Below are 56,063 nucleotides of genomic sequence, written 5' to 3'. Positions count from 1 at the left end.
CATCAAAGCACCCGCACGCCGAACCCATGCAGTCGGCGGCGGGGGCGCCGCTACAGGTACAGCCCCGCGTCCGCGCCGCCGCGGGGTTCCGGCAGGGACGTGGGCGAGGTGCCCCGGCGCAGGGCGTACAGCTCGGCCAGGGTCGCGCCGTCGCGGCCGATCCCCTCGTCCGTGCCCAGCCAGTTCACGGCCTCCTGACGGGTCAGCGCGCCGACCTCGATCCGGGCGAGACAGCGTCCGGGGCGGACGACGGCCGGGTGCAGGCGCTCCAGGTCCTCGTTGGTGGTGACCCCGACCAGGACGTTGCGCCCCTGGCCGAGGAGGCCGTCGGTGAGGTTGAGCAGACGCGACAGCGCCTGGCCGGCGGTGTGCTTGGCCTCGCCCCGGATCAGTTCGTCGCAGTCCTCCAGCAGGAGCAGGCGCCAGCGGCCCTTGCCGGTGGCGTCCTCCTCGCCGATCGCGATGTCCATCAGATAGCCGACGTCGGAGAAGAGCCGCTCGGGGTCCAGGACGCAGTCGACCTGGCACCAGTCCCGCCAGGAGCGGGCCAGCGTCCGCAGGGCGGAGGTCTTGCCGGTGCCGGGCGGGCCGTGCAGCAGCAGGAGCCGGCCCGCGATGTCCTGCGGGGTCGTCTTCATCAGGCGGTCCATCGCGTCCGCCACCGGGGCCGTGTAGTTGGGCCGCACCTCTTCCCAGGTGCCCGCCGAGATCTGCCGCGTCGTACGGTGCGGGCCCCGGCGCGGCGAGACGTACCAGAAGCCCATCGTCACGTTCTCCGGCTGCGGTTCGGGCTCGTCGGCGGCGCCGTCCGTTGCCTGGTTCAGCACCTTCTCCGCCAGCTCGGCGGTGGTCGCGGTGACGGTGACGTCCGCGCCCCGGTTCCAGCGGGAGACCAGCAGTGTCCAGCCGTCGCCCTCGGCGAGGGTCGCGCTGCGGTCGTCGTCCCGCGCGACGCGCAGGACGCGCGCGCCGGGCGGCAGCAGGGTCGCGCCGCTGCGCACCCGGTCGATGTTCGCCGCGTGCGCGCAAGGCTGCTCGCCCGTCGCGAAGCGGCCGAGGAACAGCGCGTCGACGACATCGGACGGGGAGTCGCTGTCGTCGACGTTGAGCCGGATCGGCAGAGCGTCGTGTGGGTTCGCAGACATGCCGCCATGATCCGTCACGGAGGGCTCCCCGTGCATCCGCTTTGCGTGGCGAGTCGGTTGTCGGTGACGGAAGCTCCCCCACCGCCGCCCCGCGCCGTTACTGTTGCCCTTGATGCGACGGCATGGGTGGAATTCGGGGGACCGGCGGTGGCGGCTCACCGCGCTCCTCGGTGTGGGGGCGGCCGTTCTGGCCCTGATCGTGACCCTGGTCAACACGCTGCCCGGCGACGGCGGTACCGCGGGCACGTCACGCGACGGCGACAAGGTGCACGGCACGCCCGCCGTCCCGCCCGACGACCTCGGACCGGAGGTCGGCTGGGGCTTCACCCACACCCAGTACAGCGCGGACGAGGGCAGCCGGGCCGCCGTCGCACGGGTCGAGAAGCGTCTCGGCGAGCGGCCCCTGCCGCAGATCCAGCACATCATGGGCTGGGGCGCCGGCAACCCCGAACCGGTCGAGGGACGTTACGACTTCGAGGAGATGGACCGGCGCATCGACTTCGTCCGCGCCACCGGCGGCACGCCCGTCGTCACCCTGTGCTGCGCTCCCGACTGGATGAAGGGCGGCGAGTCCGGCGCCGACAGCACGGACTGGAGCCAGTCCGCCCTGGAGACCGCCCCCGAGCCCGAGCACTTCCAGGACTACGCCGACCTCGCCGCGACCGTCGCCAGGCGCTACCCGGACGTACGGCACTTCATCGTCTGGAACGAGTTCAAGGGCTTCTGGAACGACGCCGAGGCCCGCTGGGACTACGAGGGCTACACCCGGCTGTACAACCTCGTGTACCGGGCCCTGAAGAAGGTCGACGAGGACATCCTGGTCGGCGGGCCCTATCTCGTCATGGACAGCCTCGACCCGCGTCAGAAGCAGGACGCGTCGACGTCCCTGAAGGGGCCCTGGGGCGCCATGGACCAGCGGATCCTCGACGCCTTCGAGTACTGGGACGAGAACAAGACGGGCGCGGACTTCGTGGTCGTCGACGGCTCCAGCTACACCAAGGACGACGAGCTGCTGCCGGACGAGTTCGCCGCCACGGAGAAGTTCACGGCGGTGAGCGAGTGGGTGCGCGAGCGCTCCCCGGGGCTGCCGCTGTGGTGGGCCGAGTACTACGTGGAGCCCGCCGACGCGAACGACGACCGCCACGGCTGGTCCGAGACCCGGCGGGCGGCCGTGCAGGCCGCCGGGCTGATCGGCATGGCGAAGGGCGGCGCGACCTCCGCGTTCTACTGGAACCCGGAGGAGCGGAGCGGGGAGTGCCCCGGATGCCTGTGGACCCCGACCGACACGAGCGGCGGCGGCAGGGCACTGCCCATGTACGACCTGCTGGCCCGGTTCGGGGCGGAGTTCCCGCCGGGCACCAGGTACGAGACGGTGCCGGTGGCGGCCGACGACCGGCCGAACGTACGGGTGCTGGCCGACGACGACGTCGTGCTCGTGGTCAACACCCTGGACCGGAGGATCAGCGCGAAGATCGACGGGCGGCGGTTCGACATGGGGGCGTACGAAGTGCGGTGGCTCAAGCGGTGAGGCCCGTCCGACGCCTCCTAAGGGGCGCCCCCCATCGTCAGGAACCGCACCACCAGTGACGCCAGCAGCAGGGCCAGCAGCGGCAGGCTGAACCAGAAGCTGCCCTGCAGCCACCGGAGTTGGCGGACGCTCGGACGGGCCGCCACCCGTACCACCTCACGGGTGGTCAGCAGCACGATCAGGGCGATCGTCGCCAGACCCCCGACCACCGACCACGGGGTCCAGGTCACCTGCGGGCCGATCGGTCCCGGATCGGGCGCGGGAGCCTTACCCGTCCGACCGCGCAGGGCGAAGATCGTCGCGTCCTCGTTGGCGAAGACCTCCCTGAGCTCCTCGCGCGCGTCGAGGTTTCGGATGAGCCGGGCGTCCCAGTCCGCGGGGTAGCCGGAGTCCAGCTGGAGGGACGTGGTCTGGCCGCGGTTGACGATGAGGTAGGAGTGCGGGCCCGCGTCCTTCAGCGACTTGACCAGGCCCGACACCAGGACCGGGTCGACCGGTGCGAGCGTCGGCACGTACTCGACCTTCTCCATGTCCTGGGCGCCCCACGGCAGCGCGGGCGTCACCGAGTCGACCGGGTCGTCGCTGAGCCAGAGCAGCCGTACGGTGGGCTCGTCGTGGGCGTACACGTACTCCATGGCGGCGACCTCGCCGGGGCGGACGCGTTCGAAGGGCTCGTTGCCCCAGCGGGCGACGAGGAAGCCGCCGATGAGGACGAGGCCCGCCAGCAGGGCGGCCAGCGGGGCGAGGCTGCGCCCGTCCCTGGCGCGTTCCCCGGCGGTGGCGCCGGAGCGCGGGAACAGGGCGAGCCCGGCGAGCAGGGCGGCGCCCGGGAGAGCGAACATGAAGACCCGCAGGGCCATCTCACCCCCGTACGACTGCATCCCGAAGCCGAGGAACGGCACGAAGGCCAGGACCAGCAGGGAGCGTTCGCGGTACTTGTTCCGGCGGCGGCGCAAGAAGCCGCAGCAGGCCAGCAGCATGACCAGGCCGGCGAGGGCCACGCGCGCGTACAGCACGAGTTTGTGCGTGGAGCTTCCCTCGCCGATACGGCCGGAGACCGAGGACGTGACGTTCCCGCCGACGCCGCCGACGCCGCCGAAGAGTTCGTCGAAGTGGCCCGACCAGTACGGCTCGGCGAGGAAGCCCACCCAGACGGCGACCAGGACGGCGAACAGGAGAGGCAGACCGCGCAGTTCGCAGCGGCCGACCAGCACGAGGACGGCGAGGACGCCCAGCATGACGAACGGGGTGAGCTGGTGGGCCGGGACGGTCGCCGCGTACAGCGCGATGAGGACCACCAGCAGCACCGCGCGCTGCAGGCGGTCGGTCGGCTCCACCTCGGCCTCGCCCGGCCGCACCCTGGCCCACAGCATGCGCGGGGCGCGGAACCAGACGAGGAGGATCGCCACGAAGGCCAGGTACAGGAGGTAGGTGAAGCCCTGCGGGGAGAAGTAGTCCTGGCCCACCCAGCCGCTCAGCACGAAGATCCAGACGCCCGTCCACCGGGCGCGCCAGCCGGCCCGCAGATGTCGGGCGAGGAGGAACATCGGGGCCAGGTAGAGCAGCTGCATGGCGGTGGGCCACCAGCGGATGATCTCCGTGAAGTCGCTGACGCCGCAGGCCCTCGCCACGAACGCGGCCGCCGCGAAGAAGCCCGGCCAGCTCCAGCGGGCGTCCAGGTCGGGGACCGCCGAGCCGGTGCGGTCGATGTAGTCGAGGAAGCCGAGGTGCTGCCAGGCCGTCGCGAAGCGGGGCTCGGCCTCGATCACGGCGGGCAGCGCGTGCAGGGACACCACCGTCGCCAGCAGCGTGACCAGCAGCAGACCCCGGTGCTCGCGGCGCAGCCGGAGCAGCGCGGCGAACACGGCGGCCAGCAGCGCCGTCCCCGCCAGCGTGGGCAGGGGCAGCACGGAGACCAGGCCGAGCCCGTCCATGCGGTCCAGGTCGGAGTCGTCCAGCGTCAGCGCGGGCACCCAGTACAGCAGCAGCGCCGAGACCAGGAGGCAGCCGAGGACCAGGCCGGTGACGGTGGGGCGCGGCCGTCCCCTCGGGGGCCCGGACGGTGCCGGGGTCGCCGAGTGCGCCGGGGATGCCGGGGGAAGGGCGGACGGCGTCACGGGGGCGGGCGGGTGCAGCGGTTCGCGTGGGCCGGGCTCGCCGACGGCCTCCGGTTCCGCCGCCGCCCGGACGGGGGCCGCTTCCCGTGCGGCGCCCTCGGCCTCCTCGAACGGAGCGTCCACCTCGGGCAGTTCGGCCGGCCCCACGGACGCCTCGGAGCCCGGTTCCCCCCTCCACTCGCGGCCCCGCCCGAGCGGTGGGACCCCCCTCTCGACGGGCAGCCCGAGCACCGGTGGCCGGTGGATGCCGAGGGGCCGGGTCGGGCGGTCCTGGGCCCAGGCGGGGCGGTGGTCCCGGGGGACGCGGGGGGTTCCGGCGGGCGGGGTGCCGGGGCCCGGGCGTACGTCGGGGCGGCGTTCCATGTGGTCGAAGTCGAGGTGCAGGCCGAGGGCGAGGGTGTCGGAGTCGAGCCGCCGGGACCAGGCGCCGCTCTGCTTCCTCGCGGCGGACGCCACCCGGCCCAGGTCGGCGAGGTCGCCGTCCGGTGCCGCGTCCTCGGGGACCGCGTCGGGCGGTGCCGTGCGGACGATCCGCCAGAGCCGGGGCGCGGCGATCAGCACGATCACCGCGAGGCTGGAGATCTCGGCGACACCCGCGCCGGTCAGGCCCATCCGGGGGAGCAGCAGCAGCGTCAGTCCGAGGACCAGGGCGCACAGCAGGCCCTGGAGCCAGGCGAGTCCCGCGGTGCGGCTCTGGGCGCGCAGCACCGCGAAGTACGTCTCCATCACGACCCGCAGCGCGGCGCCGACCGCGAACCAGCGCAGCAGCGGCGTCGCCGCGTCCGCGTAGCCCTGCCCGAACACGGCGAGGATCCAGGGCGCCCCGAAGAACAGCACCGCGCACACCGGCAGCATGATCCGGGCCATCCGCCGCAGCGCGGCCCGGGTGTTCGCGGCGAGCCGCGCCGGGTCGTGCGCGCCCTCCACGGTCAGCGAGGCACCCATGTTGATGGCGAGGAGGTTGACCGTGCCGCCGATCGTGGTGGTGATGTAGAAGTACGCGTTGTCGGCGGAGCCGACCTGGGCGGCGACGATCACCGGGACCAGGTACACCACCGCGAGGGAGAACAGCGAGCCGGTGTAGTCGCCCGCGAGGAAGCGGCCGATCTCCCGCAGCGACGGCGGGCGGGCCTCGCCCTCGGTCGCCCGCACATGACGGGGGACCAGCCGCCGGAACACCAGCCAGCCCAGCGGCAGCACGGACACCGCGATCGCCGCGACCCAGGACACGAACACGCCCATGGTCGGGACCGCCGCCGCGAACACCACCAGCAGCACCAGCTTCACCGCGGAGAACACGGTGTTCCCGACGGGCACCCACAGGGCGCTGCGCAGCCCCGTCAGCACTCCGTCCTGGAGGGTCAGCAGCGACCAGGCCACCACCGCGAGCACGAAGAACACGGCGTTCACCGGGTCGTGCAGGAAGCGGTACGAGGACCCCCACAGCCCGAGCGTCAGCAGGAACACCCCGGCCGCGAGCGCCACGACCACCGAACTGCCCGCGTAGGTGCGGAAGACCAGCCGACCCGTGCCGCGTCCGGCGACCGGGATGAACCGGGCCAGGGCGCCCGTCAGCGTGAGCGCGGTCAGCCCGGCCAGGAGCTTCATCGCGGCGATCGCGGCGGAGCCCTGGCCGACCGCCGCCTCGGTGTAGTAGCGGGCGGCGGCCAGCCAGAAGCCGAGGCCGAGGACGGCCGAGATACCGGTGTTCAGCATCAGGGCGTAGGCGTTGCGGAACAGCTGGTCGCCCCCGGCCCCCCTGCCGAGGCCGGGCAGCCGCAGCCGGCGGCCGGCGCCGGACCGCCGCCCGGCGGTCCCCGTCGTGCCGGTCCCGGCCTGCCCGGTCGTGGCGGCCGTCGTGCCGGTGGTCGTCGTGTCAGACACGGGAACGGATGGCCCTTCCCCCCTGGCGTGCTCTTCGGACCATGGCGTACCCCTTGGTCAGGGCGCGGTCCCGGGCGAAGCCGCGGGCGACGGCGCGGCCCTCGACCAGCCGCCCGAACTCCTCGACCCCGGTGGAGCGCCGCACGGTGACCCGCCGCAGCGCGTACGGGCCCTGCCGACGCCGGGCGAGCGCGTTGCCGACCGCGAGCGCCTGGGCGAACCCCGTCTCCCGCACCGCGACCCGTACCCGGCGGCTGGAGTAGCCGTACGGGTAGGCGAACGAGGCGGGCGGGCTGCCCAGTTCGTCGGCGACGATCCGCCGGCAGCGCCGCAGCTCGAACCGGAGCCGGTCCTCGTCCAGCGTGTCGAGCTGCGGATGGGTGTGGCTGTGGCCGCCGATCTCCACGCCGTGGCCGGCGAGTTCGCGCACCTGGTCCCAGTCGAGCATGGTGTCGAGGGCACCGCCGTCGTCGTACGGGCCCCTGATCCAGGCCGTGGCGACGAACAGGGAGGCCGCGAAGCCGTGCTTGGCGAGGACGGGCAGGGCATGGCGGTGCACGCCCTCGTAGCCGTCGTCGAAGGTGATCAGCACGGGCCGGGCGGGCAGCGGGCGCCCCGAACGCCAGCCGGCCGCCAGGGTGGCCGTGTCGACGGGGGTGAGACCGAGGTCCCCGATCACCGCCATCTGCTCCGCGAACGCCTCCGGGGACACCGACAGCGCGCGGGTGGCGGCGTCGGGCGCGGTGGAGACCGCGTGGTACATCAGGATCGGTACGGCGTCTTCCGTCATGACGAGCCCCCCTCGCCCCCCTTGCCGACCGGGATCCCGCCGACGGAGAACGTGACATCGCCCCTGCGGGCCCGGACGCTCCCGACAACGTACCCACCGGCCGCCGCCGCGACTCCCGCGACGATGGCACCGGCCCGCCCCGCGCCCCCAGGACGGCCGAGCAGCGCGTCGCGCAGGCCCCGCGCCACCCCGGCGGGCAGGACGCGCGTGGTGTACCGGCGCTCCGACTCCAGGCCCTTGCCGGCGCCGACGCTCCGCGCGACCAGCGCCTTCGACAGGCCCTCGGCGTAGGTGCGCGCCCGGAAGTACCCGAAGCGCTCGCGCGCGCCGGGCACCCGGTGGTGGATCACCGCACGGTCGTCCAGGAGCAGGACCGCGTCCGGCCTGGCGCGGGTCAGCCGGATGCACAGCTCCGTCTCCTCGCAGCCGAGGGGGTGCTTGTCCCCGTCACGGCCGATCCCGGTGGCGAAGCCGCCGGCCGCGTCCAAGGCGGCGCGGCGGAACGAGGCGTTGCCGCCGAGCACGTTGCGCACCCGGGCGACCCCGGCGGGCAGGCCCCTGTAGGCGCAGCCCACGACCCAGTCGAACTCCTCGGGGAACCAGGCCGGGCGGCGGCCCGACGCCCACACGGGCACCGTACGGCCGCCGACGGCCATGACCCGGGGGTCGGCGTACCCCTCGGTGAACCAGCGCAGCCAGTCGCGTTCGGCGACGGCGTCGTCGTCGAGGAAGGCGATGATCTCGCCGGACGAGGCGGCGATGCCCGTGTTGCGGCCGGCGGACAGGCCGCGGGGGCCCGCGTTGGCCAGCACCCGGACCTCGCCGCTCTCCCGGTGTTCCTTGTACTCCCTGGTCAGACGCTCCAGCAGGGCCTGGTTGTGGTCCACCACCAGGAGCGTCTCCAGGGCCGGCCGGGACTGCGCGCGCACCGAGGCGACCGCCGCGAGGATGTCCTCCCAGCGGTCCTCGGTGTACACACAGATCACGACCGAGACGGCCGGTTCGTTCAAGACGCCTCTCCTCGGCCCGAGATGAGCATCGTGGCGTGCGAGCGGCGGCGCAGCGCACGCCGGTTGGAGCGCTCCTTGAGGATCACCTTCAGCACGCGCAGTCCGTCGCGCACGGCCCGCAGATTGCTCGCGCCGTGGATGCGCAGATACTCGTGGCTCGGTATCTCCTGCACCCGCAGACCGGCCTTGACGACGCGGATGTTCATCAGCGTCTCGACCTCGAAGCCGGTGCAGTCGAGGTCGATCTTGTCGAGGCAGTGCCGCCAGAACGCGTTGTAGCCGTAGCAGAGGTCGGTGTAGCGGGCGCCGAACTTGCGGTTGACGACCGCGCACAGCGCCCGGTTGCCGAACTTGCGGATCAGCGTCATGTCGTCGGTCCCGCCGCCGTTGGCGAAGCGCGACCCCTTGGCGAAGTCCGCGCCCGAGACCAGCGCGGAGACGTACGACAGGATCTCGTGGCCGTCGGCCGAGCCGTCCGCGTCGACCATCACGATGATGTCGCCGGTGCACGCCTCGAACCCGGTGATCAGGGCGTCCCCCTTGCCCTTGCCCCGCTGCGGCACGACCTTGACCTCGGGCCACACCTCGCGGGCCACCTCGACGGTGTTGTCGGTGGAGTTGCCGTCGACGAGGACCACTTCGTGGATCCAGTCCGGCAGCGTCTTGAAGACGTACGGGAGGTTCTCCGCCTCGTTCATGGCGGGGATCACCACGCTCACCGGCGGTGCGATGGCCAGATGGGTGGAGACGGGCCGGTACGTGCCGGAGGCGACCGTAGTGGTCGCGTCCGCATCCTCGGCCGCGTCGGAATCGGATATCACCGGGCGCAGAACTGAGCTCATGAGTCTGGTCCCTCTCGTCCGGTGGACCGCCCGCCCCTGGGCGGTCCGGCTATGTGTCCGGTTCGAAAGGGGGGTTCTCACCCACGGCACGCGAAATCGATCTCCGTATCGACCCCTTGGTGCATGTCAGGGTGAGCTGGCAAAGCAGGCCGACTGTCGCGACTCGGCAGTCGGTCGCGCGGCACGACTCGGCAACAGGTGCGGTCGCCGAGCACGGCACCCCCCTACCGCGCCCCGCGCCGGGACCGTCACGCCCCTCGAGCCCTCCCCTTGGGGCACCTGCGGCGGACCGATGCGGGTGGATGTACGACGGTATTGATGATTGAGCCCGTATGGCAAGACCTACTGCCAGCCCTCACATTTTTGTTGTTGTGTCCGTTACTTACAGTCCTGACCGGATTTTACCCATCCGTTTCAGCAGTCTGTCCGCCGACTCGAACAGCTCCGGCCGGGCCAGTACGGCGTTCCGCAGCGCCCGGACGGGGGCGCGACGGGCCCGGTGCCCGAGCGCCACGGGGTGGCGCCGGGTGACCCACCCCTCGGACACGGAGATCTCCCGTGTCTTCAGGGAGTCCTTGTACTGCTTCTGACCCCGCCCGAGATCCAGGTACGCGATCCCGTCCGCGGCGCCCTCCTCCGCCATGTGCAGATGCAGCAGCAGCCCCGGCGAGAACCTCGCGAACGCCGGGTCGTACGCCGGGAACCAGCAGGTCAGCACCCGCTCGGAGCGGAGCCCGAAATGGGCGGCGACCGGCTTGCCGTCCGCGTACAGCACGGACAGCTGGCCGGCGAAGGAGTCGGAGCGGGTGTGGAACAGCTGCTGCACGAGCCGGATGATCCAGGGGTGCGCGAAGCGGTCGCTGCGACCGGTCCTGCGGTACTGGGCGGACTTCCAGGCCATCAGGGTGCGCAGGACCTCGGGGTCGCGCTCGTCGTGCACATAGCGGACCTCGCTGACCGCGCGGGCGAGCCTGCGTTCCTTGGCGAGCGTGGACCGGACGAACTTCGGTGATCCGGCCCGCAGTCGGCGCAGATACGCCTCATATCCCTGTTCGAGGTCCATGACCGGTGACGGGAAGGTCCCGGTGATGTGCTCCGCGAACGGCGCCTGGCCCTCCGCCAGATGGTCGAACTCCCACACGGCGAGCCCGCAGGCCCGCAGCAGCGCCTCGGCGTCCCAGGTGAATCCGGGGCGGTGGACGACGCCCTGGCAGTCGGACAGCCCGAGGCCGATGGCCCGGCCCACGCCGGCGGCGGTTCTCTGGAACGGGAAGAAGGCCGCCGGTTCACCGCCCTCGCGCAGGACCGCGATCCGCACGCCGCGCCGGCACCGGCCGACCGCGAGGGCGAACTCGGGGGACAGGAACGGGTTCGCCAGCTCGGGCGCGCCGTGGAGGTGTGCCTTCGACTGCAGGGCGGTCCAGGCCGCCCGGTCGGCGGCGCTCAGTTCCCCTGGGCGGTACACACTGATGTCCACGTCTCAGGTCCGTCTTCTCTCCGTACGGCCGCGCACGCGCCGTACCAGGCTCAGCAGGAGAACGAGCGAGCTGATCACGGTCACGGCCGCGATCCCGCCGGGTACCGACCAGGAGTGGGTGGCGATCATGCCTTGCGCGACGAGGAGGTTCACCGCGATCGCGCCCGCGGCGGACGCCACGGCACGGCCGAAGGGTTCCAGCCCGCGCAGCGCGGCCCCGATGGCGGCTCCGGGCGCGACGAGGAGGAAGAACAGCGTGAACGGGCCGCGCAGGACCGAGTCCGCGTCGGCGAACGCGAGCACCGCGCCCACCGCCGCCACGGCCGCGCACGCGCCCGCGAGCAGTGGCCCGCCCCTACCGGACAGGGATGGCTTGGTACCCAAGGTCTGCATGGGCGACTTTGCCCCCCGAAGCGCCGGATGCCGGGCTTCAATGTCGCTCAGCGGGCGCGGGACAGTCAAGACGCGGAACTCGCCGGTACGCCCTCGCGCGAGAGGTCGGCGGACGAACGGCGGCAAGGGGATCACCGGTCCCGGAACGGGTGTTCCCCGGAGGCGGTGGGCGCCTCCGGGGAACGGGTCGGGGGACGGACCGCCCGGTCAGGGGACCGCGGGCGGGCCGGCCGGGGTCACGGGACGATCTGGAGCAGACGGTTCGGGGAGCCGGTGCCCGGGCCGGTGACCTTGCCCGTGACGGCGCCGCCGGTCAGCGCCGTGGCGACCTGGGCCGGGGTGGCCGAGGTGTGGCCGGACAGGTAGACCGCGGCCGCGCCCGCGACGTGCGGGGTGGCCATCGAGGTGCCCGAGATGGTGTTGGTGGCGGTGTCGTTGGTGTACCAGCCGGCCGTGATCGACGAGCCCGGGGCGAAGATGTCCAGGACCGAGCCGTAGTTGGAGTAGCTCGCCCTGGCGTCGGTGCTGGTGGTCGCGCCCACGGTGATCGCCTCGGCGACCCGGGCGGGGGAGTAGGAGGAGGCGTTGGCGCTGCTGTTGCCGGCCGCGACGGCGTAGGTGACGCCGCTGGCTATGGAGTTGCGGACGGCCGTGTCGAGGGCGGCGGACGCGCCGCCGCCGAGCGACATGTTGGCGACGGAGGGGCCGCTGTGGTTCGCGGTCACCCAGTCGATGCCCGCGACGACGCCGGCCGTGGTGCCCGAGCCGGAGTTGTTCAGCACCCGCACCGCCACGATCTTCGCCTTCTTGGCGATGCCGTAGGTGGAGCCCGCGATGGTGGTCGCGACATGGGTGCCGTGACCGTTGCCGTCCTGCGCCACGTTGTCGCCGTCGACGGCGTCGTAGCCGTTGACGGCCCGGCCGCTGATCTGGGAGTGCGTGATGCGCACGCCGGTGTCGATGACGTACGCCGTCACGCCGCTGCCCGCGGAGTCCGGGTAGGTGTACGTGCCGGAGAGCGGCAGCGACGCCTGGTCGGAACGGTCGAGGCCCCAGGGGGCGTTGGACTGGGTGGCGTCGGCGGTGAGGATCTGGTTCTGCTCGACGGAGGCGACGGCCGGGTCGGCGGCGAGTCTCCTCGCCTCGGCCGCCGAGAGCCGGGCCGAGTAGCCGTTGAGCGCGGACCGGTAGGTCCGCTCGACCGCGCCGCCGTACTCCTTGATCAGGCCCTTGGCCTCGCTCGAAGCGGCCTTGAGGCCGGTGCCCTTCTTGAGGGTGACGAGGTAGCTGCCCTTGATCGCGGTGGGGGAGCCGGCCGCGAGGACCGTGCCCTCGGCCGGGGCGGCCTGGGCGGGCAGTGCCGTGAGGCCGCCGAGCAGGGCGGTCGTCGCCAGGGTGGTGACGGCGGTGACACGGATCCTCTTGCTGAGCAGATGTGCCATGACGAGGGGGTCCTCCTCAGAGGCGGCGCACGCCGGGGTGGGGGGCGTGCGTCTGTGGGGGGTGTGTGCGGGATCGCACTCACGACCGGGAGCGGCGCGTTCCGCTCACGGCTCCCAGCAGCGTGATGGCTCCGCAAGCGCGGCACAAGGGAGTTGCGGTCTTGTCATGCGTATGCCACACGTACGCAATCGAACGGAAGTTGAACGGGGTGGGTTCGGGTCGATCGGGCCCGAAAGTCTTGACATGAACACTTCCGATCAACACGCGTAGTTGCTACGACGGTTGGCACAGAGATCCTGCTAAAGGGAGGTTCCATGAGACGTTCCCGATTTGCGGTCTTCACGACCTCGCTCCTCCTCGCCGTCACCGCCACCCTGACCGGGGCCGCGGCGGCGCAGGCGTCCGAACGGGCCGCCGCCACCGGCTATGTGGCCCTCGGCGACTCCTACTCCTCCGGTGTCGGCGCCGGGAGCTACATCTCCTCCAGCGGCGACTGCAAGCGCAGCACGAAGGCGTACCCGTACCTCTGGGCGGCCGCCAACTCACCCTCGTCCTTCGACTTCACGGCCTGCTCCGGCGCCCGAACGGGTGATGTTCTGGCGAGTCAGCTCGGCCCGCTGGGCGCCGGAACCGGGCTCGTGTCGGTCTCCGTCGGCGGCAACGACGCCGGGTTCGCCGATGTGATGACGACCTGCGTGCTCCAGTCCGACAGCTCCTGCGTCTCCCGCATCAACACGGCCAAGGCGTACGTCGACTCGACGCTGCCCGGCCAGCTCGACAAGGTCTACTCGGCCATCAGGGCGAAGGCACCGGCCGCCCATGTGGTGGTGCTCGGCTACCCGCGCTTCTACCAGCTGGGCGGCACCTGCCCCGGGCTGTCCCAGACCAAGCGGTCCGCCATCAACAACGCGGCCGACTACCTGAACACCGCGATCGCCAAACGCGCCGCCGACCACGGATTCACCTTCGGCGACGTCCGCTCCGCCTTCACCGGGCACGAACTGTGCTCCGGCGACGCCTGGTTGCACAGCCTCAACCTGCTGAACATCGGCGACTCGTACCACCCGAAGGCCGCGGGGCAGTCGGGCGGGTACCTGCCGGTGTTCAGGAACGCGGCGTGACAGCGGCCACGGCCGCCCGCACGAGCACGACCTGAGCACGCCTTGGGCGCGTCGACCGGGCCGGCTCCCCGCTCCCCGGGGCCGGCCCGGTCACCGCGCGACCGTGGGCTTTTCAGGCCCCGTCGTCCGAGCCGTCGGGGTTCTCCGAGTCCGAGGGGGTCCCGCCGGTCGTCGGGGGCTCCCCCTCGCAGGCCACGGAGAACGCCACGGAGTTGGACGTCGTCTCGACCGGACCGCGCACCTCGACGCTGATCTCGTCCTCGTAGGTCGTGTCCGCCGCGTACGTCGTCACGACGATCCGGTCCTGCTCGCTCTTCCCGCCGCCCGCCGGGAACGACAGCGTCTTCCACTCGGTGTCCGGCGCCTCGCTGCTCGCCGTCACCCAGCGGTACTCGACCTTCACGGGCACCCGGCCCACGGTGAACGTCGCCGTGAAGCGCGGCGCTTCCTCCTCCGACGGCGGACACGCCCCCGAGTAGTGCGTGGCCTCGCCCGCGACCACCACCTTCACGGACTGGGCCGGCGGCCTGCTGGTCGTCGGGTCGTCGTCCGGGGTGTCGGAGGGCCGGTCGCCGTCGTCGGTGGTGGGCTCGTCGCTCGGCTCGTCGGACGTACCGCCGCCGCTCGTCCGCCCCCCGCTGCCGCCGGACGTGCCCGACCCGCTGGTGGTGTTGCCGCCGGTCCCGCCGTCGTCCCGGTTGACCCAGGCGTACGTCAGCCCCGCGACGGCGAGGGCGAGCGCCGCGATCCCCGCGACCAGGAAGACGAGGGCACGCCGGTTGCGGTCGGGCGCGCCGGCGGGCACCGCCGAGGATCCCGTCGCGACCGCCGGGCCGGGATACGGCGGTGTCGGGGGCCCGGACCCCGTCGAGGTCCGCCCGGTCCCGCCGCTCGCGGGCGAGGGCGTGAGCACCGTCGGGGCGTACGGGGCCGCCCCGACCGTGCCGGTCCCGGAGGGGGTGCCCCCGGCGCCGATGATCCGCAGGTCCCGCTCGGCCTGCTCGGCGGAGACCCGCTCCGCCGGGTCCTTGCGCAGCAGCCCCTCGATCACCGGGGCCAGCGGGCCCGCCCGGCGCGGCGGCGGCAGCTCCTCGTCGACGACCGCGCGCAGGGTGCTCAGCGGGGTGTTCTGCCGGAAGGGGGAGTTGCCCTCGACCGCGGCGTACAGCAGCACGCCCAGCGACCAGAGGTCCGACTCGGGTCCGGGCGTACGGCCGAGCGCGCGCTCGGGGGCGAGGAACTCGGGCGAGCCGATCACCTCGCCGGTCATCGTCAGCGCGGAGCTGCCCTCCACCGTGGCGATGCCGAAGTCGGTGAGGACCACACGGCCGTCGTTGGACATCAGCACGTTGGCCGGCTTCACGTCCCGGTGCAGGACCCCCGCCTCGTGCGCGGCACGCAGTGCGGCCAGCACCTCGGCGCCGATCTGCGCGGTGCGCTGCGGGGGCAGCGGGCCCTCGGCGTCCAGGAGGTCGGCGAGCGACAGGCCGCGCACCAGCTCCATCACGATCCACGGGCGGCCGTCCTCCACGGCCACGTCGTACACCGTGACCACATTGCGGTTGGCGACCCGGGCGGCCGCCCACGCCTCCCGCTCCAGCCGGGCGTACATCCGCTCGACGTCGGACGTCGGGATACCGGCCGGGGCCCGTACCTCCTTGACCGCCACCTCACGGTGCAGCACCTCGTCACGGGCCCGCCACACCGTGCCCATCCCGCCCTGGCCGAGCGGGGTCAGCAGGCGGTAGCGGCCCGCGATCACACGTTCACTGCCCGGTTCTTCGGACACGGACATCCCCCATCATTCGCATCCGCGCGACGTCTCCACTCCGTGCGATTTCTCCCCAAAGTAGCTCAGAGGAACGCGGATGCCGCCCCCTTGAACACCAAACCAGCCCCGAGGGCGACGACCAGCAGCGCCGAGGCCAGCGGCACGGTGCGGCGGACCAGCGCCGCCGTGGGACCGCCGAGCCGGCCCTGGCCCTTGTCCAGCACCCGCGCCGCCCAGCCGCCCGCCTTCACCACGGCGTACCCGGCCGCGGTCAGCGTGAGCGCCAGGCCGATGCCGTACGCCAGCACCAGCAGCAACCCGAACCACGCCTTGCCCAACGCCGCCGCGCCGACCAGCACGACCACCGCGGAAGGGCTCGGCACCATGCCGCCCGCGAAGCCGAGCAGGATCGTGCCGCGCAGGGTGGGCGCGGTGGGGTGGGTGTGCGTGAAACCCCCGTGCGTGTGGGTCAGACCGCCGCCGAGGAGCGAGCGCTTGGGGGAGGGGGTGTGCTCGTGCTCGTGGGTGTGGTCGGGTCCGTGGGTGTGGTCGTGGTCGTGGTCGTGGTCGTGGGTGTGGTCGTGGTCGTGACTGTGGGTGTGGCCGTGGGTGCCGTGGTGGTGGGTGTGCGCCTTGGCGGGGGCTGTTTCGCGGGCTTGGGCGTGTCCGTGGGGGTGGTCGTGCGCGTGGGCGAGGACGAGCTGCTTCTCGGGCTCGGGCTCGGGCTCGTGCTCGTGGGAATGCCCGTGCTCGTGGGAACGCCCGTGCCCGTGCCCGTGGCCCGGGGTCAGTGCCAGCTTGCGGTTCAGCCAGGCGCGGCGGGCCAGCGTCACGCCCGCCGTCATCACGAAGAGGCCGCTCGCGATGCCGAGCCAGGTGATGACGGACGGGGCGGCGGCGGAGCCCGCGAGGACCAGCAGGCCGAGGGCGACCACGCCGAGGGTGTGGGTGATCGTCACCGACGCGGCCATCGGCAGGACGTCGCGCATCCTGGCCCGGTCGCGGGCGGCGGCGGTCGCGGCCATGAGCGTCTTGCCGTGGCCCGGCGCGAGCGCGTGCATCGCGCCGAGGAACAGGGCGATGCCGAAGGCCAGCGCGCCGAAGCCGAGGGTGAGGTCGTGGCTGGAGACCAGGTCGTCCAGGGCCCGGGTCCAGCGGTCCGCGCCGCGCGGCAGGATCGAGGCACCCGGCGCGTCGTTCTCGCGCTCCGCCAGCGCGGGACCGCCGGGCCGTACCTGGAGGGACGCGGCCGCCGTGTCCTCGGGGGACTGGAGCAGTTCCTGGGGGTAGTCGGTGAGCCGGTCCGACACCGACTCCTCCGGTACGTCAGAGCCGGTCAGCGTCATCCGGTCGCCCTGCGCGGTGACCTCGCGCCAGCCGGGCCCTGAGTCCACGGCGGCGTGGAAGCGCACGTCGACGGCCCGGTCCGGCAGGGCGGCCGTCAGCCGGCACTCCACACGGAGCGTCTTCAGCCCCGCCTGGCCCGGCCGCTCCTGCGCCCGGCTCGACACGACGGTCACCTCGACGGCCCGCCCGTCGACCGTCACCTCGGTGCCCTCGGCGGCCGTGGCGCACCGTTCGCGGGCCCAGCCCGCCTTCCCCCGACGCTCGATCGCGGGCTCCGCCTGGGTGGCCGGGATCTCCGCCAGGTCCTCCACGTGGAGGACCTTCAGCTGTCCGGGGGCGGCGACCAGTCCGTCGTACCGGTTGACGGTGAAGTTGCCGAGCGGGTGCGCGCTCGCGGTCCCGCTGGGCACGAGCACGAGGGTGCAGGCGGTCGTGAGGACCGCCGCGCAGGAGGCGAACAGGCGCCGGGCGGACGTCACTTGGCCTCCAGAGCCTTCAGGGTCGTACGGGCCTCGGCGGCGCCGCGCGGAGCGAAGCCGGGGTTCAGGTCCAGTGCCGCCTCGAGCGAGACCTTCGCGGCCTTCTTCTCGCCGGCGCCGTACTCGACCATCCCCCGGTGGTACAGGAACGTCGCGTCCTTGTACCCGGTGGCCGTGGCCCGCCTGGCGTACGGCAGGGCCTCCTCGTCGCGGCCGTTGACGTGCAGCGCCCAGGCGAGGGCGTCCGCCGTGTGGACCGTCTCGCGGCGCTTCCACTCCGCCTCGGCCGCGCGCAGGGCGGCCTTCGTGTCACCGTGGTCGGCGGCGGCGAGCGCGGTGTCGAGGTCGGCGTTGACGCCGTTGGCGCGGGCGATCGCGGTGTAGGCGTTCACCAGCGCGTACTGCTCGCGGGCCGCCGACTTGTCGCCCTTCGCCTCGTACAGCTCGCCGAGGAGGACCAGCGGGCCCGGCAGCGGGTAGGCGGACACGACCTGTTCGAGACCGCGGACGGCCTCGGTGGTGTCGCCGCTCGCGGCCTGGGCGCGGGCGCGGCCCTCCAGCGCCGGGAGGTAGGTGTCGTCGGCGCCCAGGGCGCGCGCGTAGTGGTCGAGCGCCGTTCCGAGGTCGCCCTGCTTCCATGCCAGCTGCCCGAGCTGGGTGGCCACGTAGGCGATGTCGCCCCGCGTCACCGCCGAGTCGAGCGCCTGCCGCAGGACGCGGCGGGCGGTCCTCACATCGCCGCGCAGCTCGTGCACATAGGCGTAGCGGGTGAACACGGGGATGCCGGGACGGCGGGTGTCGGCGAGCTTGGCCGCCTTCAACGCCTCGTCGTACCGGCCTAGTTCGACGAGCGCGTCGATGCGGCTGCACAACGCGCGTTCGCTGTACGGGTTCTCCTCGAGCGCCCGGTCCGCGTAGCGCAGGGCGTCCTCGAACTCATGGCGGGCGGCGGCCAGCGCGGCGAGGCCGGCGAGCGCCGGGTCGTTGTCCGGCCGCAGCTTCAGGGAGCGGTTCAGGGCCTTCTCGGCCTGCGGATAGCGGGAGGGGTCACCCTTGGTGCGGGCCTGCTCCACATAGGCGAGGCCGAGCGTCGACCACGAGCCGAAGTCCCGCGGCTGCTCCTTGAGATGGGCCTGCAGCGCCCTGACCGACGTGTCGAGGTCCCCGCTCGCGAGCTGTGCCGCCGGGAGGCCGGGGGAGGAGGAGAGGGCCACCGTCCGGTCGTCGTCCCGGGCGCCCAGCGCGACCGCGAACCCGGTGAACGCCACGGCCAGCGCGGCGGCGCACGCGGTGAGCCGCAGCAGCCGCCGCCGGCCGGACTCGGTCCCGGGAGCCCCCTCGTCGGGGCGCGGACGTCCGTCCTGCGACGCGCTGTCGTTCGTACGCGGGGACATGCCCTCTCCTCAAAGTCCTTGCCGGGCAACGGTGATGACGTCGGTGGGGCGCGGCCCGCGCCGTGGGGGATGGCTACGAGCGGACCGCGCCGGTCGGTGGACCGGGCCCCGCGGGGCCCGGCCGGGGCGGCCTAGTAGTAGGCGCGGTCGTTCCGGCGGCGCCACCACAGCAGACCCGAGCCGATGAGCAGCACACCGGCCGCGCCCGCGCCGGCGGAGGCCGCGATCAGCGTGGTGTCGTCCATGCCGGCCTCGACACCGCCGCCCAGCGCGCTGCGCACGTTGTTCGTGGTGTTGCCCTTGACCGTCTTGCCCCGCGAACCGGCCGTCGGCAGACCGACGTACGGGAAGGACTTGCCGAACTTCTTGTCGTTCTTGTCGACCGCGTCGCCCAGGTCGTTCTTGGCGCCGACCAGCTCGCCCTCGACGACCTGGAGCGCGATGTCGATCACGTCGTCGGTGAGCCGGCGGCCGTTCGGGAAGCCCTGGTTGTCACCGTCGAGCACACCGAGCCGCTTCGGCTTCGCGGCGGGCGCGATGGAGGTGTTGAGGCGCAGCTGCTCCGACGGGGTCACGTGCGGCGGCTGGTTGAGGCCCTCGACGCCCTTCAGGAAGACGTCGACGAGGTCGTTGCGCGGCGTCTTCGGGGCGGGGATCTTGTAGATCGCCTCGATCAGCTTCGGCAGCTCAGGCTCGGTGACGTTGTTCAGGAACTGGGCGTCCTCCGTGGGCGAGGACGCGTTGAACCGGTCCTTGTCCTTCAGCGGGTTGACGACCTCGTTCACCAGCGGCATGCCGAGGCGGGAGACCTGGTGGAAGCGGCCGTTGGCGCCCTTGCGCTGGGTCGTCGACCATATGCCGACGATCGGCTGCTCCTTGGAGTAGGCGAGCGCCTCGCTCGGCACCTGGAGCGCGATCGAGTTGACGTTGTAGCCCTTGAGGGTGTCCCGCCCGACCTCGGAGAGGTCACCGCCGTACAGCAGGTCGAAGACGCGCAGGTCCAGGAAGAACGGGTCGTCGGCCTGGCCGGCGAACGTCGTCACCCCGCTCGCGGTCTTGTAGACGGCGTCGTCGCGCAGCTTCTTGAAGTTCGGCATCGACGCCTTGCCGACGTTGGAGGGCGCCACCCGCACGTCGTCGGCGAGCTTCGTCCGGGACACCGGGCGGCGGTCCCGCAGCTTGATCAGCTCGATGTCGTAGGTCTGCGTGATGTTGAGGTCCGGGTCGTCCAGGCTCTCCACGACACCCGTGTTGTACAGGAACGTCTTGTCGTTCTTCGTCTTGGTGTCGAACGTGTAGCGGAAGACGAGGTCTTCCTTCGCGTCGCCGTCCTGGTCGACGCGGATGTCGTACTGGGCGTCCTCGGAGAACGGGAAGAAGTTCGGGCCGCCCGCCGGCTCCTCGAAGGGGATCCAGTTCGCGATGATCGTCGTCGTGTCCGGCCGGTCCGGGCTGACGAACGCGTACACGTCCGTGTTGTCGAACTGGGGCTCCCCGGAGATCAGCGGAGCCTCGCGGTGGCTGGAGGCCGACGCCGCCCCCGGCTCCAGCACGGTGACGCCGGCGGCTGCGAGCCCTCCGGCGGCCAGCGAAGCACAGATGAGGGCCGCGATGCTCCGCCGCCCCGCGCCGCTCTTGGAAGTAGGTGTCGTCATGCCGTCCGTCCTCTGTCCCAACTTGCCTGACGATCGCCATTCGGAGCGGTCGGCAGGGTGGATTGGTCGAATCCCAAACGTTCTTACGGCGCGTTTGAAAGGTTGTCTCAGCGGAGAGCCCGATTCCTTGATCTGGTTCTGCTCGGACTTCTGCGCGGACACGGCCGGCGGTCCGATCCGGTCGGATCCGATCGGATTCGTCGACGCGGGACCCGCGTTTTGGGCAGGCTGATCCGTAACCCCATCCGGAGGTGGGTCGGTTGCGTATGCCTTACGCGCGGGGATGGCCGTGCTCGGCCGGAGGCGAGGGGGAGCGAGTGGAGGCGGACAAACTCCTGGTCCGGGTGGCCGGAGGTGACCAGCGGGCCTTCGAGGAGTTGTACGCCCTGGTGTCCGGACCGGTGTTCGGTCTGGTGCGCCGGGTCGTCCGCGATCCCGCGCAGTCGGAGGAGGTGGCCCAGGAGGTGCTGCTCGAACTGTGGCGCTCCGCCGCCCGCTTCGACCCCGCCCGGGGCAGCGCCCTGTCCTGGATCCTCACCCTCGCCCACCGGCGCGCGGTGGACCGGGTGCGCAGCGCCCGCGCGGCCAGCGAGCGCGAGCAGCGCGAGGGGCGACGGGCCCACGACACCGCCTTCGACCAGGTCGCCGAGGAGGTCGAGGCCGGCCTCGAACGCCAGTGGGTGCGCCACTGCCTGGAGCGGCTCACCGCGCTCCAGCGCGAGTCGGTCACCCTCGCCTACTACGACGGCTACACCTACCGTGAAGTGGCCGAGCGGCTCTCGCTGCCCCTCGGCACGGTCAAGACCCGTATGCGCGACGGACTCACACGGCTGCGCGAATGCCTGGGAGGAGTCGCATGAGCGCCCTGATCGGCCTCGCGGCACAGAAGGCCCCGTCCGGTTCCACCACGCCCCGCGCCCGGGTGCCCGAGGGAGGCGCGGCATGAGCGTGTTCCGCCGCGAGGACCCCCACTCGCTCGCCGCCCCGTACGCGTTGGACGCCCTGGAGCCCGACGAGCGCCGCCGCTTCGAGAAGCATCTGGAACGCTGCGACCGCTGCCCCGCCGAGGTGCGCGCCCTGGCGGAGGACGCGGTCCGCCTCGCCTGGTCGACGGCCGTCCCCGCGCCGGCCGCGATGCGCGACCGGGTGCTCGCCGCCGTACGGAGCACTCCGCAGGAGGCCCCGGCGCAGGCGCGGCCCCAGCAGCATCTGCCACCCCACGTCTGGGGCACCGCGCCGCCACCGAAGGCGCGCGCCCGTGCGCCCAGGATGCGCCCTTTGTTCATGCCGCTCGCCACCGTGACCGCCGCCGGCGCGCTCGTCGTGGCGTCGCTGTTCGCCGTCGAGGCGGACCGGACGCGGGATCAGCTGGACGCGGAGCGCGCGCAGTCACGTGAGATCGCCCACGTTCTCACAGCGCCTGACGCCCGCGCGACCAGTGAACGGGACGCGGACGGCAATGGAATCGGAGTGATCGCCTCCGCCGAGGAGGGGAAAGCGATCGTGACGCTCAGCGGATTCGAGAACCTGCCGCGCGACCGGGTGCACCAGCTCTGGCTCATGCGCCCCGACGTGCAACCACGCTCCCTGGGCCTCTTCGACGGCGACACGCCCTTGGTCACCGACGGATTGGACACCGACGCCATGTCACTCGCCGTGACCGTCGAGCCCGACGGGGGGTCAGCGCAGCCCACCAGCCAGCCAATTGTCCAACTCGCCCTGGAATCAGTTGGATTCGGAGAGTAATCGACAACGCCCTTACGGGGTAGGTGTATACCGAGACCGCGATTCCCGAGTGCTCGGGTGGGGCGATATGGTTACGCTGCCCGGGCCGGGTGGACTCGAACGGGTGGGGAGTGACATGGAACAGATAACAGTCCGCAGGGCGCGCGTCCCTGCGATCACCTGCGGGAGCAGTGCGACCAGTTCGCGCCTCGACCGCCATCTCTCGGTGCTGAGCGGCCCCGCCGTGCCGCAGCGCGAGGCGGCCGAGGCGACCTCGCTGATGCGCGAGATCACAGCGCGTTCCCCGCATGAGAAGCGCGCCGCCAAGGACACCCGCGTCGGCCGTGTCTCGCTGTTCGCACCCCTGAGGCGGCTGCGCCGCTCGCTCTTCGGCAGCCGCTAGCACCAACGTCCTCAGCAGGAAGCCCGCGCTCAGGCGATCACACCGTCCCGGCGCAGCGCTGCGATCTCGTCGCCCGTCATCCCCACGGCGCGCAGCAGCGACTCAGTGTGTTCCCCGAGCGCGGGTACCGCCCCCATCCGTGCCTCGTCCCCGCCCGGCAGTGTGAGGGGCGGCAGCAGCGCCCTGAGCGGCCCCACCGGTGACCCCACTTCCCGCCACCGGTCCCGGGCCGCCAGTTGTGGATGCTCCGCAAGTTCGCGCACGTCCCTCAGCCGTGCGCACGCGATGCCGGCCGCCTGCAGCCGCGCCACCGCCTCGTCCGCGTCCAGGACGCGCAGCGCCCGCGCGACCGCCTCGTCCGTACGGTCCCGGTGCGCGACCCGGGCCGGGTTCGTGGCGAACGCCGGGTCATCGGCCAACTCCGGTCGTTCCAGCACCTGCTCGGCGAGCCGGCGCCACTCCCGGTCGTTCTGCACCGACAGCAGCACCCGTCCGCCGTCCGCCGTCGGATAGGCGTCGTAGGGCGCGATCACCGCGTGCGCGAGGCCCGTCCGCACCGGGGGAGTGCCGCCGTGCAGGGTGTGGTGCAGCGGGTGCCCCATCCATTCGGCGAGCGCCTCCAGCATCGACACCTCCACCGGCCCGCCCCGCCCGGTGGTGCCCCGCCGGACGAGCGCCGCGAGCACCCCCGAGAACGCGTACATCCCGGCGGCGATGTCCGCCGCCGGGATGCCCGCCTTCACCGGCTGCTCCGGGGTGCCCGTCACCGACACCAGCCCGGCCTCGCACTGCACGAGCATGTCGTACGCCCGCTTGTCCGCGTACGGCCCCGACGCCCCGTAGCCGGAGATGTCCACCGCGATCAGCCGGGGGTGCGCGGCGCACAGGGTGGCGGCGTCCAGACCGAGGCGGGCCGCCGCGCCGTGCGCGAGGTTCTGCACGAACACGTCGGCGTCCGCCACCAGCCGCCGTACGACGTCCAGTCCGCGCGGGTCCTTCAGGTCGAGGGCGAGGGACTCCTTGCCCCGGTTGCACCACACGAAGTGCGAGGCCAGGCCCCGCGCGGCGGTGTCGTAGCCGCGAGCGAAGTCACCGCCGTCGACCCGCTCGACCTTGATCACACGGGCGCCGAGGTCGGCGAGCTGCCGGGTGGCGAAGGGCGCCGCCACGGCCTGCTCGACGGCGACGACGGTGAGGCCGTCGAGGGGGAGGGGATCGCCGGTGCCGGTCAGTGAGCGCATGCCGTGGATCATGTCCCCGGCGGGCCGCCGTTGTCAGCAGGGCGTGCCGAGCGTCACGTGCCCCACCCCGGCCCGCCCCGCCGGAGCGGGCCGGAGGCCGCCCGGTCCGGCCCGTCCCCCCGAACGGGCCGGAGGATCACCTGGGGCCGGCCGCGTACGTCCGTACCGCGAGCGGCACGAACACCGCGAGGAGGACGGCGCACCAGGCCAGCGAACCGGCGACCGGGTGGGCCACCGGCCAGGCGGCACCGTCCGGGACGGGCGCGTTCCCGAACAGGTCGCGCAGGGCCGTGGTGACCGCACTGATCGGGTTCCACTCGGCGGCGGTGCGCAGCCAGCCCGGCAACCCCTCGGTCGGGATGTACGCGTTGGAGAGCAGCGGCAACAGGAAGGTCGCCCCGCCCAGTTGACCGGCGGCGTCCTCGTTCCGGGTGAGCAGGCCGAGGAAGACGCCGATCCACACCGCCGTGCACCGGAACAGCAGCAGCAGTGCGAACGCGCCGGCCGCCGCGAGCGCGCCGCCCTCGATCCGCCAGCCCACCGCCAGCCCGACCAGCAGGAACGGCACCGTCCCGGCGGCCGTGAGCACCACGTCCGCCGCCACCTGCCCGAGCGGTACTGCGGCCCGGCTCATCGGCAGGGTGCGGAACCGGTCCATCACGCCGCGGTGGGTGTCCTGGGCGGCCTGGAACATGCCGGTCATGATCCCGCCGGCCGCCGTCGCCACCAGCAGACCGGGGACCAGGAACCGCCGGTACTCCTCGCCCGGCACCGCGAGGGCGCTGCCGAAGACATAGCCGAAAAACAGCAGCATCGAGATCGGCATCGACTGGGTGAGGATCAGCAGCCCCGGGTTGTTCCGGGCCCGCCGCAGCTGACGGCCGAGCATGGCCGCGCCGTCGTACGCCAACGCGTTCATGCGGCACGCTCCTTCAGGTGGGAGGGGTCGGAGCCGGTGAGGTCCGAGGCGTCGGAGCGGTCGGTCGCGGGGGCCCCGGTGAGGCGGAGGAACACGTCGTCGAGGGTCGGCGGGCGCAGGCTCGCGTCGATCAACGGCACACCGGCCGCGTCCAGTTCGCGGACGAGTCGGGGGAGCGTCAGCGTCGGGTCGAGGGTGACCGCCCCGACCGCGTTGCGGTCCCGGTCGAACGACGGCTCCCCGCCGGTGAGGTGGTCGAGGACCCCCGCCGCCCGGACCATCGCGTCGGCGTGCGCGACGACGACCTCCGCGTAGGAGCCGATGAGCGCCTTGAGCTGGGGCGGCGAGCCACTGTGCGCGATCCGGCCCCGGTCCATCAGCACCACCTGGTCGGCGAGCCGGTCGGCCTCCTCCAGGTACTGCGTGGTCAGCAGCACGGTCGTCCCCTCCGCCTTGAGGGCGGTCACGGCGTCCTGGATCTGGTTGCGGCTGACCGGGTCGAGCCCCGTGGTCGGCTCGTCGAGGAAGAGCACCGCCGGATGCCGTATCAGGCTCGCCGCCAGGTCGAGCCGGCGGCGCATCCCGCCCGAGTACGTGGAGACCGGCCGGTCGGCTGCCTCCGCCAGCCCGAAGCGGTCGAGGAGTTCGCCCGCGCGGGCGGCGGTGTCGCGGACGCGGCGCAGCCGGGCGAACAGCCGCAGGTTCTGCCGCCCGGTGAGGTCCCCGTCCACCGATGCGTACTGCCCGGTCACACCGATCGCCCGTCGGACGGCGGCCGGTTCCCGGACCAGGTCGTGCCCCGCGATCCGCGCCGAGCCGGCGTCCGGGCGCAGCAGCGTCGTCAGCAGCCGTACGGCCGTGGTCTTGCCCGCCCCGTTCGGGCCGAGCATCCCGACCACCGAGCCCCGCTCCACGGCGAGATCCAGGCCCCGGACGGCATGGACGTCCCCGAAACGCTTCTCCAGACCTTCACTAAGTACAGCGTACGTAGAAGTCATGGGGTGACCATAGCGCACTACGTACGGTGTACGTAACTACGATGGTGGCCGAGGTGATGATCGATGGCTGGCCGACCGGCCGTACCCCAAGTGATCTGGGCGCGCCCCGAGCGCACCGGCCGAGGTCCGAGGCCCGCGTTCAGCCGTGCGGACATCGCGGCGGTGGCGGTGCGGCTCGCCGACCAGGGCGGGCTCGACGCCGTGTCGATGCGGCACGTCGCGGCCGAGCTGGGCTGCGGGACGATGTCGCTCTACAACTACGTGCCGCGCAAGGAGGACCTGCACGAGCTGATGGTCGACGCCGTCGGCGGCGAGCACGAGCTGTGGGAGCCGAGCGGGGACTGGCGGGCCGACCTGCGCCGGGTGGCCCACCAGACGCGGGAGCTGATGCGGAGGCATCCATGGCTGCCGCGGCTGATGTCACCGGTGTACGGGTTCAGCCCGAACGCGCTGCGGTTCCTGGAGCACTGCCTGGCCTGCATGGACCCGCTCGACGCGCCGTACGGCACGAAGCTCCAGCTCCTGGCGCTGCTCAACGGGTGCGTGACGACGTACGTGGCGAACGAACTGGCGACGGCGGAGCGGACGCGGGCGCTGCCCTGGTCGGAGGAGCAGGAGAACCAGGTGCGCATCGCCTATCTGGGCGGTCAGATCGCCTCCGGGGCGTATCCGCGGATGGCGGCGGCGTTCACGGAGGACGCGGGGCCGATCGATCTGGAGGCCGTGTTCGCGTGGATGCTGGACCGGGTGCTGGACTCGTTCGCCCCCTGAGGCCGAGCCCGGCGGCGGGTCCGCCTCACAGCAGCGTGAACTGGCCCTCCGGGCCTTCCTCGTCGTGGTCCAGCACCGAGGCCGGTCGGCGCGCGGACTCCGCCACCGGCAGGACGCCCGCCGTGCGCAGCTCCTCCGCCGTGAGCTGATCCTTCACCGTCACCTCGGCCTGACTCGGCCGCAGTTCGGCCAGGAGCGCCAGGACCGTGATCAGCTCCAGGAGTTCCGACGTCCAGGTCTGGGGCCAGGTTGCGGGGCGGACGGCCTCCAGCGTGCCCGGTCGCGCGGGCTCCGTGCGGCGGGCGAACCACGCGTCGAGGACACGGACACCGCCCACGTGGAAGTCCCAGGCACCGGCCGGCACCGGCGAGACACGGCCCTCGTCGAGCAGGAGGGCCTCCTCGTCGGGGTCGTAGCGCAGTTCCACCGGGCGGGCCGGGAGCGGGGCGCGGACGTAGGGGCGCCGGCCGCCGGGCAGCTTGGGGCGGTCGCCGTCGCGGCGCATCAGCCAGAGGGCGCGGCGGCCCACCTCGACACCCCGGAACCAGGTGTCCGGGTCCGGGGTGAGGGGGACCTCCGTGCCTCGGGGGCCCGGGCGCGCGGTCACCAGGATCCAGGCGAGCACGTCCAGCGGGCCGACGCGGTCGGCGCCCACCCGGTCGGCGAGGAACCCCGTGAGACCGGGGGCCAGGTTCGGTTCCCGGCCGCCGGGCCGCCGGTACAGGGGGCGGACCCTGCCGGGGCGCGGGCCGTGCGGGGGAGTCAGGGGCAGGAGCGAGGTGGCGAGGAGCGGCGGCCCGGAGGGTTCGGGCGCGCCCGACTGCTCCACCACGAACACCTGGTGCCCGTCCGCGACCCGCCACAGCTCGGGGCGGGCCGCGTCGATGAGGCGGTGGTCGGGGATGAGCCACTGTTCGTCGAAGGGCGCGGCGAGGACCCGTACGGGCTCGGGGCAGGGGCCCGACTCGCGTGCCAGCCGGCCGGTGCCGCCGGACCGGCCCGGCAGCGCGGGGACCGCGGAGGCGAGGGTGCGGGAGCGCGTGGGACCGAACAGGGCCTCGCGGTCCGGGCCCTCCGCCTTCATCAGCGCGTCCCAGCGGGCCTTGAGAGAGGCCGCGTCGGGAGCCGCCGGCCACCCCCGGCCCAGCCGCGGCGGTGCGACGGACCACGGCATGAGGTCCGCGAGCAGCGGAGCGTCGTCGTGCGTCACGCGGGGCATCGTACGACCTCGTCAGTGGGCGTCGAGCGTGACCGTGAAGGAGAAGCGGTCGCCGCGGTAGTGGATGACCGCGACGTCCAGGACGCGGCCCGACTCGTCGTAGGTGACGCCCGTGTAGTGCAGGATCGGGCTGAGCAGCGGGATCTGGAGCAGACGGGCCGTCTCCGGGTCCGCGAGGCGGGCCTCGACGGTGTCGGTGATGCGGCTGATGGCCACGCCGACGGCGTCGCGGAGCACCTTGGTCATCGGCCAGCGCAGCAGGTCCTCCCGGTCGATGCGTTCGGCCAGCTCCGGACGGACGTAGTTGCGGGCGTGGTTGGTGGGTTCCCCCGTCCGTTCGTCGCCGCGCAGCCGGTGGTAGGTGGCCACCTCGGTCAAGTCGGGGAAGTACTCCGAGAGTTCACCCGACAGAGGGGTGCTGCCCTGCTCCAGCAGCTCGGTCGTCATGCCCGACTGCTGGGCCACGATCGCGTCCACCGAGCCGAGCAGCCGCACGGGCGTGCCCCGTTGCGCGCCCGGCTCGATGAACGTGCCGCGCCGCCGGTGCCGGCTGATCAGCCCCTCGTCCTCCAGCTCCTTCAGGGCCTGCCGCATGGTCAGCACGCTCACCCCGTAGTGCCCGGCCAGCTGCTCCTCGGTGGGCAGGCGCAGCGGGTCGTGGGGTGAGCGGCCCAGTATCGAGGCGCGCAGGGACTGCGAGACCTGATACCAGAGGGGCAGCTTGCGGTTCAGGACGATCGAGTCCGGGGCGAAGGAGGTCACGACGTTATCCGTACCCGGCCCGGCGCGGTCAGCGCAACGGACCGAAGTGGCGCTGGAGGCCCGACCAGACGTCGTCGTACCCCTGCTGGAGATGGTCCGCCCGGGCCGCCTGCGCGGTCGTCAGGATCGGCCACCGGGTCTCGAACATGAAGGCGAGCCCGTCGTCGATCTTCTGCGGTGCCAGCTCGGCGGCGCTCGCCCGGTCGAAGGTCTCCCGGTCGGGACCGTGCGCGGACATCATGGTGTGCAGCGAGCCGCCGCCGGGCACGAAGCCCCCTTCCCCGGCCGCCTTGGCGTCGTAGGCGCCCTCGATGAGGCCCATGTACTCGCTCATCACGTTCCGGTGGAAGTACGGCGGCCGGAACGTGTCCTCGCCCACCAGCCAGCGCGGCGCGAACACCACGAAGTCCACACCGGCCAGCCCCGGCGTGTCCGACGGCGACGTCAGCACCGTGAAGATCGACGGGTCCGGGTGGTCGTACGAGATCGAGCCGATGACGTTGAACCGCCGCAGGTCGTAGACGTAGGGGGTGTAGTTGCCGTGCCAGGCGACCACGTCGAGCGGTGAGTGGTCGTAGACGGCGGTCCAGAGGTTCCCGCAGAACTTGTTGACCACCTCCACCGGGCCCTCCACGTCCTCGTACGCCGCCACCGGCGCCCGGAAGTCACGGGCGTTGGCGAGGCCGTTGGCGCCGATCGGACCGAGGTCGGGGAGGCGGAAGGGGGCGCCGTAGTTCTCGCAGACGTAGCCGCGGGCGGTGGTGTCGAGGAGTTCGACGCGGAAGCGGACGCCGCGCGGGACCAGCGCTACCTCGCCGGGCTCCGCGTGGAGGAGGCCGAACTCGGTGCGCAGGAGGAGGCCGCCCCGCTCCGGGACGATCAGCAGCTCGCCGTCGGCGTCGCTGAAGACCCGCTCCATCGAGGACGTGGCGTGGTACAGGTGCACGGCCATGCCGGAGCGCTGGGCCGCGTCGCCGTTGCCCCCGAGCGTCCACAGGCCGGCCAGGAAGTCGGTGCCCGCCGCGGGTTCCGGGAGGGGGTTCCAGCGCAGCCGGTTGGGATCGGGGACCGTCTCGGTGAAGGGGGCCGTGCGCAGCGTGCCGTTGTCCGCGCGGGTGAAGGCCGGGTGCGCGGCCGACGGGCGGACGCGGTAGAGCCAGGAGCGGCGGTTGTGCGCCCGGGGCTCGGTGAAGGCGGTGCCGCTGAGCTGCTCCGCGTACAGGCCGAGCGGGGCGCGCTGGGGTGAGTTGCGGCCCTGCGGCAGCGCGCCCGGGACCGCCTCCGAGGCGTGTTCGTTGCCGAAACCGGAGAGGTACTCCAGCCCTTCGGCCGTCTTCCTGACGTCCCCGCTCATGATCGCTCCCTCGCGCTCCTGATTCCTATGCATCACCGTAGGATTCGAGCGGGGTGGGCGCAAGAGGGCCGATGGCCGGGTCGCGGCAAGCCGCGGCGCGTCGTGTCGTCACATCGGGTGCCGTCGGGGCGGGCCTGAGAACCGGACCCGAGGAGGATCCGTCTTGTCAGTGCGGTGCTCTACGCTCCCGGCAGGCCCTGGACGTGCGGATGTTCGTCGTCCGCAGTGTTCGACCGCTGAGCGGGAGTGGCGGTACCGGCCGTACCTGTATCCGGAAGCTCATCGGACCTCGGCGGAAAGGCATCATGAAGCCCGTGTCCCAGGCGACCTCCTTGCGCCGCGCACCCGTGCAGCGGCGCAGTGCCGAACGACTGACCAGGATCCTCGACGCCTGCGCCGACCTCCTCGACGAGGTGGGCTACGACGCGCTGAGCACCCGTGCCGTGGCGCTGCGCGCGGGTGTCCCCATCGGCTCCGTCTACCGCTTCTTCGGCAACAAGCGCGCGATGGCCGACGCGCTCGCCGAACGCAACCTCGACCGGTTCGCCGAGCGGGTCGGACGCCGTCTGGAGGGCACCGGCGACCGGGACTGGCGCACCGCCATGGACGCCGTCCTCGACGAGTACCTCGACATGAAGCGCCACGCCCCCGGCTTCGCCCTCATCGACTTCGGCAACCAGATCCCCGTGGGCGGCAGCCGGCAGGAGCCCAACACCCGCGTCGCCGACCGCCTCTCCGAGCTGCTCTCCGCCTATATCGGCCGCACCCCCGACGAGGACCTGCGCCGGGTCTTCCTCATCGCCGTCGAGACCGCCGACACCCTCGTCCACCTCTCCTTCCGGGTCTCGCCCGAGGGGGACGCGCGGATCATCGAGGAGATGCGGCAGCTGCTGCGGGCCTATCTCGCGCGCGTCCTGGACTGACTCGATCCGCCCCGGCCCCGCTCGCCCCTCCCGCTGATGCATACCGGTCGGTATGCTCGGCTGCGGCGCCGCGCGACCCAGCGTGCGCGGCGCCCGTCCGAGCGCCAACGCCGTCGCCCTCCGGGAGGACCCGTGTCCACCACCCCCGACTCCCGCACCGCCCTGCGGATCTGCCCGCTCTGCGAGGCCACCTGCGGGCTCACCCTCACCATCGAGGGCACCCGGGTCACCAAGGCCCGCGGCGACCGGGACGATGTGTTCAGCAAGGGGTTCATCTGCCCGAAGGGCGCCTCGTTCGGCGCGGCCGACGGCGACCCCGACCGGCTGCGCACCCCGCTGGTCCGCGAGGACGGGGAACTGCGCGAGGCCACCTGGGCGGAGGCGTTCGACGCCGTCGCCGCCGGACTGCGCCCGGTCGTCGACGCGCACGGCCCGCACGCCGTCGGCGTCGTCCTCGGCAACCCGAACGTGCACACCATGGCGGGCGCCCTCTACCCGCCCGTCCTCCTCGCCGGACTCGGCACCCGCAGCCTGTTCACCGCCTCCACGGTCGACCAGATGCCCAAGCACGTCTCCAGCGGACTCCTGTACGGCGACGCCCACGCCATCCCCGTACCGGACCTCGACCGCACCGACCACCTGCTGCTCCTCGGCGCCAACCCGCTCGAGTCCAACGGCAGCCTGTGCACCGCCCCCGACTTCCCCGGCAGGCTCAAGGCGCTCAGGGCCCGCGGCGGCACCCTCACCGTCGTCGACCCCCGGCTGACACGCACCGCCAAGCTCGCCGACCGGCACGTCGCGATCCGCCCCGGCACCGACGCGCTGCTCCTCGCGGCGATGGCGCACGTCCTCTTCGAGGAGGACCTCGTCGACCTCGGCGACCTGGCCCCCCACGTCCTCGGCGTCGAGGAACTCGCCGAAGCCGTTGGGGGGTTCAGCCCCGAGGCCGCCGCCGTCGCCTGCGACGTGGACGCCGCCGTCATCCGGGACATGGCCCGTGAACTGGCCGCCGCGCCGACCGCCGCCGTCTACGGCCGCATCGGCAGCTGCACCGTCCCGCACGGCACCCTCGCCAGCTGGCTCGTCGACGTCCTCAACATCCTCACCGGCAACCTCGACCGGCCCGGCGGGGCCCTCTTCCCGCACTCCGCCACGGACAAGACGCCCCGGCCCGCCGGACCCGGCCGCGGCTTCGCCCTCGGACGGTGGCGCAGCCGGGTCGGCGGCCACCCCGAGGCCAAGGGCGAGCTGCCGCTGTCCGCGCTCGCCGAGGAGATCGACACGGCCACCGCCGAGGGCAGCCCCGTCCGCGCCCTGATCGTCGTCGCCGCCAACCCGGTGCTCTCGGCGCCCGACGGCGACCGTCTCGACAAGGCGCTCGACTCGCTGGACTTCATGGTCAGCGTCGACCCCTATCTGAACGAGACCGCCCGCCACGCCGATGTCGTCCTGCCGCCGCCCCCGCCCTCGCAGGCCCCCCACTTCGACTTCGCGTTCAACGCGTTCGCCGTCCGCAACCAGGTCCGCTACAACCGCGCCGCCGTGCCCCTGGAGGACGGCCGCATGGCGGAGACCGAGATCCTGGCCCGCCTCACCCTCGCCACCACCGGCATGCACGGCGCCGACCCCTCCGCCGTGGACGACCTGGTCATCGGCCAGACCCTCGGCAGGGCCGTCAAGGAGACCCACTCGCCCGTCCACGGCCGTGACCCGAAGGAACTCGCCGCCCTGCTCACCGGCGAGAGCGGCCCCGAACGGCGGCTCGACATGATGCTGCGCCTCGGCCCGTACGGCGACGGCTTCGGCGCCCGCCCCGACGGCCTGAACCTGGAGCGGCTGCTCGCCCACCCGCACGGCATCGACCTCGGCCCGCTCGGGCCCCGGCTGCCCCAGCCGCTGAAGACGGTGAGCGGGAAGGTCGAACTGCTGCCACGGCCGATCGTCGACGATCTGCCGAGGCTCCGCACGGCCCTGCGCGAGCGCCCCGACGGCCTCGTCCTCATCGGCCGCCGCCATCTGCGGTCCAACAACAGCTGGCTGCACAACATCCCCGCCCTCACCGGCGGCTCCAACCGCTGCACCCTGCACCTCCACCCCGACGACGCCGCACGCCTCGGCATCGCCGACGGGGACGCCGTACGGATCAAGGGCGCCGGGGGAGAGGTCACCGCCCCCGCCGAGGTCACCGACGGCGTACGCCGGGGCGTCGTGAGCCTTCCGCACGGCTGGGGACACGACCGGCCGGGGACCCGGATGAGCCACGCCGCGCTCGACCCCGGCGTCAACGTCAACCAGCTGCTCGACGGCTCGCTCCTTGACCCACTGTCGGGCAACGCGGTCCTCAACGGAGTGCCCGTGGAGGTAGCGCGAGCAGGCGCAACGCTGTGACCAGGAGTTTTGCGCTTATTGCTCGCATGTCAACGTCTTGTTAACGCTTGTGGGGCCGCCCTAACGTCGTCGCACCGCCGGTGCCCTGGTGGGAGTTCAAGGGCGAACGTTAGGTATCCACATGTTGACCATCCTCGGCTTCGCCATGATCGCGACCTTCCTGGTCCTGATCATGATGAAGAAGATGTCGCCGATCGCGGCGCTCGTGCTGATCCCCGCTCTCTTCTGCGTCTTCGTAGGGAAGGGCGCCAAGCTCGGCGACTACGTCATCGAGGGGGTGGGCAACCTCGCGCCCACCGCCGCGATGCTCATGTTCGCCATCGTCTACTTCGGCCTCATGATCGACGTCGGTCTCTTCGACCCGATCGTCCGGGGCATCCTGAAGTTCTGCAAGGCCGACCCGCTGCGCATCGTCCTCGGCACGGCCCTGCTCGCCGCGATCGTCTCGCTCGACGGCGACGGCTCGACCACCTTCATGATCACCGTCTCGGCGATGTACCCGCTGTACAAGCGCCTGAAGATGAGCCTGGTCGTGATGACCGGTGTCGCCGCCACCGCCAACGGCGTGATGAACACGCTGCCCTGGGGCGGCCCGACCGCCCGCGCCGCCACCGCGCTCAAGCTCGACGCGGGCGACATCTTCGTCCCGATGATCCCGGCGCTCGCCGTCGGCCTGCTCTTCGTGTTCGTGCTCTCGTACTTCCTCGGTCTGCGTGAGCGCAAGCGCCTCGGTGTGCTGAGCCTCGACGAGGTCCTGGAGCAGGACAAGATCGTCAAGGACGAGGAGCAGGAGCAGTCCGAGGAGACCGTGCTCGTCGGCGCGGGCGCCTCCGCCTCCGCCGCCGGCTCCGGTGACGACAACGGCCGTACGACGAAGACCACCGGCGGCGCCGGCTCCGGCACGGACGCCGACCCCGAGGACGACGACTCCGACGACGTCCGCCTCCAGGGCCTGGACCCCGACCGTCCGACGCTGCGCCCCAAGCTGTACTGGTTCAACGCGCTGCTCACGGTCACGCTGCTCACCGCCATGATCATGGAGTGGCTGCCGATCCCGGTGCTCTTCATCCTCGGCGCCGCGCTTGCCCTGACGGTCAACTTCCCCCACATCCCCGACCAGAAGGCCCGGCTCGCCGCCCACGCCGACAACGTCCTCAACGTCTCGGGCATGGTCTTCGCCGCCGCCGTCTTCACCGGCGTCCTCCAGGGCACCGGCATGGTCGACTCCATGGCCAAGTGGATCGTCGACGGCATCCCCGAGGGCATGGGCCCGCACATGGCCCTCGTCACCGGCTTCCTGAGCCTGCCGCTCACGTACTTCATGTCCAACGACGGCTTCTACTTCGGCGTCCTGCCGGTCCTCGCCGAGGCCGGTGCCGCGCACGGTGTCTCGCCCCTGGAGATCGCCCGCGCCTCCCTCGTCGGCCAGCCGCTGCACATGTCCAGCCCGCTCGTCCCCGCCGTCTACGTCCTCGTCGGCATGGCGAAGGTCGAGTTCGGCGACCACACCAGGTTCGTGGTGAAGTGGGCGGCGGTCACCTCGCTGGTCATCCTGGGCGCCGGAATCCTGATGGGCATCATCTGAGTCACGGGCGTCAACCGAACCAGGGAGAAGCGTCATCATGAGGCCCGGCAGGAATCGCGGCTGGCTGCTCCGTCTCGTCATCGCCTTCAGCTTCGCGCAGGGGGCGGTGTCGATGGCGCGGCCCGCCGTCTCCTACCGGGCCCTCGCGCTGGGCGCCGACGAGCGGGCGATCGGTGTGATCGCGGGGGTCTACGCCCTGCTCCCGCTGTTCGCCGCCGTACCGCTCGGCCGGCGGACCGACCAGGGGCGGTGCGCGCCCCTGCTGCCCGTCGGCGTGGTGCTCATCACCGGCGGCTGTGTCCTGAGCGGTCTGGCGAACTCCCTGGTGACGATGGCCGTATGGAGCGGGGTGATGGGCCTCGGCCATCTCTCCTTCGTCATCGGCGCCCAGTCGCTGGTCGCCCGGCAGTCCGCGCCGGACGAACACGACCGCAACTTCGGCCACTTCACCATCGGCGCCTCGCTCGGCCAGCTGATCGGCCCGATCGCCGCGGGCGCCCTGATCGGTGGCCCGGACATGGCGCGGACCAGTGCCCTGGCCCTGGTGGTCGCGGGGGCCGGCGCCGCGGTCGCGCTCACCTCGCTGTGGCGCATTGAGCGCCCGGTCGACCCCAAGTCCCGTACGGAGCAGGGCGAGCGGGTGCCCGTGCACCGCATCCTGCGGACCCGAGGTGTGCCGGGGGGCATCCTCATCAGCCTCGCGGTGCTGTCGGCGACCGACATCCTCACCGCCTACCTCCCGGTCGTCGGTGAGGACCGGGGCATCGCGCCGTCCGTCATCGGCCTGCTGCTGAGTCTGCGGGCCGCCGCCACCATCGCCTGCCGTCTGGTGATGACGCCCATGCTGCGGTGGCTCGGCAGGAGCGCGCTGCTCACGGTGACCTGTGGGCTCGGGGCCGTGCTGTGCGCGGGGATCGCGGTGCCGGTGCCGGTGTGGGCGCTGGCCCTGGTGCTCGCCGCGCTCGGCTTCTGCCTGGGCGTCGGCCAGCCGCTGTCCATGACGACGGTCGTGCACGCCGCCCCGGACGACGCCCGCTCCACCGCCCTCGCGCTGCGGCTCACGGGCAACCGGCTCGGACAGGTCGCGGCGCCCGCCGCCGCGGGTCTGATCGCCGGGGTCGCGGGCGTGGCCGCGCCGTTCGTGCTGCTCGGCGTGCTGCTGCTGGTGTCGTCGGGGATCGCCCTGCGCTCCCCGGCCGGTCCGGAGCGGGGGAGCGGCGGGGAGGACACCTCGGCGGGGAGCGGCGGCAGGGACGGTTCCGCCGGGGGGCGCGGCGGCAGGGACGGTTCCGCCGGGGGGAGCGGCGGCAGGGACGGTTCCGCCGGGGGCGCGGCTCCCGGGGCCAGGGCGGTCTTGGGCCGGAAGAGGGATATCTGACGGGGCGTGAGGCGCGGCTCCCGCCTCCTCCCCCGTGATGTGACAGAGAGTCAGGTGAAAGCGTGATTTGTATGACAATCACCTGACTCGGAGGTCTTGCATGTCCACCTCGTCCCGCCCCCGCCGCGCCGGAGCACGCGCGAGTGCCGCCGTCCTCGCGACGCTCACCGCCACGGGAGCCACCATGATCTCGGCACCGGCCGCCGTCGCGGCGCCGGGCGACCCCGACGTCAAGATCCACAGGGTGGGCTTCCCGTTCAGCAACCAGCGCCACCAGCCGAACGTCTGCGACTTCTATCTGGCCGCGTTCAACTTCCGCCGGGGGCAGAGCATCGCCTGGACGATCGACAAGCTGCCGCCCGCCGCGGTCCCCAACCCCATCGCCGAGGGCGCCATCGCGCTCGGGGACGACGGCAGCGGCTACACCCCGCCGGTGACGCCCGAGGGGGCCGTGCGGTTCCAGGAGGGCGACTACCGGCTGACCTGGCGGATCGTCGGCGAGGCGGCCGCACCCAAGTTCAAGGACTTCAACGTGAACTGCCCCGTCGCCCCCAACGGGGGCCCGCCCGCCGGCGGTGGCGGTCTCGCCATGACCAAGGACTTCTCCCCGGTCGCCGGGGCGGCCACCGTGGGCCTCGCCGCCGTGGGCGGGGTCGCCTATCTGCGGCTGCGCCGTCGTCGCGCCGATGGCGCCGCGTAGACGCGCCCCGAGGCCCTGGTTCCGGACGCGCGCCTACCGCCTCACACGGACGATCGTGCTGACGGTCGTGCTGGTGGTGAGCGTCGCGAACTGGGCGAAGGACGAGGAGCGGGCCGGCCCCCACGGGCCCGGCCTCGCCGGGGCCCAGCGGGGGGCGCGCGATGCGGGGGCATCGCGCGCCCCGGCGCCCCGGTACTCCCCGTCCCCGCGCTCCACGCCGTCGCCCGCACCGTCGCCCCCGGCGCGCCCGACGGCGACGACCGCGCCCCGCACCTCCCCGGACGCGCCCACCGTGCCCGGGTCTCCCGCGGGTGCGGCCTCGGGGGCGGCCTCCACGTCGGCCCGTCGCCCCGGAGCGGCACCGCCCGGCGGCGACGCACCGGGCTCGCCGGCGGGCGGGGGGACGCCCACGGGCGCCGGTGCCGGTGCGAGCGCGACCGCTGCCACGGGGCGCCCGGGGTCCGCAGGGTCCGCGGCGCCGGGAGGGTCCGCCCCCGCCGATGCCGTCGGCCAGTCCGCCCGCCCGACCGCCGGGCGGCCGGCGCGACCGCCCGGGTCCGCCGGGTCCCGTACGCTCCCGGACTCGCCGGCGAAGACCCTCGTCATCCCCTACCTCGGTATCAAGGCCCCGGTCATGGCGCTGCGCCTCGACCGCGAGGGGCGGCTGCCCGCGCCACCGGACGACCGGCCGAAGCTGGTCGGCTGGTACGCGGCGGGCCCGGCGCCCGGGGGCCCCGGCACGGCGGTCGTGGTCGGCCACCGCGACACCCGTACGGGACCCGCCGTGTTCGCGGCGCTGGAGATGGTCGAACGGGGCCGCCTCGTCGAGGTCCGGCGCGCGGACGGCCGTACCGCCGTCTACACGGTGGACGCCGTGAAGACGTACGAAAAGGCCCGCTTCCCCAACGAGCTGGTCTACGGCACCCGGAACCGCCCCGAGCTGCGCCTGATCACCTGCGGCGGGGTGTACGACCGGAGGAAGGGCTACGCGAGCAACGTCGTCGTCTTCGCCCACCTCACCGGGGTCCGGGGACCCGAGCGGAAGGGGTGACCCGGAGCGCGGGGGAGCGGTGGTCGGCTCCTCGGCGGCTCCGGGGGCGTACGGGCGCACGCGCGGTCCGGCCCCGGCGCGGCCGACGCCCCGGAGCCGGTGGTTCCGTTACAGGTGTGGGCATGACCTCGAACCACGCCCGTACCCGGCACCCCGCTCCCGGCCGGCGCCTCACCCGCGCCCGTGTCGCCCTCGGAGCGGCCGCCTGTCTGATCGCCGTCGGGGCCCCCACGGCGTACGCCACCCTCGCCGGCGACGCCACCCTCGCCGGCGACGCCGCGACCGCTCCCGTCGTCGCGCCGGGACGCGGAGCGCCGTACATCGAGACGCGGCTGTTCTTCGGCACGGAGCGGCCCGATGGCGGGCCGGCCGTCACCGACGAGGAGTTCATGGACTTCGTCGACCGGGAGGTCACACCCGGCTTCCCCGGAGGGCTCACCGTGCAGCGGGGGCGCGGACAGTGGCGGGACGCGAGCGGGGCCATCGAGACCGAGCGCTCGTACGAGCTGACGCTGCTGTACCCGGTGTCGGCGGCCGGAGCGAGCGACCGGAAGATCGAGGAGATCCGCCGCGACTACCGGACGGCCTTCGGCCAGGAGGCGGTGGCCAGGGTGGACGACCGCACCCGGGTCGACTTCTGACACGGCCCCTCCGGACGGGGCGGTCGTCACAGCCCTCCGCTCTGGTGCCGGAAAACTATCAGAGCTAGTTTTTGGTGCGGACCACTCGGCGGCACGGCGGAAGGCACCATGATGAAGGCACACGACGGCATGTACATCGGCGGCGACTGGCGGCCCGCCACCGCCACCGGCACGATCGACGTGGTGAACCCGGTCGACGAACAGGTGATCGGCCGGGTCCCGGCCGGCACCGCCGAGGACGTCGACGCCGCCGTCCGCGCCGCCCGTGCCGCCCTGCCGGGCTGGGCCGCCACACCGCCCGCCGAGCGCGGCGCGGTGATCGGCGCGCTGCGGGACGCGCTCGCCGCGCGCCGGGAGGAGATCGCCGGGACGGTGACGGCGGAGCTGGGCTCGCCGCTGCCGTTCTCCCAGAAGGTGCACGCCGACCTGCCGATCGCGGTCGCGGGCTCGTACGCCGAACTGGCCGCGACGTACGCCTTCGAGGAGAAGGTCGGCAACTCCGCCGTGTTCCACGAACCCATCGGTGTCGTCGGCGCGATCACCCCCTGGAACTACCCGCTGCACCAGATCGTCGCCAAAGTCGCCCCGGCGCTCGCGGCGGGCTGCACGGTCGTCCTGAAGCCCGCCGAGGACACCCCGCTCGTCGCCCAGTTGTTCGCGGAGGCCGTGCACGAGGCTGGAGTGCCCGCCGGGGTGTTCAACCTGGTCACCGGCCTCGGCGCGGTCGCCGGGCAGGCCCTCGCCGCGCACGACGGCGTCGACATGGTGTCCTTCACCGGCTCGACGGCCGTCGGCCGCGTCATCGGCGCGACCGCCGGTGGGGCGATCAAGCGGGTGGCCCTGGAACTCGGCGGCAAGTCCGCCAACGTCATCCTCCCGAGCGCCGACCTCGCCAAGGCGGTCGCCGTCGGCGTCGCCAACGTCATGTCCAACTCGGGCCAGACGTGCAGCGCCTGGACCCGGATGCTCGTGCACACCTCCCAGTACGAGCAGGCGGTCGAGCTGGCCGCGACCGCCGCCGCGAAGTACGGCGAGCGCCTCGGCCCCCTGGTCAACGCCAAGCAGCGGGACCGGGTGCGCGGCTACATCGAGAAGGGCCTCGCCGAGGGCGCCCGGCTGGTCGCCGGCGGCCCCGAAGCCCCGCGCGGGCAGGGCTACTTCGTGAGCCCCACCGTCCTGGCCGACGTGACCCCCGGGATGACCGTCGCCCAGGAGGAGATCTTCGGCCCCGTGCTGTCCGTCCTGCGCTACGAGGACGAGGAGGACGCCCTGCGCATCGCCAACGGCACGGTGTACGGGCTCGCCGGTGCCGTCTGGGCCGGCGACGAGGCCGAGGCGGTCGCCTTCGCCCGTCGCATGGACACCGGTCAGGTCGACATCAACGGCGGCCGCTTCAACCCGCTGGCGCCCTTCGGCGGTTACAAGCAGTCGGGCGTGGGCCGTGAACTGGGCGCCCACGGGCTGGCCGAGTACCTCCACACCAAGTCGCTCCAGTTCTAGACAGCGGCAGTCCACGGCCGGCGCTGGGTCGGACGAGCCGGCCGCTCCCGACTGACCGTTTCCAGGCAAGATGTGCCGTTGCCGTTGCCGTCACTGTTGCCCTTTCCCCTGCCGTCGTCGACCGTCGCCCGTCGCCCGTCCCCCTAGGAGAGTCGTTCCGTCATGACCGTTCGAGCCGCCGTACTGCCCGCCGTCGGGGCGCCGTTGGAGATCGCCGAGATCGAGCTGCCGGAGCCGGGGCCCGGCCAGGTCCGGGTGCGGCTCGCCGCCGCCGGGGTCTGCCACTCCGACCTGTCGCTGTCCGACGGGACGATGCGGGTGCCGGTGCCCGCCGTGCTGGGGCACGAGGGCGCGGGGACGGTGCTGGCCGTCGGTGAGGGTGTCACCCATGTCTCGCCCGGGGCCGGTGTCGTCCTCAACTGGGCACCATCCTGCGGGAGTTGCCACGCCTGCTCGCTCGGCGAGGTGTGGCTGTGCGCGAACGCGCTGGCCGGCGTGGGGAACGTGTACGCCCGGCGCGCCTCGGACGGCACGGACCTCCACCCCGGCCTGAACGTGGCCGCGTTCGCGGAGGAGACGGTGGTGGCCGCCGGGTGTGTCCTCCCCGCCCCGGACGGTGTTCCGCTCACCGACGCGGCACTTCTCGGCTGTGCCGTGCTGACCGGGTACGGGGCGGTCCACCACTCGGCGCGCGTGCGGGAGGGCGAGACCGTCGCGGTGTTCGGCGTCGGCGGGGTGGGGCTCGCGGCGCTCCAGGCGGCCCGGATCGCTGGCGCGTCGCGGATCGTGGCGGTGGACGTCTCCCCGGCGAAGCAGGAGCTGGCGCGGGCGGCCGGGGCCACTGAGTTCGTCCTCGCCTCCGAGGACACCGCGCGTGAGATCCGGGCGCTGACCGGGAAGCAGGGGGTGGACGTCGCCGTGGAGTGCGTGGGTCGGGCGGTGACCATCCGTACGGCCTGGGAGTCCACGCGGCGGGGCGGGCGTACGACGGTCGTCGGGATCGGCGGCAAGGACCAGCAGGTCACGTTCAACGCGCTGGAGATCTTCCACTGGGGGCGCACGCTGTCCGGCTGCGTCTACGGCAACTCCGACCCGGCGCGGGACCTGCCGGTCCTGGCCGACCACGTCCGGGCCGGCCGTCTGGACCTCGGCGCACTGGTCACGGACCGCATCTCACTGGACGACATCCCGGCGGCCTTCACCAACATGCGCGCGGGCAAGGGGGGCCGCGCGGTGGTGACGTTCTGACCTGCGTACGCACGGTGCGGGTGGGTGGGTGCTGATGAACCCACCCGTGCACAACCGTTGACCGGCATACCGTCCGGTCAGTACGTTCCCCGGAACGTCCCCGCACCCATCGGAGCGTGCACGCATGGACACCGCCCCTTCTCCCCGTCCCCAGCAGCCCGACCCCCGCCACCGCCGCAAGGTCGCCACGGCCGCGGCCCTCGCCTCGGCGGTCGAGTGGTACGACTACTTCGTGTTCGGCATCGCCGCGGCCCTCGTCCTCGGCGACCTCTACTTCCCCGCCGGCAGCTCCTCCGCGGGAGTCCTCGCCGCGTTCGCCACCTTCGCCGTCGGCTTCCTCGCCCGCCCCCTCGGCGGGATAGTCGCCGGTCACCTCGGCGACAAGCGCGGCCGCAAGCCGATGCTGGTCCTGGCCCTCACCCTGATGGGCCTCGCCACCACCGGCATCGGTCTCCTCCCCACGTACGAGACGATCGGGATCGCCGCTCCGGTCCTGCTCGTCCTCCTCCGTGTCGCCCAGGGCGTCGCCGTCGGCGCCCAGTGGGGCGGCGCGATGCTGCTCGCCACCGAGTACGCCCCCGAGGGCAAACGCGGCGTCTACGGCAGCTTCGTCCAGCTCGGCGTGCCGATCGGCGTGGTGAGCGCCAACACCGTGTTCCTCGTCGTGGGCGCGGCCACCAGCGAGACCGCGTTCGCCGCGTGGGGCTGGCGGATCCCCTTCCTGATCGGCCTGTTCGTCCTCGGCCTGGCCTGGTACATCCACCGCCGGGTCGAGGAGACCCCGGAGTTCCGGGCGGCGGAACGGGCGCTGGCGGAGAAGGAGAAGAGCGAGAAGGGCTCGCCGCTGCGGACGATCCTCCGCGGCCACCTCGGCACCGTCTTCCTCGCCGGCGGCTCCTTCGCCGTGAACACCGCGACGTTCTACATCCTCATCACCGGCGTCCTCGACTACACCACCCGCGAGCTCGACATGAAGCGCGGCGCCGTCCTCGCCGTCTCGCTCTGCGTCAGCCTCACCCAGCTCGTCCTGATCCCCGCCGCCGCGGCCCTCTCCGACCGGGTCGGCCGGATCCGGATCTACGCGTTCGGCGCGGCCGGCATCGCCCTGTGGGCCGTGCCCCTGTTCCTGCTCATCGACACCGGGTCCCTGGTGTGGCTGGCCGTCGGCACGTTCGTCGCCAGCTGCTTCCTCAGCATCATGTACGGGCCCCAGGCCGCCCTGTTCGCCGAGCTGTTCACACCCGAGATGCGCTACACGGGCGCCTCGCTCGGCTACCAGATCGCGGCGGTGTTCGGCGGCGGGCTCGCCCCGTTCCTGATGGTGCTGCTCCTGGAGGCCACGGGTACGTCCATGGCCGTGTCCGCCTACATCATCGTGCTCTCGGTGGTGGCGCTCGGCTCGATCAGGATCCTCGCCCGCAGGGCGACCACGCGCACCGAACCGGCCCCCCGGGCGGAGCCGGCGGAACACGTCGGTCAGCCGCCCCGCACGAAGTCACGTCCCTAGGCCCTGTCGTCAAATTCCCACCTACCCCGCGACGCCATGCACGCGCTCTCGACGCACCGGGCCCCGACCCGAGTACGTCCAGTACACGGGTCAGGGCCCGGCACGCCGAGAGCACGCACCTGACGCCGCGGGGCCGCCCTTGGGGCGACGGCGGGAAATTGACGACGGGGCCTAGGAGGTCCGCCCGCGTTCGGGCCGTGGCTCCGGAACCGTGTCCGGGGCCACGGCCACCGCCACACCCGCCACCTCGGCCGCGGCGGTCACCTCGGTGGTGTCCGCCGCGTCCCGCGCCCCCGCCCTCCTCCGGGACCGTGACACCGCCACACCCGCCAGGCACAGCGCGCCCCCGGCCAGGGTGAGCAGGCCCGGCACCTCGCCCAGCGCCAGCCACGACATCAGGACGACGAGCGCGGGCACGGCGTACGTGGTCGCGCCCATCCGGCTCGCGGTCGTCCGGGCCAGGGCGTACGCCCAGGTCGTGAAGGCCAGCGCGGTCGGGAAGACGCCCAGGTAGACCATGTTGAGCGTCGCGGAGACCGGCGCGTCGGCCGCCTCCCGCACCAGCTGCCCGGCGAACGGCAGGCACAGCACCGCGCCGACGAGACAGCCGAAGGTGGTCACCTGGAGGGCGCTCGCCGAGCCCAGCGCCGGCTTCTGCGCGACCACACCGCCCGCGTACGCCACCGCCGCGAGCACACACAGCACGACTCCCAGCACCGAGGCCCCGTCCTTGCCGGACATCGACAGACCCACCGCGACGGCACCGGCGAACGACACCGCCATGCCCGCGAGCAGCCGGGGCGGCATCGGATCGCCCAGCAGGCGGGCGCCGAGCAGGGCGATCAGGAGGGGGCCGATGTTGACGACCAGCGCGGCCGTCCCCGCGTCGACCTGCTGCTCACCCCAGTTCAGGGCGACCATGTAGAACCCGAACCAGAGCGCCCCGGACACGGCGATCCCCCGCCACGCGTCCCTCGGCGGCCACCCCTCCCGCCGGACCGCCCAGATCGCCCCGAGCGCCACCGCCCCGGCCGCCAGCCGGCCCAGGGCCAGCGCCCCCGGCGAGTACGCCTGTCCGGCGCTGCGGATGGACACGAAGGCCGACGCCCACAGCACGACGGTCACGAGGGCGGCCCCACCGGCGAGCAGCTCGGCGCGACGGGCGGGACGGACCCGGGAGTTCTCAGCCATGCGCCCGAGGCTAGGCGGACCGCAGCCCAGAGGCTCGCGATTTTCGGACACCGAGATCGGAGGACCGAACGACGGCTGAAGGGGAGCGCAGACGCCGGGGGAAGCCTGCTCGGGCCCCGCCGGCTTCCGGTCGCCCAGGGCCTGTCTGACCATTCGGGTCGTCGCCCGTCGCACGGCAGACGCGAATTGTCAGACAGCCCCTAGGACCCCTGCCGCACCACCCGCTCGTACTGCGCCGCCAAACCCTCCAGCAGCGCGTTCAGGCCCGCCTCGAACGCCCGCTCGTCCACCTTCTCCTGCTGCTCGGCCAGCAGGTGCGCCTGACCGAGGTGCGGATAGTCCGCCGGGTCGTACGCGCTCTCGTCGTCCACGAAACCGCCGGCGAACGACCCGAGCGCGGACCCCATGATGAAGTACCGCATCAGCGCCCCGATGGACGTGGCCTGTGCCGCGGGCCACCCCGCGTCGACCATGGCGCCGAAGACGGCGTCCGCGACCCGCAGCCCCGCCGGCCGCCGGCCGGGGCCCCGGGCGAGGACGGGCACGATGTTCGGGTGGTCGCGCAGGGCGCTCCGGTAGGAGAGCGCCCAGTCGTGCAGAGCGGTACGCCAGTCGCGCCCGTCCTCGAACATCGACAGATCGACCTGCGCGCTCACCGAGTCGGCGACCGCCTCCAGGATCTGGTCCTTGGTGCGGAAGTGGTTGTAGAGCGACGGGCCGCTCACCCCGAGTTCGGCGGCGAGCCGCCGGGTGGAGAGCGCCGCCAGCCCCTCCGCGTCGACCAGGTGCCGTGCCGTCTCCACGATGCGGTCGGTGCTCAGCAGGGGCTTGCGCGGTCGGGCCATGGCGCACATAGTAGGGGTGCGCCATTAAACTAGCAGTGATAATTAAAGGAGGGGTGAGCCGCCGTGAACCTGGAGCTCAGCGAGGAGCAGACCGCCGTCCGGCGACTCGCCCGGGACTTCGTGGAGCGCGAGATCGCCCCGCACGTCGTGGAGTGGGACCGCGCCGAGAGCGTCGACCGTTCGATCGTGAAGAAGCTCGGCGAAGTCGGCTTCCTGGGGCTCACCGTCGACGAGGAGTACGGCGGCTGTGGCGGCGACCACCTCGCGTACTGCCTGGTCACCGAGGAACTCGGCCGCGGTGACTCCTCCGTGCGCGGCATCGTCTCCGTCTCCCTCGGCCTGGTCGCCAAGACGATCGCGGCCTGGGGGAGCGAGGAGCAGAAGAGGCACTGGCTGCCCGGGCTGACGGCGGGGGAGTACGTCGGCTGCTTCGGCCTCACCGAGCCCGGTACCGGCTCCGACGCCGGCAACCTCGCCACCCGCGCGGTCCGCGACGGCCACGACTACGTCCTCGACGGCACCAAGATGTTCATCACCAACGGCACCTGGGCCGATGTCGTCCTCCTCTTCGCCCGCTCCACCGACGCCCCCGGCCACCAGGGCGTCACCGCCTTCCTCGTGCCCGCCGACACCCCCGGCCTGACCCGCCGCACCGTCCATGGCAAGCTCGGTCTGCGCGGCCAGGCCACCGCCGAACTGGTCCTGGAGGGCGTCCGCGTCCCCGCCTCCGCGATGCTCGGCCCCGAGGGCAAGGGCTTCACCGTCGCCATGTCGGCGCTCGCCAAGGGACGCATGTCGGTTGCCGCGGGCTGCGTCGGCATCGCCCAGGCCGCCCTGGACGCGGCGGTCCGCTACGCCGGCGAGCGCGAGCAGTTCGGCCGGCCGATCGCCCACCACCAGCTCGTCCAGGAACTCCTCAGCGACATCGCCGTCGACGTGGACGCCGCCCGGCTGCTGACCTGGCGCGTCGCCGACCTCGTCGACCGGGGGCTGCCCTTCGCCACCGAGGCGAGCAAGGCCAAGCTGTTCGCCTCCGAGGCCGCCGTCCGCGCCGCGAACAACGCCGTCCAGGTCTTCGGCGGCTACGGCTACATCGACGAGTACCCGGTCGGCAAACTCCTGCGCGACGCCCGCGTGATGACCCTGTACGAGGGCACCAGCCAGATCCAGAAGCTCCTCATCGGGCGGGCGCTGACCGGGGTGTCGGCGTTCTGAGCGCCGGGGCGCCGGGGCGCCGGGGGCGGCGAAGTGCCGGGGTGCCGGGGCGCCGGGGGCGGCCACGTGCTGGGAGCGGCGTGGGTTCTGAGTACCGGGTGCGGTCCCCGGCTGAGTATCCGGACGGATGTGGCGCGCCCCACATCCGTCGACCCTGGTCCCCATGAGTGAGACACCGGTCAAGCAGCAGAACACGGCCGCCTTCTACGGGCAGGCCGTCGCGTCGTTCGCCGTCGCCATGGCGGCCACCGGCATCGGCATCTTCAACCTGGACGCCGACGTCTGGGTGCGCGCCTTCCTGGCCGTCGCGGTCCTGTACCTCGTGACCTCGGCGTTCACCCTGTCCAAGGTGATCCGCGACCGGCAGGAGGCCGGGCGGATCGTCAGCCGGGTGGACCAGGCGCGGCTGGAGAAGCTTCTCGCCGAGCACGACCCCTTCGAGAAGCTCTGACCGCCCGCCCGCCACGGGCCCGGCTCCCGCGGCCCGTCCGCCGCCGTACCGCCACGCACCCGGTGCGCCCGCTCCGCGCACCCCGCTGAGCGGGCACTCTAAGCGCTCGCTCACCCTCGGCGGTATGGTGGTGCCCAGCCACGGAAAGGGGCGAAGGAAACGATGAGTACGGCGGAGGAGACGGCCGGCGGCGAGCCGCAGCCGTGGGGCGAGGTCAGCCCGGACGCGGCCCGGCGGCTGCTGGTGGCCGCCGTGGAGGCCTTCGCCGAGCGCGGCTACCACGCCACGACGACCCGTGACATCGCGGGCCGGGCCGGTATGAGCCCGGCCGCGCTCTACATCCACTACAAGACGAAGGAAGAGCTGCTCCACCGGATCAGCCGCATCGGCCACGAGAAGGCCCTCGACGTGCTGCGCACCGCCGCCGAGTCCGAGGGCACCCCGGCCGACCGCCTCGCCGAGGCCGTCCGCTCCTTCGTCCGCTGGCACGCCGGCCAGCACACCGTCGCCCGGGTCGTCCAGTACGAACTCGACGCGCTGGGCCCCGACGCCCGCGCCGAGATCGTCGCCCTGCGCCGCCAGAACGACGCCGCGGTCCGCGGCATCATCGAGGACGGCGTCGCCGCCGGCGACTTCGACGTACCCGACGTCAAGGGCACCACCGTGGCCGTCCTCTCGCTCTGCATCGACGTGGCCCGCTGGTTCAACGTCAACGGCCCGCGCACGCCCGACGAGGTGGGCGCTCTCTACGCCGACCTCGTCCTGCGCATGGTGGGCGCCACGAAGCAGGAGCACGGCCCCCTCTAGGTCGACGCCGGGCTCCTTCGGCATGGTTCGGGCAGGTCTTCGAAACATTCGAAGACCTGCCCATTTCTTTTGATCTTCGTTTTCCGGGCAGCGAAGCGTGAACTTTCTCCAGCCCGCCGATCAAGGCTTCTGTGCAGGTAATACGGCATCCCGGCTCTCCCACGGTTGCGCGAATGTTTCGGGATCATTGCCGAAACTATTGACAGTTGACAGGGGCAGTTCAACACTCCCTCGAAGACAGGGCCCCACGAGAGGGAGGAAGCACGCCAGATGAACGACGCACCCGCACCCGTGCCCGGCAACCCCAGCCGCAGGCTGTTCCTCGGCGGCGTCGGCGCCACCGCGCTGGCCGCCGCGACCACGCTCACTCTGCCCGGCACCGCCCACGCCGACACGGTCGTCACCAGCAACCAGACCGGTATCAACAGCGGCTTCTACTTTTCGTTCTGGACCGACTCCCCCGGCAGTGTCTCCATGACCCTGGCCAACGGCGGCGCCTACCGGACCTCCTGGCGCAACACCGGCAACTTCGTCTGCGGCAAGGGCTGGAGCAACGGCTCCCGCCGGACGGTGACCTACTCGGGCAGCTTCAACCCGTCGGGCAACGCCTACCTGTGTCTCTACGGCTGGACGTCCAACCCGCTCGTCGAGTACTACATCGTCGACAACTGGGGCACCTACCGGCCCACCGGCCAATTCCGGGGGACGGTCAACAGCGACGGCGGCACGTACGACATCTACCGCACCACGCGGTACAACGCGCCGTCCGTGGAGGGCAACCGCACCTTCGACCAGTACTGGAGCGTCCGTCAGTCGAGGCGGACCGGCGGCAGCATCACCACCGGCAACCACTTCGACGCCTGGGGCCGCGCCGGTATGCCCCTGGGCAGCTTCCGCTACTACATGATCATGGCGACCGAGGGCTACCGGAGCAGCGGCAGCTCCAGCATCACGGTCGGCGGATGACGATGACCGTCCCGCTCCCGGCACGTCGGTCCCTACGTTCCCTGGTCGCGCTCCCGGCCGCCGTCGCGATGGCCGCCACGGGCGTCCTCACCGCCGGCACCGCCGACGCGGCCGCACCCGCGCGGGCGGCCGCCTGCAACGGGTACGTGGGGCTCACCTTCGACGACGGTCCGACCGGCAACACCCCGGCCCTGCTCAACGCGCTGCGGCAGAACGGGCTGCGGGCCACGATGTTCAACACGGGCCAGAACGCGGCGGCCAACCCGGCCCAGGTCCGCGCCCAGGTCGCCGCCGGGATGTGGGTGGCCAACCACAGCTACACCCATCCGTATCTGACCCGGCTCTCCCAGGCGCAGATCGACTCGGAGCTCGCGCGCACCCAGCAGGCCGTCGCGAACGCGGGCGGCGGCACTCCGCAGTTGTTCCGGCCGCCGTACGGCGACACCAACGCGACGGTGAAGGCCGTCGCGGCCAGGCGCGGTCTGACCGAGATCCTGTGGAACGTCGACTCGCGGGACTGGAACAACGCCAGCGCGGACGCGATCGTGCAGTCGGTCGGCCGGCTCACCAACGGGCAGGTCATCCTCATGCACGACGGGCCCGCGAACACCCGGGCGGCGATCCCGCGCATCGCGCAGACGCTGGCCGCCCGGGGCCTGTGCGCCGGGCGGATCTCGCCGCAGACCGGACGCGCCGTGGCTCCCTGAGTCCGGTGGCCGGTGGCGTACCCGTGGCGCGGCGAGCCCGGTGGCGTACCCGTGGCGCGGCGGTCACCTCCGCCGCGCCACACCACCGGCTCCGCCGCGCCGCGTCACCCGCTCAGAAGTAGTAGCGCGACACGGACTCCGCCACGCACACCGGCTTGTCCCCGCCCTCGCGCTCCACGACCACCGCTGCGGTCACCTGCACACCGCCGCCGACCTCCGTGACGTCCTGGAGGGTCGCCGTGGCCCGCAGCCGGGAGCCCACGGGGACGGGTGCCGGGAACCGCACCTTGTTGGTGCCGTAGTTGACGCCCATCCTCACGTTGTCGACCGTGAGCACCTGGGGCACGAACAGCGGGAGCAGGGACAGGGTCAGATAGCCGTGGGCGATGGTCGTCCCGAAGGGCCCCGCGGCCGCCTTCTCCGGGTCGACGTGGATCCACTGGTGGTCGCCGGTGGCCTCCGCGAACAGATCGATCCGCTTCTGGTCGACCTCCAGCCAGTCGCTGTACCCCAGTTGCTCGCCCACCGCCGCCTTCAGCTCCTCGGCGGACGTGAAGATCCTCGGCTCTGCCATGTCCCGGCCTCCCGCATCCCGGATGCGACCGCATCCGCGTCAACCCTGTTCCATCAAGCCTAAGCAACTGCTTAGCATGGTCGGGCGGGCGACTCCTGTCAACGGACGGCGGCACCGCCCGGGATGGGTAGGCTCGGAGGGGTGCCCCAGATTCCAGAGAAGATCCATGAGTTGACCGTCGGCCAGCTGTCCGCCCGTAGCGGTGCCGCCGTCTCGGCCCTGCACTTCTACGAGTCCAAGGGGCTGATCAGCAGCCGCCGCACCGCGGGGAACCAGCGCCGCTACACCCGTGACACCCTGCGCCGCGTCGCCTTCGTGCGCGCCGCGCAGCGGGTCGGCATCCCGCTCGCCACGATCCGTGAGGCGCTCGCCGAACTGCCGGAGGAGCGCACGCCCACCCGGGAGGACTGGGCGCAGCTGTCCGAGGCGTGGCGCTCCGAGCTGGACGAGCGGATCAAGCAGCTCAACCGGCTCCGCGACCACCTCACCGACTGCATCGGCTGCGGCTGCCTGTCCCTGGCCACCTGTGTGCTGTCCAACCCCGACGACGTCTTCGGCGAACGGCAGACCGGCTCCCGCCTCATGACCGAGCCCCGCACCCCACCGCCGACCGAACAGGACACCGGCGGAGCAGCCGACTAGGGCCCACGGGCCCCACGGGTCCCCCGAAGGTCCCCGGGGGCTCCGGGTCTCCGGGGCTCCGGGCCTCCGGGCCCCGGGCCCCGGGCCCCCGGGCCACCGGGCTTCCGGCCCTCGGCCCCCGAGCCTCCGGGCCCCGGGCCCCCGGCCCCCGGCCCCCGGGCCCCCGGGCCGGCCCCCGGAGGCCCGGGGCCTCTCACTCGTACTCGGTGCCGCCCTTGCGGGTCAGGTACGCCGGGCTGACCGCCTTCGCGATGGCCCGCCCGCCGGTCACCGGGCTGTACCGCTCGACGGCCGGCCGGATCACCACGCCCTCACGCAGATGCAGTTCGCGTCCGGAGACGGTCTCCCGGCCCGTGGCGACCTCCAGTACCCGGTCGACGGCGTACGGGCCCTCGTACAGCCGTGGCGCGAGGGGCAGTTCGCCGTCGAGCAGGTCGGTCACCTCGGCCGTGTCCAGCCAGCGGACCCGGCCGTCGATCTCCGCGGAGACGTCGAAGACGGCGTAGCCGAGGCTCTCGCGGCGGCCGTCGGCGCCGTACGTCAGGTCCTGCACCCCGGCGCCGTACACCTCGCCGAAGACCCCGATCCGGCGTGCGCCGAGCCGCCGGGCGAGCCGGGCGGCTGCCTCGGGGACCCCGTGGCCGTGCACGGCACGCCAGTAGAGGTTGCGCGGATCCTCCTTCAGCGCCAGGGACTTGGAGCCGAAGCCCTTCGAGGAGACGTGGACGCGCCCCTCCTCGGCGAGATACGTCACCAGGCAGGCCGAGCCGTGCAGCTTCTCCGTGAGGACCACCGGTTCGCCGGGCGTGAAGATGTCCGGGTAGCGCTGGATGTTCTCGATGTCGACCCAGGGCAGCAGATCCGGTGCCGACTCGACCTCCCCGCTCATCGTGGGCGGGATCGGCGGCACCCACTTCACGATGCCGAGCCGCTCCGCGAAGTCGGTGCCCTCCGCCACCGCCGCCGTCAGATCCACGTCGGCCAGCGCCTTCGGCCGGCACACGATGCCCTGCGACAGCTCGCCCCGCAGCCGTACCGCCTTGACCCGGTCGGACTTGGAGCCGGCCAGCCGTCCGGTGAGCCCCAGCTCCTCGATGAGCCCGGTCGGGAGCACGGACTGCTCCGGGATGTAGACGGCGGTGTCACCGGTGCGGTAGACGCCCTTGGCCACGACGGCTCGGTACAGGCCCACCTGGGCCAGCTCCAGGGCGTCGGCGTTGGGGTGTTCATGGATCGTCAGCACTTCGGCGGTGACGCGCAGCGTCGACATCGGGCACTCCTCGGGCGCTCAGCTCGGTTTCATCGCCCCCAACTGTCCTTACGGGAAAGGGGTGGAGCGACGTGATTTGCGGCTGGTAAGGTCGCGCGCCCCCGGAGCCCCGGGCCCGGTACGAAGAGGAACCTCGATGAGCGTCGGCATATGTTCGCTGAAGTGGGAGAGCGCGCGTTCGGGGGCGCAGCGGATCAGCTACGACCCGGACGGGTACCACCTGGTGCGCTTCCCCTACGGCGTGTCGGAGGAGTCGTACGACCCGTGGGACATGCACGACCCGGCGCACGGCGGTGACACCCGGTCCGAGTTCCCCGATCCGCGTTCGGGGCTGATCTGGCCCAGTCACGACGGTTGGGGCGTGCTCTCCGCGATGGTGTTCTGGGAGGCGGACCGGCAGACACTGGAGTACCGGGCCCGCTTCGTGCGCGACCCGCTGAACATGACCGAACGGAAGTACGACTCCACGGCCACCACGGACAGCGCGCTCACCCGGGGCGGGCAGTTCCGCACGTACCTGTGGCAGATGTTCGTGCGCAAGGGCACACCGATCGGCCTGAAGGTGTCGGCGCGTGGGCTGGGGGACACCAGGCGCGCCACGCCGCTCATCCTCGCCGAGTTCAAGCTCGCCATCCACACGGACGTCGAGGAGCCCTGACCGACGGCGCCGGGTCCGAGGGACCCGAGACCCCGGCGCGAGCGCCGGAGACGGTGGTCGTCACGCCGTACCTGCACGGGGGTGCGGCATCCCCGGCGCACCCCCGCCGTGCTACGCCGACACCAGCATCCGCGCGCGCCTGGTCTCGGCCAGGGCCTCGGGTGTCAGTACCGGTCGTGGCACCACGATTCCGCACTCCGTGCAGACCGGGCCCGCGGACGGTTCATGGGCCAGGTCGTACTTCCAGACGAGGCGCTCGCCGTCGCACACCGGGCAGGTCGAGCCCGGTTCGCGCTCCAGCGCGGCGATGAGCCGGCGCAGCACCTCCGCTAGGGGTTCGTCGGGGTGGACCTTCGGGTCGTCGCACCAGGCGACGCCGAAGCCGCCCCAGGTCAGCCGGTGCCAGTCGTCGACACTGCCCGGCCTGCGCAGCCCGTCGTGCTTCTCCTTCTTGCGGCGCTGCGCGAACTGCACTTCGTAGTCGAGCCAGACGGAGCGGGCCTCCTCCAACTCGTCCAGTGCGGCCACGAGCCGCGCTGGATCGGGGTTGCGGTCCTCGGGACCGAACCCGGCCCGGGAGCACAAGTGGTCCCAGGTCGCCCGATGCCCATAAGGGGCGAACCTCTCCAGGCACTTGCGCAGCGAATAACGCCGCAGTGCCAGATCACACCGCGGATCGCGCACCTGTCTTGCCAGACTCCGGAAACCGGCCATCGCCCTGCACCTCCGTCACACCTGCACCTGTACTTCGGTCACTTCGGCGTCGTCCTCGGAACGTCGCGCGACGTCGCCGAATAGACGTATCGACACGCGATTCGGCTCCATCCGATTTCCGATGACCCCCATAAGCCGTCTACTGAGCCGTTCATGGACCGTTCCTGCCTATGTCTGACTACTGCCGACCTCTTCTTTGTGCTTACGACGCCTTCTGAGTACCTGTTCACGCTGTCCGTCACCTGTCCGGGTGGTCTGCGGCCCAAAAAACATGACGCATGTTCACTTTCGAAGCGGGGGATACCGGCGGTAACATCCGGCCCCACCCCCCTTCGGGAGGAGCTGCCATGCCCTGGCACACCCCACGCAACTCGCGCAACGCACCGGACAGAGTGAGAACTCCCCGCAGAATCCCGGAGTTCCTCAAGGCCGCCTCCGTATGCGCACTCGTTGCCGGTCTTTTGTCCCCTCTTTCCCCGGCTGCCCAGGCGGCGGCTTCCGACACCAAAGCCACCGCGGCCACTGGCACCAAAGCCGCGGCCGCCGCGAACGACCACTGCGGCGGCCAGTGCTCGGACATCCTGCCGCCGGGCCAGAACGGCAACGCCACCCTCGCGCAGATCCTGCTCAACCAGGCGTTCGGCAGCATGCCGGAGAACGCGGGCAACCAGCTCGGGCCCTACAACAACCTCGCCAAGGGCTACACCGGGCTCACCAACACCACGATCAACACCTTCTTCAACGACGCCTCCTTCGGCGTCGCCGCCGACCAGGTCGCCTCCACCCTGAAGCCCGCCGGGCGCACCGACGTCACCATCGTCCGCGACAAGAAGACGGGTGTGCCGCACATCACGGGCACCACCCGCTACGGCACCGAGTTCGGCGCCGGTTACGCCGCCGCCCAGGACCGGCTGTGGCTGATGGACGTCTTCCGGCACGTCGGCCGCGGCAAGCTCACCCCGTTCGCCGGCGGCGCCCCCTCCAACCAGGGCCTCGAACAGGAGTTCTGGCGGCACGCGCCCTACACCGAGGCCGATCTGCAGGCCCAGATCGACAAGGCCGTCGCCACCAACGGCGACCGCGGCCGTCAGGCCCTCGCCGACGTCAACGCCTACCTCGACGGCATCAACGCCTACATCGACGCCTCCGACAGCGGCCGCTACTTCCCCGGCGAGTATGTCCTGACCGGCCACAAGGACTCCATCACCAACGCCGGCACCATCGAGAAGTTCAAGGCCACCGACCTGGTCGCCCTGGCCTCCGTCATCGGCGCCCTCTTCGGCTCGGGCGGCGGCGGCGAGGTCAACAACGCCCTCTCCCTGCTCGCCGCCCAGGAGAAGTACGGCGTCACCGAGGGCACCAAGGTCTGGGAGTCCTTCCGCGAGCGCAACGACCCCGAGGCGGCCCTGACGGTCCACGACGGCAGCTTCCCGTACGCCACCAAGCCCGCCGACCCGCAGGGCATGGCCCTGCCCGACAACGGCGCCGTCACCGAGGAACCCCTGGTGTACGACCGCACCGGAAGCGCGGCCGGCACCACCTCCAAGGGCGTGTCGTCCAAGGCCACCGACAGCGCCCTCAGCTCCGCCCGGCGCGGGATGTCCAACGCGCTCGTCGTCGGCGGCAAGCACACCGCGAGCGGCCACCCCATCGCCGTCTTCGGCCCCCAGACCGGCTACTTCGCCCCGCAGCTGCTGATGCTCCAGGAGATCCAGGGCCCCGGCCTCAGCGCCCGCGGCGCCTCCTTCGCCGGCCTCAGCATGTACGTCGAACTCGGCCGCGGCCAGGACTACGCCTGGAGCGCCACCACCTCCGGCCAGGACATCATCGACGCGTACGCCGTCGAGCTGTGCCAGGACGACGTCCACTACCTGTACCACGGCACCTGCACGCCGATGGAGAAGGTCGAGCAGACCAACGCCTGGAAGCCCACCACCGCCGACTCCACCCCGGCCGGCTCGTACCGCATGCAGGTCTGGCGCACCAAGTACGGCCCCGTCACCCACCGCGCCACGGTCGACGGCAAGAAGGTCGCCTACACCACCCTGCGCTCCTCGTACATGAACGAGGCCGAGTCGATCGTCGGCTTCCAGATGCTGAACGACCCCGACTACGTCAAGGGCCCCGAGTCCTTCCAGAAGGCCGTCCAGAACATCAACTACACCTTCAACTGGTTCTACGCCGACTCCCAGCACACCGCGTACTACAACAGCGGCGACAACCCGGTGCGCGCCGCGGGCGTCGACGCCGAGTTCCCGGCCTGGGCCCGCGCCCCCTACGAGTGGCGGAACTGGAACCCGGCCACCAACGTCGCCGACTACACCCCGCCCTCCGAGCACCCCAACTCCATCGACCAGGACTACTACATCTCCTGGAACAACAAGCAGGCCAAGGACTACCCCTCCGCCCCCTGGGGCAACGGCTCGGTCCACCGCGGCAACATCCTCGACGACCGGGTGAAGCGGCTCGTCGCGGCCGGCGGGGTCACCCGCGCCTCCCTGACCAAGGCCATGGCCGAGGCGGCCCTCGTCGACCTGCGCGCCGAGGACGTCCTCCCCGACCTGCTGAAGGTCGTCAACAGCAGCCCCGTCACCGACTCCGCCGCCGCGGCGGCCGTCACCAAGCTCCAGAACTGGGTCGCCTCCGGCTCGAAGCGCACGGAGACCTCCGCCGGCTCGAAGACCTACGCCGACGCCGACGCGATCCGCATCCTGGACGCCTGGTGGCCGCTGCTGGTGAAGGCCGAGTTCGCACCCGGCCTCGGCACGAAGCTGTACGACGCGATGACCGCCAACCTCCCCGTCGACGAGGCCCCGTCGGCCGCGCACGGCCCGACCGGCTCGCACGCGGGCAGCTCCTTCCAGTACGGCTGGTGGAGCTACGTCGACAAGGACATGCGTGCGGTGCTCGGTGAGCCCGTGCAGGGCCCGCTCGGCCGGAAGTACTGCGGCGACGGCTCCCTCAGCGCCTGCCGCACCGTCCTGATCAACACCCTCAAGGAGGCGGCCGGCAAGACCGCCGCCCAGGTCTACCCCGGTGACGAGTCCTGCTCGGCGGGCGACCAGTGGTGCGCCGACGCGATCATCCACCGGACCCTGGGAGGCATCAAGCACGGCAAGATCAGCTGGCAGAACCGGCCGACCTTCCAGCAGGTCGTGGAGTTCACCTCGCACCGGTGACGAACGGCGGCGGGTGACTCCCGTGCGGCGGGGGGGGGGGGGGAGAGGACCCCCCCCCCTCCCCCCCCCCCCCCCCCCCCCCCCCCCTCCCCTGTTCTCTCTCTTTTTTTTTCGCTTCCCCCCCCCCCCCCCCCC

At 72.5% G+C, this 56,063-nt stretch carries 48 protein-coding genes; 24 read left to right on the top strand and 24 right to left on the bottom strand.

What is annotated here, in order from left to right; all coding sequences use genetic code 11:
• Window positions 1-50 precede the first annotated feature (50 nt).
• Window positions 51-1,145, bottom strand: coding sequence for a DUF5925 domain-containing protein (locus ACZ4Z2_RS32825; protein WP_468081019.1), 1,095 nt, complete (start codon window positions 1,143-1,145; stop codon window positions 51-53).
• 112 nt (window positions 1,146-1,257) lie between these two features.
• Between ACZ4Z2_RS32825 and ACZ4Z2_RS32820 the strand changes: the two genes are divergently transcribed.
• Window positions 1,258-2,673: a GH39 family glycosyl hydrolase gene (locus tag ACZ4Z2_RS32820; protein WP_468081017.1), complete on the top strand. Its 1,416-nt coding sequence runs from the start codon at window positions 1,258-1,260 to the stop codon at window positions 2,671-2,673.
• Window positions 2,674-2,690: 17 nt separating this feature from the next.
• Here ACZ4Z2_RS32820 and ACZ4Z2_RS32815 read toward each other — a convergent pair whose 3' ends face one another.
• The 7 genes from ACZ4Z2_RS32815 to ACZ4Z2_RS32785 all read right to left on the bottom strand — a co-directional run bounded on the left by ACZ4Z2_RS32815 (window position 2,691) and on the right by ACZ4Z2_RS32785 (window position 12,628).
• Entirely contained in the window at window positions 2,691-6,674 is a 3,984-nt protein-coding gene (locus tag ACZ4Z2_RS32815; RefSeq protein WP_468081015.1) for a lipopolysaccharide biosynthesis protein, read from the bottom strand.
• On the bottom strand, window positions 6,667-7,464 hold the full coding sequence (locus tag ACZ4Z2_RS32810; protein WP_468081014.1) for a polysaccharide deacetylase family protein: 798 nt from the start codon (window positions 7,462-7,464) through the stop codon (window positions 6,667-6,669). The genes ACZ4Z2_RS32815 and ACZ4Z2_RS32810 overlap by 8 nt, the downstream gene beginning before the upstream one ends.
• Window positions 7,461-8,474, bottom strand: a complete 1,014-nt coding sequence (locus tag ACZ4Z2_RS32805) for a glycosyltransferase family 2 protein (RefSeq protein ID WP_468081013.1) — start codon at window positions 8,472-8,474, stop codon at window positions 7,461-7,463. Before ACZ4Z2_RS32805 ends, ACZ4Z2_RS32810 begins: the two co-directional genes overlap by 4 nt.
• Window positions 8,471-9,316, bottom strand: coding sequence for a glycosyltransferase family 2 protein (locus ACZ4Z2_RS32800; protein ID WP_468081012.1), 846 nt, complete (start codon window positions 9,314-9,316; stop codon window positions 8,471-8,473). Before ACZ4Z2_RS32800 ends, ACZ4Z2_RS32805 begins: the two co-directional genes overlap by 4 nt.
• Window positions 9,317-9,698: 382 nt before the next feature.
• On the bottom strand, window positions 9,699-10,793 hold the full coding sequence (locus ACZ4Z2_RS32795; RefSeq protein WP_468081011.1) for a GNAT family N-acetyltransferase: 1,095 nt from the start codon (window positions 10,791-10,793) through the stop codon (window positions 9,699-9,701).
• Window positions 10,794-10,796: 3 nt separating this feature from the next.
• Window positions 10,797-11,186, bottom strand: a complete 390-nt coding sequence (locus ACZ4Z2_RS32790; RefSeq protein WP_468081010.1) for a hypothetical protein — start codon at window positions 11,184-11,186, stop codon at window positions 10,797-10,799.
• Window positions 11,187-11,422: 236 nt separating this feature from the next.
• Complete coding sequence (locus tag ACZ4Z2_RS32785; RefSeq protein ID WP_468081008.1) at window positions 11,423-12,628, bottom strand: S8 family peptidase; 1,206 nt, start codon at window positions 12,626-12,628, stop codon at window positions 11,423-11,425.
• Between the two features lie 315 nt (window positions 12,629-12,943).
• Here ACZ4Z2_RS32785 and ACZ4Z2_RS32780 point away from each other — a divergent pair, with 315 nt between their 5' ends.
• On the top strand, window positions 12,944-13,750 hold the full coding sequence (locus tag ACZ4Z2_RS32780; RefSeq protein WP_468081006.1) for an SGNH/GDSL hydrolase family protein: 807 nt from the start codon (window positions 12,944-12,946) through the stop codon (window positions 13,748-13,750).
• A gap of 112 nt (window positions 13,751-13,862) precedes the next feature.
• Here ACZ4Z2_RS32780 and ACZ4Z2_RS32775 read toward each other — a convergent pair whose 3' ends face one another.
• The 4 genes from ACZ4Z2_RS32775 to ACZ4Z2_RS32760 form a co-directional block, all read right to left on the bottom strand.
• Entirely contained in the window at window positions 13,863-15,545 is a 1,683-nt protein-coding gene (locus ACZ4Z2_RS32775; RefSeq protein WP_468081005.1) for a serine/threonine-protein kinase, read from the bottom strand.
• A gap of 59 nt (window positions 15,546-15,604) precedes the next feature.
• Window positions 15,605-17,347 carry a nickel transporter gene (locus ACZ4Z2_RS32770; protein ID WP_468081004.1) on the bottom strand — a complete coding sequence of 581 codons (1,743 nt, stop codon included), beginning with the start codon at window positions 17,345-17,347 and terminating at the stop codon, window positions 15,605-15,607.
• Window positions 17,344-18,741, bottom strand: a complete 1,398-nt coding sequence (locus ACZ4Z2_RS32765) for a tetratricopeptide repeat protein (RefSeq protein ID WP_468081003.1) — start codon at window positions 18,739-18,741, stop codon at window positions 17,344-17,346. The genes ACZ4Z2_RS32770 and ACZ4Z2_RS32765 overlap by 4 nt, the downstream gene beginning before the upstream one ends.
• 131 nt (window positions 18,742-18,872) lie before the next feature.
• Window positions 18,873-20,396: a DUF4331 domain-containing protein gene (locus ACZ4Z2_RS32760; RefSeq protein WP_468081002.1), complete on the bottom strand. Its 1,524-nt coding sequence runs from the start codon at window positions 20,394-20,396 to the stop codon at window positions 18,873-18,875.
• Window positions 20,397-20,713: 317 nt separating this feature from the next.
• Between ACZ4Z2_RS32760 and ACZ4Z2_RS32755 the strand changes: the two genes are divergently transcribed.
• From ACZ4Z2_RS32755 to ACZ4Z2_RS32745, 3 genes are all read left to right on the top strand, one after another.
• Window positions 20,714-21,256, top strand: coding sequence for a sigma-70 family RNA polymerase sigma factor (locus tag ACZ4Z2_RS32755; RefSeq protein ID WP_468081001.1), 543 nt, complete (start codon window positions 20,714-20,716; stop codon window positions 21,254-21,256).
• 82 nt (window positions 21,257-21,338) lie between these two features.
• Window positions 21,339-22,142 carry an anti-sigma factor gene (locus ACZ4Z2_RS32750; protein ID WP_468080999.1) on the top strand — a complete coding sequence of 268 codons (804 nt, stop codon included), beginning with the start codon at window positions 21,339-21,341 and terminating at the stop codon, window positions 22,140-22,142.
• 115 nt (window positions 22,143-22,257) lie between these two features.
• Entirely contained in the window at window positions 22,258-22,524 is a 267-nt protein-coding gene (locus tag ACZ4Z2_RS32745) for a hypothetical protein (RefSeq protein ID WP_468080997.1), read from the top strand.
• 29 nt (window positions 22,525-22,553) lie between these two features.
• Here the strand turns inward: ACZ4Z2_RS32745 and ACZ4Z2_RS32740 are convergent, their stop codons facing one another.
• The 3 genes from ACZ4Z2_RS32740 to ACZ4Z2_RS32730 all read right to left on the bottom strand — a co-directional run bounded on the left by ACZ4Z2_RS32740 (window position 22,554) and on the right by ACZ4Z2_RS32730 (window position 25,682).
• Entirely contained in the window at window positions 22,554-23,777 is a 1,224-nt protein-coding gene (locus ACZ4Z2_RS32740) for a CaiB/BaiF CoA transferase family protein (protein WP_468080996.1), read from the bottom strand.
• A 124-nt stretch (window positions 23,778-23,901) separates the two neighbouring features.
• Window positions 23,902-24,684 (bottom strand): ABC transporter permease, encoded by a 783-nt coding sequence (locus ACZ4Z2_RS32735; RefSeq protein ID WP_468080995.1) that lies wholly within the window; start codon window positions 24,682-24,684, stop codon window positions 23,902-23,904.
• The gene (locus ACZ4Z2_RS32730; RefSeq protein WP_468080994.1) at window positions 24,681-25,682 is read right to left on the bottom strand and encodes an ATP-binding cassette domain-containing protein; all 1,002 of its coding nucleotides are present in this window, start codon (window positions 25,680-25,682) and stop codon (window positions 24,681-24,683) included. Before ACZ4Z2_RS32730 ends, ACZ4Z2_RS32735 begins: the two co-directional genes overlap by 4 nt.
• Window positions 25,683-25,745: 63 nt before the next feature.
• Here ACZ4Z2_RS32730 and ACZ4Z2_RS32725 point away from each other — a divergent pair, with 63 nt between their 5' ends.
• Window positions 25,746-26,453 carry a TetR/AcrR family transcriptional regulator gene (locus ACZ4Z2_RS32725; protein ID WP_468080992.1) on the top strand — a complete coding sequence of 236 codons (708 nt, stop codon included), beginning with the start codon at window positions 25,746-25,748 and terminating at the stop codon, window positions 26,451-26,453.
• Window positions 26,454-26,478: 25 nt separating this feature from the next.
• On the opposite strand, the gene ACZ4Z2_RS32720 is transcribed toward ACZ4Z2_RS32725, so the two are convergent.
• From ACZ4Z2_RS32720 to hmgA, 3 genes are read right to left on the bottom strand one after another with little or no spacing between them, the layout of a single operon-like run.
• The gene (locus tag ACZ4Z2_RS32720; RefSeq protein WP_468080991.1) at window positions 26,479-27,672 is read right to left on the bottom strand and encodes a type ISP restriction/modification enzyme; all 1,194 of its coding nucleotides are present in this window, start codon (window positions 27,670-27,672) and stop codon (window positions 26,479-26,481) included.
• A 12-nt stretch (window positions 27,673-27,684) separates the two neighbouring features.
• Window positions 27,685-28,434 (bottom strand): GntR family transcriptional regulator, encoded by a 750-nt coding sequence (locus ACZ4Z2_RS32715; protein WP_468080989.1) that lies wholly within the window; start codon window positions 28,432-28,434, stop codon window positions 27,685-27,687.
• Between the two features lie 28 nt (window positions 28,435-28,462).
• Window positions 28,463-29,788 carry a homogentisate 1,2-dioxygenase gene (hmgA, locus tag ACZ4Z2_RS32710; protein ID WP_468080988.1) on the bottom strand — a complete coding sequence of 442 codons (1,326 nt, stop codon included), beginning with the start codon at window positions 29,786-29,788 and terminating at the stop codon, window positions 28,463-28,465.
• Between the two features lie 305 nt (window positions 29,789-30,093).
• On the opposite strand from hmgA, the gene ACZ4Z2_RS32705 reads away from it, so the two are divergent.
• The 5 genes from ACZ4Z2_RS32705 to ACZ4Z2_RS32685 all read left to right on the top strand — a co-directional run bounded on the left by ACZ4Z2_RS32705 (window position 30,094) and on the right by ACZ4Z2_RS32685 (window position 36,762).
• Window positions 30,094-30,711 carry a TetR/AcrR family transcriptional regulator gene (locus ACZ4Z2_RS32705; protein ID WP_468080986.1) on the top strand — a complete coding sequence of 206 codons (618 nt, stop codon included), beginning with the start codon at window positions 30,094-30,096 and terminating at the stop codon, window positions 30,709-30,711.
• 132 nt (window positions 30,712-30,843) lie between these two features.
• Window positions 30,844-33,099 (top strand): molybdopterin oxidoreductase family protein, encoded by a 2,256-nt coding sequence (locus tag ACZ4Z2_RS32700; protein ID WP_468080984.1) that lies wholly within the window; start codon window positions 30,844-30,846, stop codon window positions 33,097-33,099.
• 121 nt (window positions 33,100-33,220) lie between these two features.
• Window positions 33,221-34,684 carry a CitMHS family transporter gene (locus ACZ4Z2_RS32695; protein WP_468080983.1) on the top strand — a complete coding sequence of 488 codons (1,464 nt, stop codon included), beginning with the start codon at window positions 33,221-33,223 and terminating at the stop codon, window positions 34,682-34,684.
• Window positions 34,685-34,721: 37 nt separating this feature from the next.
• A complete protein-coding gene (locus ACZ4Z2_RS32690) occupies window positions 34,722-36,062 on the top strand; it encodes an MFS transporter (protein ID WP_468080982.1) in 1,341 nt (446 codons plus the stop codon).
• 100 nt (window positions 36,063-36,162) lie between these two features.
• Entirely contained in the window at window positions 36,163-36,762 is a 600-nt protein-coding gene (locus ACZ4Z2_RS32685; protein ID WP_468080980.1) for a hypothetical protein, read from the top strand.
• Window positions 36,763-36,795: 33 nt separating this feature from the next.
• On the opposite strand, the gene ACZ4Z2_RS32680 is transcribed toward ACZ4Z2_RS32685, so the two are convergent.
• Window positions 36,796-37,209: a hypothetical protein gene (locus tag ACZ4Z2_RS32680; protein ID WP_468081046.1), complete on the bottom strand. Its 414-nt coding sequence runs from the start codon at window positions 37,207-37,209 to the stop codon at window positions 36,796-36,798.
• Between the two features lie 157 nt (window positions 37,210-37,366).
• Here ACZ4Z2_RS32680 and ACZ4Z2_RS32675 point away from each other — a divergent pair, with 157 nt between their 5' ends.
• The 5 genes from ACZ4Z2_RS32675 (at window position 37,367) to ACZ4Z2_RS32655 (ending at window position 42,709) form a co-directional block, all read left to right on the top strand.
• Window positions 37,367-37,813 (top strand): class F sortase, encoded by a 447-nt coding sequence (locus ACZ4Z2_RS32675; protein WP_468081044.1) that lies wholly within the window; start codon window positions 37,367-37,369, stop codon window positions 37,811-37,813.
• Between the two features lie 122 nt (window positions 37,814-37,935).
• Window positions 37,936-38,454, top strand: coding sequence for a DUF3574 domain-containing protein (locus ACZ4Z2_RS32670; protein WP_468080978.1), 519 nt, complete (start codon window positions 37,936-37,938; stop codon window positions 38,452-38,454).
• 111 nt (window positions 38,455-38,565) lie between these two features.
• Window positions 38,566-39,954, top strand: a complete 1,389-nt coding sequence (locus ACZ4Z2_RS32665; RefSeq protein ID WP_468081042.1) for an aldehyde dehydrogenase family protein — start codon at window positions 38,566-38,568, stop codon at window positions 39,952-39,954.
• A gap of 162 nt (window positions 39,955-40,116) precedes the next feature.
• Window positions 40,117-41,202 (top strand): Zn-dependent alcohol dehydrogenase, encoded by a 1,086-nt coding sequence (locus tag ACZ4Z2_RS32660; RefSeq protein WP_468080976.1) that lies wholly within the window; start codon window positions 40,117-40,119, stop codon window positions 41,200-41,202.
• A gap of 124 nt (window positions 41,203-41,326) precedes the next feature.
• On the top strand, window positions 41,327-42,709 hold the full coding sequence (locus tag ACZ4Z2_RS32655; protein ID WP_468080974.1) for an MFS transporter: 1,383 nt from the start codon (window positions 41,327-41,329) through the stop codon (window positions 42,707-42,709).
• Between the two features lie 171 nt (window positions 42,710-42,880).
• Here ACZ4Z2_RS32655 and ACZ4Z2_RS32650 read toward each other — a convergent pair whose 3' ends face one another.
• A complete protein-coding gene (locus tag ACZ4Z2_RS32650) occupies window positions 42,881-43,900 on the bottom strand; it encodes a DMT family transporter (RefSeq protein WP_468080973.1) in 1,020 nt (339 codons plus the stop codon).
• A 200-nt stretch (window positions 43,901-44,100) separates the two neighbouring features.
• On the bottom strand, window positions 44,101-44,745 hold the full coding sequence (locus ACZ4Z2_RS32645) for a TetR/AcrR family transcriptional regulator (RefSeq protein ID WP_468080971.1): 645 nt from the start codon (window positions 44,743-44,745) through the stop codon (window positions 44,101-44,103).
• Window positions 44,746-44,808: 63 nt separating this feature from the next.
• Here ACZ4Z2_RS32645 and ACZ4Z2_RS32640 point away from each other — a divergent pair, with 63 nt between their 5' ends.
• From ACZ4Z2_RS32640 to ACZ4Z2_RS32620, 5 genes are all read left to right on the top strand, one after another.
• The gene (locus ACZ4Z2_RS32640) at window positions 44,809-45,960 is read left to right on the top strand and encodes an acyl-CoA dehydrogenase family protein (protein WP_468080970.1); all 1,152 of its coding nucleotides are present in this window, start codon (window positions 44,809-44,811) and stop codon (window positions 45,958-45,960) included.
• Window positions 45,961-46,123: 163 nt separating this feature from the next.
• Entirely contained in the window at window positions 46,124-46,411 is a 288-nt protein-coding gene (locus ACZ4Z2_RS32635; RefSeq protein WP_468080968.1) for a YiaA/YiaB family inner membrane protein, read from the top strand.
• Window positions 46,412-46,573: 162 nt separating this feature from the next.
• Window positions 46,574-47,218 carry a TetR/AcrR family transcriptional regulator gene (locus ACZ4Z2_RS32630; protein ID WP_468080967.1) on the top strand — a complete coding sequence of 215 codons (645 nt, stop codon included), beginning with the start codon at window positions 46,574-46,576 and terminating at the stop codon, window positions 47,216-47,218.
• Between the two features lie 270 nt (window positions 47,219-47,488).
• The gene (locus tag ACZ4Z2_RS32625; RefSeq protein WP_468080965.1) at window positions 47,489-48,184 is read left to right on the top strand and encodes a glycoside hydrolase family 11 protein; all 696 of its coding nucleotides are present in this window, start codon (window positions 47,489-47,491) and stop codon (window positions 48,182-48,184) included.
• A gap of 2 nt (window positions 48,185-48,186) precedes the next feature.
• The gene (locus tag ACZ4Z2_RS32620) at window positions 48,187-48,891 is read left to right on the top strand and encodes a polysaccharide deacetylase family protein (RefSeq protein WP_468081041.1); all 705 of its coding nucleotides are present in this window, start codon (window positions 48,187-48,189) and stop codon (window positions 48,889-48,891) included.
• 112 nt (window positions 48,892-49,003) lie between these two features.
• Here ACZ4Z2_RS32620 and ACZ4Z2_RS32615 read toward each other — a convergent pair whose 3' ends face one another.
• Complete coding sequence (locus ACZ4Z2_RS32615; protein ID WP_468080964.1) at window positions 49,004-49,465, bottom strand: MaoC family dehydratase; 462 nt, start codon at window positions 49,463-49,465, stop codon at window positions 49,004-49,006.
• A 141-nt stretch (window positions 49,466-49,606) separates the two neighbouring features.
• Between ACZ4Z2_RS32615 and soxR the strand changes: the two genes are divergently transcribed.
• Window positions 49,607-50,107, top strand: a complete 501-nt coding sequence (soxR, locus tag ACZ4Z2_RS32610) for a redox-sensitive transcriptional activator SoxR (protein ID WP_468080962.1) — start codon at window positions 49,607-49,609, stop codon at window positions 50,105-50,107.
• Window positions 50,108-50,300: 193 nt separating this feature from the next.
• Here the strand turns inward: soxR and ACZ4Z2_RS32605 are convergent, their stop codons facing one another.
• A complete protein-coding gene (locus ACZ4Z2_RS32605) occupies window positions 50,301-51,377 on the bottom strand; it encodes an RNA ligase (ATP) (protein WP_468080961.1) in 1,077 nt (358 codons plus the stop codon).
• Between the two features lie 136 nt (window positions 51,378-51,513).
• On the opposite strand from ACZ4Z2_RS32605, the gene ACZ4Z2_RS32600 reads away from it, so the two are divergent.
• Window positions 51,514-52,035 carry a hypothetical protein gene (locus ACZ4Z2_RS32600; protein ID WP_468080959.1) on the top strand — a complete coding sequence of 174 codons (522 nt, stop codon included), beginning with the start codon at window positions 51,514-51,516 and terminating at the stop codon, window positions 52,033-52,035.
• Window positions 52,036-52,146: 111 nt separating this feature from the next.
• Here the strand turns inward: ACZ4Z2_RS32600 and ACZ4Z2_RS32595 are convergent, their stop codons facing one another.
• Window positions 52,147-52,749 carry a hypothetical protein gene (locus tag ACZ4Z2_RS32595; protein ID WP_468080958.1) on the bottom strand — a complete coding sequence of 201 codons (603 nt, stop codon included), beginning with the start codon at window positions 52,747-52,749 and terminating at the stop codon, window positions 52,147-52,149.
• A 347-nt stretch (window positions 52,750-53,096) separates the two neighbouring features.
• Here ACZ4Z2_RS32595 and ACZ4Z2_RS32590 point away from each other — a divergent pair, with 347 nt between their 5' ends.
• Window positions 53,097-55,928, top strand: coding sequence for a penicillin acylase family protein (locus ACZ4Z2_RS32590; protein ID WP_468080957.1), 2,832 nt, complete (start codon window positions 53,097-53,099; stop codon window positions 55,926-55,928).
• The last annotated feature ends 135 nt before the right edge of the window (window positions 55,929-56,063 follow it).

This window comes from Streptomyces sp. NPDC030183, from assembly GCF_055573455.1.
Note: the sequence above shows the minus strand (reverse complement) of the source record. Positions and strands in the feature narration are given on the sequence as shown.

Excerpts from the sequence above, each read along its gene's own strand:
- ACZ4Z2_RS32785 (WP_468081008.1), bottom strand. The coding sequence starts at position 12,628 with ATGGCACATCTGCTCAGCAAGAGGATCCGTGTCACCGCCGTCACCACC.
- hmgA (WP_468080988.1), bottom strand. The coding sequence starts at position 29,788 with ATGAGCGGGGACGTCAGGAAGACGGCCGAAGGGCTGGAGTACCTCTCC.
- ACZ4Z2_RS32670 (WP_468080978.1), top strand. The coding sequence starts at position 37,936 with ATGACCTCGAACCACGCCCGTACCCGGCACCCCGCTCCCGGCCGGCGC.
- ACZ4Z2_RS32765 (WP_468081003.1), bottom strand. The coding sequence starts at position 18,741 with ATGTCCCCGCGTACGAACGACAGCGCGTCGCAGGACGGACGTCCGCGC.
- ACZ4Z2_RS32750 (WP_468080999.1), top strand. The coding sequence starts at position 21,339 with ATGAGCGTGTTCCGCCGCGAGGACCCCCACTCGCTCGCCGCCCCGTAC.
- ACZ4Z2_RS32660 (WP_468080976.1), top strand. The coding sequence starts at position 40,117 with ATGACCGTTCGAGCCGCCGTACTGCCCGCCGTCGGGGCGCCGTTGGAG.
- ACZ4Z2_RS32725 (WP_468080992.1), top strand. The coding sequence starts at position 25,746 with ATGGCTGGCCGACCGGCCGTACCCCAAGTGATCTGGGCGCGCCCCGAG.
- ACZ4Z2_RS32625 (WP_468080965.1), top strand. The coding sequence starts at position 47,489 with ATGAACGACGCACCCGCACCCGTGCCCGGCAACCCCAGCCGCAGGCTG.
- ACZ4Z2_RS32745 (WP_468080997.1), top strand. The coding sequence starts at position 22,258 with ATGGAACAGATAACAGTCCGCAGGGCGCGCGTCCCTGCGATCACCTGC.
- ACZ4Z2_RS32800 (WP_468081012.1), bottom strand. The coding sequence starts at position 9,316 with ATGAGCTCAGTTCTGCGCCCGGTGATATCCGATTCCGACGCGGCCGAG.
- ACZ4Z2_RS32650 (WP_468080973.1), bottom strand. The coding sequence starts at position 43,900 with ATGGCTGAGAACTCCCGGGTCCGTCCCGCCCGTCGCGCCGAGCTGCTC.
- ACZ4Z2_RS32630 (WP_468080967.1), top strand. The coding sequence starts at position 46,574 with ATGAGTACGGCGGAGGAGACGGCCGGCGGCGAGCCGCAGCCGTGGGGC.
- ACZ4Z2_RS32735 (WP_468080995.1), bottom strand. The coding sequence starts at position 24,684 with ATGAACGCGTTGGCGTACGACGGCGCGGCCATGCTCGGCCGTCAGCTG.
- ACZ4Z2_RS32820 (WP_468081017.1), top strand. The coding sequence starts at position 1,258 with ATGCGACGGCATGGGTGGAATTCGGGGGACCGGCGGTGGCGGCTCACC.
- ACZ4Z2_RS32600 (WP_468080959.1), top strand. The coding sequence starts at position 51,514 with ATGAGCGTCGGCATATGTTCGCTGAAGTGGGAGAGCGCGCGTTCGGGG.
- ACZ4Z2_RS32645 (WP_468080971.1), bottom strand. The coding sequence starts at position 44,745 with ATGGCCCGACCGCGCAAGCCCCTGCTGAGCACCGACCGCATCGTGGAG.
- ACZ4Z2_RS32595 (WP_468080958.1), bottom strand. The coding sequence starts at position 52,749 with ATGGCCGGTTTCCGGAGTCTGGCAAGACAGGTGCGCGATCCGCGGTGT.
- ACZ4Z2_RS32590 (WP_468080957.1), top strand. The coding sequence starts at position 53,097 with ATGCCCTGGCACACCCCACGCAACTCGCGCAACGCACCGGACAGAGTG.
- ACZ4Z2_RS32685 (WP_468080980.1), top strand. The coding sequence starts at position 36,163 with ATGTCCACCTCGTCCCGCCCCCGCCGCGCCGGAGCACGCGCGAGTGCC.
- ACZ4Z2_RS32620 (WP_468081041.1), top strand. The coding sequence starts at position 48,187 with ATGACCGTCCCGCTCCCGGCACGTCGGTCCCTACGTTCCCTGGTCGCG.
- ACZ4Z2_RS32635 (WP_468080968.1), top strand. The coding sequence starts at position 46,124 with ATGAGTGAGACACCGGTCAAGCAGCAGAACACGGCCGCCTTCTACGGG.
- ACZ4Z2_RS32665 (WP_468081042.1), top strand. The coding sequence starts at position 38,566 with ATGAAGGCACACGACGGCATGTACATCGGCGGCGACTGGCGGCCCGCC.
- ACZ4Z2_RS32825 (WP_468081019.1), bottom strand. The coding sequence starts at position 1,145 with ATGTCTGCGAACCCACACGACGCTCTGCCGATCCGGCTCAACGTCGAC.
- ACZ4Z2_RS32760 (WP_468081002.1), bottom strand. The coding sequence starts at position 20,396 with ATGACGACACCTACTTCCAAGAGCGGCGCGGGGCGGCGGAGCATCGCG.
- ACZ4Z2_RS32780 (WP_468081006.1), top strand. The coding sequence starts at position 12,944 with ATGAGACGTTCCCGATTTGCGGTCTTCACGACCTCGCTCCTCCTCGCC.
- ACZ4Z2_RS32810 (WP_468081014.1), bottom strand. The coding sequence starts at position 7,464 with ATGACGGAAGACGCCGTACCGATCCTGATGTACCACGCGGTCTCCACC.
- ACZ4Z2_RS32740 (WP_468080996.1), bottom strand. The coding sequence starts at position 23,777 with ATGATCCACGGCATGCGCTCACTGACCGGCACCGGCGATCCCCTCCCC.
- ACZ4Z2_RS32705 (WP_468080986.1), top strand. The coding sequence starts at position 30,094 with ATGAAGCCCGTGTCCCAGGCGACCTCCTTGCGCCGCGCACCCGTGCAG.
- ACZ4Z2_RS32655 (WP_468080974.1), top strand. The coding sequence starts at position 41,327 with ATGGACACCGCCCCTTCTCCCCGTCCCCAGCAGCCCGACCCCCGCCAC.
- ACZ4Z2_RS32695 (WP_468080983.1), top strand. The coding sequence starts at position 33,221 with ATGTTGACCATCCTCGGCTTCGCCATGATCGCGACCTTCCTGGTCCTG.
- ACZ4Z2_RS32690 (WP_468080982.1), top strand. The coding sequence starts at position 34,722 with ATGAGGCCCGGCAGGAATCGCGGCTGGCTGCTCCGTCTCGTCATCGCC.
- ACZ4Z2_RS32775 (WP_468081005.1), bottom strand. The coding sequence starts at position 15,545 with ATGTCCGTGTCCGAAGAACCGGGCAGTGAACGTGTGATCGCGGGCCGC.
- ACZ4Z2_RS32605 (WP_468080961.1), bottom strand. The coding sequence starts at position 51,377 with ATGTCGACGCTGCGCGTCACCGCCGAAGTGCTGACGATCCATGAACAC.
- ACZ4Z2_RS32720 (WP_468080991.1), bottom strand. The coding sequence starts at position 27,672 with ATGCCCCGCGTGACGCACGACGACGCTCCGCTGCTCGCGGACCTCATG.
- ACZ4Z2_RS32615 (WP_468080964.1), bottom strand. The coding sequence starts at position 49,465 with ATGGCAGAGCCGAGGATCTTCACGTCCGCCGAGGAGCTGAAGGCGGCG.
- ACZ4Z2_RS32730 (WP_468080994.1), bottom strand. The coding sequence starts at position 25,682 with ATGACTTCTACGTACGCTGTACTTAGTGAAGGTCTGGAGAAGCGTTTC.
- ACZ4Z2_RS32790 (WP_468081010.1), bottom strand. The coding sequence starts at position 11,186 with ATGCAGACCTTGGGTACCAAGCCATCCCTGTCCGGTAGGGGCGGGCCA.